The organism is Comamonas sp. B-9 (genome assembly GCF_000410635.1).
Classification (GTDB): Bacteria; Pseudomonadota; Gammaproteobacteria; order Burkholderiales; family Burkholderiaceae_C; genus Comamonas.
Map to the genome: position 1 here is coordinate 1 of NZ_KE148553.1, position 41,664 is coordinate 41,664.

Sequence of the window (41,664 nt, forward strand, 5' to 3'; positions counted from 1 at the left end):
CTTTCTACGCTGCCTCGGGCCAGATGGAGGGCAACACCGTCATAGCCCCATTGATGCGCTACCAAGGCGGCCGCAGTTTTGGCAGCGAGCCCCGCGATGCCCAAGAGGACAAAAGCATGGGCGATGTGACGCTCAGCTTTCGCAATGGCTTGCAGGGAACGATACAGTTGCCCGGAGAGCCCGCCGAGGCGATTGAGCGTTATGTGTTTGTTGGCCGCGATGCCCCGTACTACCAAGCACAGGCTGGGCGTGAGACCACCCAAGAGGCGCTATGGCTGGGGCTGAACGCGCAGGGGCAGGTGGTGAGCGACTGGCGGGCGGAACTCCAATCAGGTGTGGACCTGCTGCGCTTGACCCTGAGCAAAGGCGATGTGCGCAACACGCTGGACTGCGAGCGCCCCGCGCAGTCCCAAAGCATCCGTTGTGTGGCAGCGAATGCTGAGCTGGCTCCCGTTGTTCAAGCGGCAGAGTTCCGATCCCTAGGGCCGCAAGTGACCGGAACCCTGACCTTGCAGGCTGATACCACGACCCCTTTGCGTTTGCAAGGCAGCAATATCCGAACCTATCTGGAGCGCTGCGTACCGGTGGTCATCACCGGTTGCTACAGCGAAGGATGGGATTCCTACAGTACCTATGAAGGCAGCTACCGGCGTACCCCCACTTATCTGCCCAGCAATGGCACCTGGCTGGTACAGGACGAGCGGACAGGTAAGCCCGGACGCGGCATCAGCCTGGATGTGCAAGGCGACACGATGCTGATGCAGGTATTTGGCTACCGAGCTGATGGCCAGCCCAGTTTTTACATGGGCTTTGGCCGCTACGCGTCTGAATTTGAGCGCAGCACCACCAGCAGCGCAAGCTTTGTATTGAACCGCTATGCCGGTGGCCGCAGCCTAGGCGGTGCGCCCGCCAGCGGGCAACTGCTGGAAGAGGCGGGTGAGGTGGCGGTGCAGCTGACAGCGGTCGGCGCAACGAGTCTGACGCAGGCGATGCTGCAATTTCCGGGAGAAGCGCCCAAGCCCATGCAACGCTTTACATTGGATGCCATGCAGACTGCCGAGGAAAAGTTGTTCGGCGAATGGTATATGCCCTGGATCCCGATGCCAGTGATTCTGGACCGCATGGACGGCGATAGCGCCACCAATGCTGAAGGCTCGGTGCGATGCCAGCCGGCCCAAGGGATATCCTATGTGCAGTGCGAATGGAAGAATTCCTCCAACCTCATGCCTTTTGGGCTGATCTCCGATCCGTTTTTCGTGTCGTCGGCCGCTGTTCGTGTGCGTGACCGCCATGGCAATCTGACCGGTCTGGGAGATGTACCACTTAACTAGTGCCCAGCGACTTCAGGAGACATGAAGGCTGCGCCGTCGAAACCACCGACACGCAGCTTCCGCTGGTGGCGATGAACCATTCGCGAACATCGGAAAATGCCGCAGCCGATGTCAGCAAACCTGGCATGGCCTGCTCTCGCGAGAGCAGGCCGCCCGCTGCAATTTCATAGACGATGCTGTCTTTGAATTGCCCGCTGCACCAGTAGGCGCTGTGGTTGCCTTCATCGGCCTCCAGCAGCGCTTCGTAATGTGGGAACGAAATGTGCAGCGTGACGGTGTCGTCCAGCAGACTTTTCACGATGATTTCCAGCGATGCGGCCTGGCGACGGATGTCAAAAACATCGGTTTCGCCAGCTGGAAGTTGAATGTCCGGAAATACCTTTCGCGCTACCACCTTCATCGCAGATCCAAGCACTCATTGAAATCGGCCATTCTACGGAGGCCCTGTATGGGCTTATGCGTCCGCAGCCCCAAACCGCACTACCGTGCGCCCACTCGTCCCCCCCTCCAGCTGCCGCGCCGCATGCCCCAGCAGCTCATCCAGCCCGATAAAGCGCACACCGGATTGCAGCGCGGCAAAGTCCGGCTTCCAGTCGCGCGCCAGCCTGTCCCACAGCCTGCGCCGCTGCGGCCAGGGGGCGTTGGCGACGATGCCGAACATCTGGGCGCGGCGCATGATAAAGGGCAGTACGCTGCCGTCAAAGCTATTGCCCGAGGCATTGCCCACGCTGGCCAGCAGGCCGCCATCGGCCAGAGACCGCAGCATCCATGACAGCACCGCGCCGCCCACGTTGTCGATGCCGGCAGCGAACTGCGGCTTTTCGATGGGGCGCTTGGAATCCACCACCTGGCTGATGTCGATCACCTCGCTGGCGCCGAGGGCGCGCAAAGCCGCTTCATTGCCAAGGTTGCGGGTGAGCGCTGCCGTGCGGTAGCCGGCCCGGTGCAGCATATGGAGGGCCAGCCGGCCCACGGCGCCGCCAGCGCCGGAGATGGCGACCAGGCCGCTGTCGGGCTGGAGGCCCAGTTCTTCAAAGCGCTCCAGCGCCATTGCGGCGGTAAAGCCGGGCACGCCGAGGATGGCGACCTGCTCGGCGCTCAGGCCTGCGGGCAGGGCTTGCAGGTGCTCGGCGGGCGCCTGCACCAGTTCGGCAAAGCCACCATCGACATCAATGCCGCGCTGGAAACCATGGCTGAGCACCATGTCCCCGGGCCGGAACTGGTCGCTGTGCGATTCAAGTACCTTGCCCACCACCTCGATCCCCGCCACCCGGGGGAACTGCGTGATGATCCTGGCCGCCCCATGCAGCGACAAACAGTCCTTGTAGTTAACGCCCGCATAGTGGGACTGGACCAGCACTTCGCCGGGCGCGAGCTCGCTGCGCTGCAGGGTCTCTATCTGTGAGTGGATGGCTTTGTCCGCGCTGCGCGTGACCATGGCCTGGTAGCGGTTCATGCAGTTCTCCTGAAGAGTCGCTAACACAACCCTTGATACGTCGTTGCCGAACCTAGTCGTACTACTGTACTGCCTGCGGCTCGACGCCTAGTCGGCGACGCCTAGTCTCAATCGCAAACCTTCGGTTTGCTGGGCCGTGTTAGCGACCTATTGAGGAATACGGTCAAACCACGCCCTGCGCGCGCAGCTGTGCCAGTTCATCGGCCGAGATGCCGAAGGCGGCATAGACCTCGGCGTTGTGCTCGCCCAGCGCCGGGCCGGTGCGGGGCACCGGCATATCGCGGCCGATGATGCGCGGAACAATGCAGGGCGCAGGCAGGCTGCCATGGTCGGCATCGGCCAGGCGGATGATGGCCTCGCGCGCCTGAAAATGCGGGTCCGCCTCGATATCGGCGATGTCATAGACCTTGCTGAACGGAATCTCGCAGGCCTCCAGCTTCTGGCAGATCAGCGCAAAACCATGCTCGGCAAACCAGCCGCTGACGATGGCATCGAGCGCATGCACATGGGCCACGCGCTGGGGCAGGCTGCCAAAGCGCGGGTCGTCTGCCAGCTGGGGCTTGTCCATCGCCTTGCACAGCCGCAGCCAGACGGCCTGCGATGACGCCACCATCGAGAAGAACACACCATCGGCACTGCGGTACATGTTGGATGGCGCCGTGTAGGTGGCCAGATTGCCTTCGCCGCGCCGGGCCAGGCCCAGCTGTTCATGCTCGACGGGCAGCGGGTCCAGAATGCGGAACAGCGCCTCGGTAGCAGACAGGTCCACCTCCACGCCCAGCGCCTCGGGGTCGGCACGCAGGCGGGCCATTTCTGCGGCGATCGAGAACGCGCAGAAGATGCCGGCGACCGAGTCGCCGATCGGGTAATTGCTGTGCATCGGCGCGCCGCCTGCAGGGGCCGTCAGGTTGGTGAAGCCGCTCATCGCCTCAAACACCCGCGCAAAGCCGGCGCGGGCGCTGTAGGGCCCCGTCTGGCCAAAGCCGGTCAGCCGCACCACGATGAGGCGCGGGTTGGCGCGGTGCAGGGTGGCAATGTCCAGGCCCCAGCGGTCCAGGCTGCCGGTGCGAAAGTTCTCCACCAGCACATCGAACTGCGCCAGCATGGCCAGCAGCAGCGCGCGCCCCTGAGGCTTGCGCACATCCAGGGTGATGCCGCGCTTGCCCCGGTTCGCCACCTTCCACCACAGCGGCGATCCGTCCTTGATGGGTTGCATATGGCGCAGCGCATCGTTGCCATCGGGCAGCTCCAGCTTGACGACATCGGCGCCATGGTCGGCGCACATGGTCGCGCCACTGGGCGCAGCCAGCACCGTGGCCATGTCCAGGATGCGTACGCCGGCCAGCGAGCCTGGGTTGGTCTTGGTCTTGTGGTGGGTCATGAAAACTCTTCGTGCAGTAAGCGCAATAGCCGCTTTGTCCCACAGCGGATGGGCAGCTGCAATAGCATGTTTCGCTTAGCGAAACACTCGGCTCAAACGATTGACCTGGAAAGGCTGCCGCCCAATCATGACCACACGAACCACCGCCAAACCTGCCGTGCACACCATCCCTCTGCCTGGGCTTGTCAGCCCCCATGACCTCACGCAAGACCGCCAGTTCTCGATGAACCTGGCGCGCGGTCTGGAGGTGCTGAGGGCGTTTACGCCGGCCAGCCCGGTGCTGGGCAACCGCGAGATTGCCGACCGCACCGGCCTGCCCAAGCCCACCGTTTCAAGGCTGACCTATACGCTCACCTTGCTGGGCTATCTGAGCCGCGACGGCCAGCTGCAAAAGTACCGGCTGGGCCCGGGCGTGCTGTCGCTGGGCCCCCCGCTGCTGGCCAGCATGGCCGTGCGCCAGGCGGCCAAGCCGCTGATGGAGTCGCTCGCCCGCAGCACCGGCTGCACCGTCAACATGGGCGTACGCGACCGCGACCAGGTCGTCTATATCGACTCGGTGCGGGCCGATTCCACCAACCAGCACCTGCCCGATATCGGCTCCACCCGCCCGCTGCTGTCCAGCGCCATCGGCCGGGCGCTGGTCCTGGCCTGCCCGGCGGCCGAGCAGCGCGCCATCGTCAATTACCTTCGGGTCAAGGACCGTGCCGAGTATGACGCCCAACTGCCCCACTGGCAGGCCGATGTAGTGCGTTTCCAAGAAGAGGGCTACTGCCACTCCAAGGGCGACTGGCGCAAGGAGATCCATGCGATTGCCGTTCCGGTGCGCACCCATCTCGGCGGTTTGCCCGTCGCGCTGAACTGCACCTTGTCCACCCACCGGGCGTCCAGGAACCTGCTTAGCCGCGAGGTGGCACCGTTGCTGAAAGATGCCGTTTTTCAACTGGAGCTGGCGCTGGGTATGCGCTAGGGCGCTAACGCCCCAAGCCCTGCAGCCAGCGCCGGTTCCACCCCTCCCCAAGAAAGAAGCGTGATGATCCGAGACCCCCAGACGTTTGAAGCCATGCTGGCCGAGCTGCGTGTTTTTTTTCGCACCGAATGCCAGCCGATCGAGGAACAGGTCGATGCGCAGGACCTGATCCCCGAGCCGGTGGTGCAGCGCATGCGCGAGCTGGGCCTGTTTGGCCACAGCATTCCCGAGGCCTATGGCGGCGCGGGCCTGACGACCGAGGAATTGGCCCTGGTCAATATCGAGGTCTCGCAGGTAGCGACCACCTTCCGCGCGCGCTTTGGTGGCAATACCGGTATTGCGTCGGAGTCGCTGGTGGTCGATGGCACCGAGGCGCAGAAGACTAAGTACCTGCCGCAGCTGGCCAGCGGCGAGGTGACCGGCTGCTTTGCGCTGACCGAGCCCGAGGCTGGCTCGGATGCCACCGCGCTGCGGACCACAGCCGTGCGCGACGGCGCGCATTTTGTGATCAGCGGGCGCAAGTGCTTTATCACCAATGCGCCGATTGCCAACCTGTTCACCGTGTTTGCCCGCTCCGAGCCCGGCAGCAAGGGCGCGAACGGCATCAGCGCCTTTCTGATCGAGCGCGGCACCCCCGGGCTGTCCACACCGCCCGCAATGCGCAAGATGGGCCAGCATGGCTCGCCCGTCGGTGAGGTGGTGCTGGACCAGGTGCGCGTGCATGAAAGCGCCATCGTTGGCAGCCTGGAGGGCAAGGGCTTTCGCACGGCCATGCGTGCGCTCAACAAGCAGCGCATCAACCTGGCCGGTCTCTGCGTGGGGCCGGCCATCCGCCTGGTGCAGGAGATGGCCCTGCAAGCGCAGCGCCGCCAGCAGTTTGGCCAGCCGATCAGCGAGTTCCAGCTGGTGCAGCAGCTGATTGCCGAGAGCAACACCGAAGTGCATGCCGCCCGCGCCCTGGTGCTGGAGACCGCGCGCAAGCGCGACGATGGCCAGGACGTGACCATGGAGGCCTCTATGTGCAAGCTCTTTGCCTCCGAGACCTGCGGCCGTGTGGCCGACCGGGCCGTGCAGATCTTTGGCGGCAGCGGCTATGTGGCCGGCAATGTGGCCGAGCGCTTCTACCGCGATGTGCGCCTGTTCCGCCTCTACGAAGGCACGAGCCAGGTCCACATCACCAATATCGCCAAACGCACGATGGCGGCACTGAACACCTAGCCGCCCATTACCGCGACGCGTATCGAGACAAGAACAAGCGCAGACCGACACAAGCGCAATCCACCCTTCTCAGGAGACAAAGCCATGCAGACCATCCCATCCCTCGCCCATGCAGCGCGCGCCTTGCTGGCGTGCAGCCTGGCCGTCACTGCGCTTGCGCAGGCGCAGCCCCAGGCAGAAGGCTATCCCACCAAGCCGGTCAAGGTCATCGTTCCGTTCTCGGCGGGCGGGGTGGTCGATTCGGTTGCGCGCATCATCAGCGACAAACTCTCTACCCAGTACGGCAAGCCCTTTATCGTGGAGAACAAGACGGGCGCGGGCGGCTCCATTGGCACCGACTATGTCGCCAAATCCGCGCCTGATGGCTACACCCTGCTGGCGGTCAGCCCCAGCCACGCGGTGGCGCCCGCGCTGCAAAAGAGCATCAGCTGGAGCCCCGTGCGCGACTTCAAGGCGATTGCCGGCTTTGGCTATGTGCCCAATATCATCGTCGTGCCCCCCAGCCTGCCGGCCAAGACCATGGCCGAGTTCGTCGCGCTGGCCAAGAAGAGCGAGCCACCGCTGACCTATGCCACCGCCGGCCTGGGCACCTCCAACCACCTGTCGGGCGAGCTACTGGCACAAGAGGCCCAAATCTCGCTCGCGCATGTGCCCTACAAAGGCCAGTCGGAGGCCTTGAACGATTTGCTGTCCGGCCGGGTCAACATGATGCCGCTGACCTCGGCGCTCGCGATTCCGCATGTCAAAAGCGGCAAGCTGCGCGCACTGGCTGTCACCACCGCCAAGCGCTCCAGCGCTTCGCCCGATCTGCCGACCGTGGCCGAGGCGGCGCAACTGCCCCACTACAACGTGGGCACCTGGTTTGGCTTTGTGGCCCCGGCCAAGACGCCGGCGCCCGTGCTGCAAAAGCTGTCGGCCGATATTGCGCAGATCCTCGCGCAGCCCGATGTCAAGACCAAACTCGAATCGCTGGGCATGGAGCTGGCACCGCAGAACGCCGAGCAGTTCGATAGCTTCATCGCGCAGGAGAGCGAGAAGTGGGGCCAGGTCATCAAGCAGGCCGGCATTGAACCCAACTGATGGCTGCACCGAGACAAGGCCCGCAGCATGCCGCAATTTCAAACACCGCTCTGCCAGCGCCTGGGCATTGCGCATCCCATCTTTGGTTTCTCGCACGAGCCCGATGTCGTGGTCGCCATTGCCCAAGCCGGTGGCTTTCCGGTACTGGGGCTGGCGCGCGATGCACCGCAGGACATTCCGGCCATCGTGCGCGATGTGGAGCAGCGCCTGGCGGGCCTGCCCTATGGCATTGACCTGATGCTGCCGGCCCATGTGCCCAGCCAGGCCGATCCGCAAAGCCTGCAGGCAGCGCTGCCGCCCGCGCATGTGGCGTTTGTGGCCGGGCTGCGCGAGCGTTTTGCCATCCAGCCGCCCAGGCAGCCCAGCTTTTTTACCGCCCATGCGCGCTCGGAGGCCCTGTTTCAGGCGCAGATCGATGCGGTATTGAACTCCCAGGCCTGCGCGGTGGCAACGGCCATCGGCCTGCGCGCCGAGCTGATTGCCGAGGCCAAGCGCAGAGGCAAGCTCACGTTCTCGCTGATCGGCTCAGTACGCCATGCGCGCAAGGCGCTGGACATGGGCGTGGATGTGCTCGTCGCCCAGGGCTATGACGCGGGCGGCCACACCGGCACCGTGGGCACTATGTCGCTGCTGCCGCAGATTGTGGAAGTGGCGCAGAACACGCCCGTGCTGGCCGCTGGCGGCATCGCCACCGGTGCGCAGGTGCTGGGCAGCATCTGCAGCGGCGCGCAGGGCGCCTGGCTGGGCACCTTGTGGATGGCCGCGCAAGAGAACCACACGCCCGCTGCATTGCTGGACCGGCTGATCGCCAGCAGCAGCGAGGACACTGTTATCTCACGCGCCCACAGCGGCAAGCCTTGCCGTGTGGTGCGCAGTGCCTGGATCGATGCCTGGGACGAGGCCGATGCGCCCGCGCCGCTCGGCATGCCCCAGCAGCAGGCGCTGATCGGTGATGTGTTCGCATCGATCCACGAACACAACAATGCCCAGCTGATCTACGAAGCAGCCGGGCAGAGCGTGTTTGGCATCAAGGCGCGCACGACGGTCGCCGCGCAGATGACCCTGCTGGTGGCCGAGATGCACCAGGCCTGGGGGCGGGTGAGCGGGTTTGTGCAGTAGCTGAAAGTAGCTGACCCGGTCAGGGCGACCCGGTCGTTTGGACCGGGTCAGGTTGGTGCCTAAAGCTGGGTTTTCAGGCTGGCGTATCAAGCAGCAGCAAGCCGCTCCTTGGCCAGTTGGGTGCCCGCTGCCAGTGCCTTGAGCTTGCCCCAGGCCACATCGCGCGACATGGGTGCCAGGCCGCAGTTGGTGCAGGGGAAGAGGCGGTCCGCGGGCACAAACTCCAGTGCGCGGGCAATGGTGTCGGCCACTTCCTCGGGCGTCTCGATGGTGTCGCTTGCCACATCGATCACACCGACCATGACATCCTTGCCCGCCAGCAGTTTCATCAGATCGGGCGGCACATGGGAGTGAATGCACTCCAGGCTCACCTGGTCGATGCTGCTGCGCGCGAGCGCCGGGAACACCGTCTCGTACTGGCGCCATTCGTCGCCCAAGGTGCTCTTCCAGTCGGTATTGGCCTTGATGCCGTAGCCGTAGCAGATGTGCACCGCCGTTGTGCAGCTGAGGCCCTGCGCTGCGCGCTCGAGCGCCTGCACGCCCCAGTCGGCCGCATCCTTCATGTAGACGTTGAAGGCGGGTTCATCAAACTGGATGATGTCCACGCCATCGGCCTGCAGGGCCAGCGCTTCCTGGTTCAGCAGCTCGGCAAAGGCCATGGCCATCTTTACCTTGTCGCCATAGAAGCGGTCCGCCACGGTGTCCACAATGGTCATCGGGCCGGGCAGGGTGAACTTGAGCTTTTTTTGGGTGTGGGCGCGTGCCAGCTGCGCCTCAAACGCATGCACGCGGCCCTTGAGGCGCAAGGCCGACACCACCTGCGGCACCATCGCGTCGTAGCGGTTGTCGCGGATGCCCATCTTCACCTTGTTGTCGAAGTCGATGCCTTCGACCTGCTCCAGAAAGCCATGCACAAAGTGCTGGCGCGCCTGCTCGCCGTCGCCCACGATGTCCAGACCGGCATCTTCCTGGGCCTTGATCCACAGCAAGGTGGCATCCGCCTTGGCCTGGCGCAGTGCATCGCCTTCTGCCATCCACTGGGGCCAGAGCTTGTTGGTTTCGGCCAGCCAGGCGGGTTTGGGCAGACTGCCGGCAATGGAGGTTTCAAACATCAAAGATTTCCTTTTCAAAAATGAGGGGCAGGTTGGCGTGCAAGGCATTGTGCGCACGCCGCTGCGCAAGGGGGTTGCCTAGGTGACATCGGCAGCATGGCGCCGCAGCGCCAAGGCCTTGGAACAGGTTCTTAAACGCTGGCCTGGGCCGCCCAGGCTTGCAGCACACCCTGGTAGGGCTTGATGAAGTGCTCCTCGGCAAACCGGCCTTGTTGGATGGCCAGCTGGCTGCGTTCTTCGCGGTCGTAGACGATCTGCGTCAGCGAGTAATCCTCGTGCTTCAGGCTCGGCTGGTAGCGCGCTCCGGCGGCGGCATTGGCGTTGTAGATCTCCGGGCGGTAGATCTTCTGGAAGGTCTCCATCGTGCTGATGGTGGCAATCAGCTCCAGGCTGCTGTAGTCGCCCAGCAGGTCGCCATCAAAGTAAAAGGCCAGCGGCGCAACGCTGTTGGCGGGCATGAAAAAGCGCACCTGCATCCCCATCTTGGCAAAGTACTGGTCCGTCGACGACAGCTCGTTTTGCTGGTACTCGAGGCCCAGCACCGGGTGCTGGTTGCCGCTGCGCTGGTAGACCTTGCTGGTCGATGCGCTGATGCAGATCACCGGCGGCTTGCTGAAGTTGTCCCGGTAGGTGCTGGATCCCGCAAAGGCCTTGAACAGCTTGCCATGCAGATCGCCAAAATGCGCCGGGGTGCTGAAGCCGGCCCGGTCCAGGTTGTGCGCCGGCAGCAGCACGCTGAAGTCGTAGTCGCGCACATAGGACGAGAAGTTGTTGCCCACAATGCCGGCACTGCGCTGGCCCGTCTGCTTGTCGAAGATATGGGTCTGCAGCATCTCGATCAGCGGAAAGGCCTCCTGGTTGCGCTGCGCGCCCAGTTGCATCGCTACCGTGACGATGTCCAGCTCCACTGCATAGCGGTCAGCGCTGGGGTTGTCCCAATGGGCCAGCTCGTTGAAGCGGTTGTCGATCATCCGCAAGGTGTTGCGCAGGTTCTGCTGCCGGTTATGGCCCCGGGCCAGATTGGCAAAGTTGGTGGTGATACGCGTGCTGTCGGAGGGCTGGTAGTGCTCGTCAAAACGCAGGCGCTGGAGGGTGAAGCGGATGTCGCTGCTCATGGGGTCCGATCGTTGAATGCAGGGGAGCTGAGCTGCCTTGGGCACAGCACGCGGCTCAGGTCGATGGGCCGGATGTTAGAGCGGGTTACTCATGAAGTAAAATGGTTTTATCTCATAAATCCATGAATGTGGTTCATCTGAATGTTGGAACGTATCCACCTCAGCATCGTCCAGCAGGTCGAAAAGCAGGGCTCGCTCACCGCCGCTGCCGGCGTGCTCCACCTCACCCAATCGGCACTGAGCCACAGCATGAAGAAGCTCGAGCAGCAGCTGGGCACGGATGTCTGGCTGCGCGAAGGCCGCAGCCTGCGGCTGACGCAGGCCGGCCAGTACCTGCTGGCGGTGGCCAACCGCGTGCTGCCGCAGCTGGACCTGGCCGAAGAGCGCCTGGGCCAGTTTGCCCAGGGCGAGCGCGGCGCGCTGCGCATTGGCATGGAATGCCACCCCTGCTACCAGTGGCTGCTCAAGGTCGTCTCGCCCTACCTGGCCGCCTGGCCCGATGTGGAGGTGGACGTGAAGCAGAAATTCCAGTTCGGCGGTATCGGCGCGCTGTTTGGCTATGAGATCGACCTGCTGGTCACGCCCGATCCGCTGTTCAAACCCGGGCTGCAGTTTGAGCCGGTGTTTGACTATGAGCAGGTACTCGTCGTGCCCCGGGGCCATGCGCTGGCCTCTGCCGCCTATGTCAAACCCCAGCAGCTCGCGCAGGAGGTGCTGATCAGCTACCCGGTCGATATCGAACGGCTCGACATCTACAACCAGTTCCTGCTGCCCGCCGGCATCACGCCCCGGCGCCACAAGGCCATCGAGACCACCGACATCATGGTGCAGATGGTCGCCAGCGGCCGGGGTGTGGCGGCGCTGCCGCGCTGGCTGGTGGAGGAGTACGCCGCCAAGATGGACGTGGTGCCGGTGCGGCTGGGCCCGCGCGGCATTGCCAAGCAGATCTTTCTGGGGGCGCGCGAATCGGACACCGCCATCGACTATGTGCGCGCCTTTATCGAACTGGCGCGCCAGCCGGCTGCAACCCTGCCCGGCGCCAAGAGGGCGCAGACCGCGCCGTAGCGGGCGCTCGGCCCGGCGCTGGCGCCATGCCGCTGGTGGCATCCGGGCGTCCGGGCGTCCGGGCATCCAGGCAGTCGCGATCCGCTGCCTGTCTCTGCCACAAACCAAAGCAAATGCGCGCTGAGCAAACGCGAGGAAAAAAGACAGCGACACAATGGAGAAATGGTTGCAGCGCTGAATGGGCGCGACCGAGGTCCAGCAGATGGAGTGCTTTGAACAGGTTCTTAGTGCGGAGGTACTTGCCATGGCGAACAAATTCCAACCCATGCTGGATGCGCAGAAGGCGCGCTTCCTCAGCGACCTGACCAAATCAGCGCAGTGGCGCCTCGCACAGCTCGATCGCATGGAGCGGATGCTGCTGGAGCACCAAGAGGCGTTTTGTGCCGCGCTGTATGCAGACTTCCGCAAGCCATCGTTTGAGCAGCTGTTTGAGATCACCGTGCCGCTGGGCAACATCAAGTACTACCGCGAGAACCTGGCTGCGCTGATGGCGCCTCAGCGCGTGGAGATTCCCAAGGGGCTGGAGGCCACCGGCAACAGCGGGCTGGTGCTGAAAGAGCCCTATGGCCCGACGCTTGTGATCGGACCGTTCAACGCGCCGATCCTGCTGCTGCTCGATCCAGCCATCGCTGCTCTGGCCGCTGGCAACCCGGTGGTGCTCAAGCCTGCCAACACCACGCCGGTCACCGCTGCGCTGTTTCAAAAGCTCGTGCCGCAGTATTTCGATGCCGAGGATGTGGCCATCGTCACCGGGGGGCGGGAGGAGATTGGCGCATTGCTGGCGTTGCCGTTTGACTTCATCTTCTTTACCGGTAGCTCCGCCGTGGGCAAGGTGGTGATGCGCGCAGCCGCTGAGAACCTGACGCCGGTCATTCTGGAGTTGGGCGGGCAGAACCCCACCATTGTTGACGAGACCGCCAACCTCGACATCGCCGCCGATCGCATCGCCTGGGGACACAATGCCATCTCCGGCCAATGGTGCATCGCGCCGGGCTATGTGTATGTCCATGCCAGCGTTGCCGATGCGTTCATCGCCAAGCTCAAGGCCTCCATCGTGAGGATGTATGGAGCCGATCCCCAGCAGAGCCCAGACTTCGCACGCATGATCAGCAGCCATGACGCGCAACGGGTGGCCTCCTACATTCTTGCGGACAAGGTGGTGCATGGCGGCAGGGTCGATGTCGAGGCCCGCTATGTGGAGCCAACGGTCCTGTATCCGTCGACCTGGGATGACCCTGCGTTGCAGCAGGAGATCTTTGGCCCCGTGCTGCCGGTGATGCCCTATACCGAGCTCCAAGAGATCCTCGGCGTGATGAAGCGCAACCCAAAGCCACTGGCGGCCTATATTTCAGCAAGAACCCTGCGCACATTGACTTGGTGCTGGGCAGCCTGTCCTTTGGTGGCGGCTGCGTGAACCAGACCAATCTCCATTGCTGGATTGACAGCCTGCCCTTTGGGGGCGTGGGCTATAGCGGCATGGGCAAATACTATGGCAAGGCGGGCTTTGACGCGCTGAGCAACACCAAGGCCATGCTGATCGGCAATCCAGACCTGGCGCTGGATGTCTTTCCGCCCTATGAGGGCAAAGACAATGCCAAGAGTCTGGGCCTGTTTTCCTGAGCGCCGGGGCGATAGGGGGCCGCCCGCAGCTCGCCACCTCAGCACGGACCGGCGGATTTGCGGGCCCTTTGAACCGGTTCCTAGTGCTCGCCCACAGCGCGCACAAAACGCACGCTGATGCGCAGGCCCGGGCCAAAGGGTGGCGTGTAGCGCTGCTGGGCATCGGCCAGTTGCAGGCTGGCGCCGGTGGCACGTGCTACCTCCTGCACAATCGCCAGCCCCAGGCCGGTGCCGGGCGTGTCATTGGCCAGGCGGTAAAAGCGCTCCAGCACCCGATCGCGGCTTTGCGCCGGTATGCCCGGGCCATTGTCCTGCACCCACAACAGCAGGCTGCCGGCGCTGGCCTCCAGGCCCAGGGTGACCTGGCCTTGCGGCGGCGTGTAGCGGATCGCGTTGTCCACCAGATTGGCAATCAGCTCGGGCAGCAGCCGGCTGCTGGTGTAGAGCGAAAACGCATGCGCATCGGCTGAGGGCATTGCGCCATCGGCGGGTGCTGCAGCTGGCGCTGCGCGTTCTTCCCAGCCCAGGTCGATCTGCTTGAGGTCGGCCGCCGGCGCCAAGGCTTCCAGGCACTGCAGGCACAGCGCGCGCAGGTCCAGCCACTGCGGCGTTTGGGCGGCGCCGCCGGCCTCGGCCTGCGCCAGGGTCAGCAGCTGGTTGGCCACATTGAGCAACTGCTGGTTGCTGCGCTGCAGCCGCTGCAGCACAGCCAGGCGCTGCGCGACCGACAGGGCGGCCAACTCGGCAGGGGTCTGGCCCAGCGCCTGCTCCAAGGTATGGGCCTGGATGGCCAGCGGCGTGCGCAGCTGGTGCGCGGCATCCGAGATGAACTGGCGCTGGCGCGCGACCTGGGCGCGGATGGTGCGGGCAAACTGGTTGACGGTATCGGTCAGCGGCCGCAGCTCCTGGTGGATCTGGCGCGAGTCGAGGTGAAAATCCAGATCCCGGGCCGGGCGCTCGGCCAGCTGGCGCGCCATGCGCAGCAGCGCGCGCAGCTCCAAGGTCAAGGCGGTGGCGCTTACCAGCACGGCCACGGCCAGCGCCCAGAGCAGGTATTCCATCGTCGGCCACCACAAGGTCTGCACCATGTTGTCGCGGCTGTGCGTGGTTTTGCCAACCAGGATGGTGATCTCGCGCGCGCCTGCCACGTCATACATGGCCCGGCGCGTGATGACGGCGCGGATCGGCTGGCCTTGCCAGACGGCGTCATACCACTGGGCGTTGTCGCTGCCGCTCAGCTGCAGCTTTGGCGGCTGCGGAAAATTCTGCTGGCCCGCCAGCAGCTGGCCTTGCGCATCCATCACGCTCAGGTAGACATGGTCGCGCGCGGGCGACATGAACAGGCTGAGTGCCGAAGGCGGCACGCTGGCGCGCACATCGCCGTCTTCCCAGATCAGGCGGTCGGCCAGGATCTTGGCCGAGGACAGCAGGTCATGGTCCTGCACATAGTCGGCCGCATCCTCGGCATGCTCATGGGCAAACCAGCCGCACAGGCCCACCAGCACCGCCAGCGGCAGCAGCAGCCACAGGGCCAGGCGTGCGCGCAGGCTGTGCAGCATTCAGTCCCCGCCGGCCAGTTTTTGCTTGAGCAGGTAGCCCACGCCGCGCAAGGTCATGATGGTGGTGTCGCTGGCCTGCAGCTTCTTGCGCAGGCGGTGCACATACAGGTCCACCGCGTCGGCGCTGGCCTCTTCGTCCATGCCGTAGATCACATCCATCAACCGCTGCTTGGGCAGCGCGCTGCCGTTTTGCAGCATCAGCGCTTCGAGCACGCTGCGCTCGCGCGGGGGCAGGGCCAGCTCTTCGCCCGCCACGCTGAACAGGCGCGTGCGCAAGTCCAGCTGCAGGTTGCCGCAGCGCACCTGGTTCTCGCGCCCGGGCATCTGGCGCCGCGCAATGGCCTGCATGCGCGCCAGCAACTCGCGCACTTCCACCGGTTTGACCAGGTAGTCATCGGCGCCAATCTCCAGGCACAGCACCTTCTGGTCGAGCGAATCGCTGGCCGTCAGCACAATCACCGGCAGGCTGTCCCCCCGCTCACGCAGGCGGCGCAGCAAGGCCTTGCCGCTCAACTGGGGCAGGTTCAGGTCCAGCAGCAGCAGGTCATAGTGCGATTGGCTCAGCAGCTGGTCGGCCGCATCGCCACGGTCCACATGGTCCACCACAAAAGCATGCTGGCGCAGCAGCTCGGCCAGGGACTGGGCCAGTTCCAGGTTGTCTTCGACCAGAAGGATCTTCATCGGAGGAGGTGGGGCGCCGGGCGCCCGCAAATAGATCAGGGATAACCACTAAAAATGCTGCAGTGCAGCGAAAGCGCACTGAAAGGGTGCGGTTTCTAGACTCTGTTCCTATCCGGTGCATTATGCGGTCGCCCAGCTCGGGGAGCCACCACTGCAGATGCCAGGACCACAACTTCAAGGAGACACTGCATGACCCCATTCCACGCTACCCGCCGCCATGCCCTGGCAGCCATCGCCGCTGCTGCTGTCTGCTGCATGGCCAGCACGGCTGCCCAGGCCGCAGACGACACCGTCACCATCATGGTGGGCGGCATCAACAAGATCATCTACCTGCCCGCCAAGCTGGCCGAGTCGCTGGGCTACTTCAAGGAAGAGGGCCTGAAGGTGGAACTGCAATCGCAGCCTGCCGGCGTGGATGCAGAAAACCAGCTGATCGCCGGTGCCGTGCAAGGCGTGGTGGGTTTCTACGACCACACCATCGACCTGCAGGCCAAGGGCAAGGAGATCCAGGCCATTGCGGTGTTCTGCAAGGTGCCCGGTGAGGTGGAACTGGTGTCCACCAAGGCGGCTGCAGGCGGCTTCAAATCGATGGCCGATGCCAAGGGCAAGACCCTGGGCGTCACCGGCCTGGGCTCGTCCACCGAGTTCCTCACCCGCTACCTGGTCGACAAGGAAGGCGTGGCCAGCAAGGACTACTCGCTGCTGCCCGTGGGCGCTGGCAATTCCTTTATCGCCGGCATGAAGCAAGACCGCATCCAGGCGGGCATGACGACTGAGCCGACCGTGTCGCAAATGCTCAAGACCGGTGACGCCAAGGTACTGGTGGACATGCGCAGCGAAGAGGGCACCCAGGCGGCATTGGGTGGCCTCTACCCTGCCGCCAGCCTGTATGTGCGCAACGAATGGGCCGCCAGCCACAAGGACCAGGCCGCCAAGCTCGCGCGCGCCTTTGGTAAGACCATGCAGTACATCAGCAGCCACAGCGCCGAAGAGATTGCCGAGAAGATGCCCAAGGACTACTACGGCAATGACAAGGAGCTGTATGTGGCAGCGCTGAAAGCCTCGCTGCCCATGTACACCAAGGACGGCAAGATGCCCGAGGGCGGCCCCGAGACCGTGCTCCGGGTGCTGTCGGCCTACAAGCCCAATGTGAAGAGCGCGCACATTGACCTGGCCAAGACCTATTCCAACGCTTACCTGAGCGCCAAGTAAAAAGCGGCGCGACCGGCCCAGCAGCGCGGCATGCCGTGCTGCCGTTGGCGCACAAACCCCAGCCCTTTCGGGAGACTCCCCATGTCCTATGCCACCCAGGCGGTTGCCAGCCAGCAACCGTCCAGCACCCTGCAGCCCAAAAATGCCGCAGCCTCTACGCAGCAAACCGATGCTGCCATCGAATTTGACAAGGTGTCGCTGCGCTTCATCGCGCCGGACGGCACGGCCACCCTGGCGCTGCGCAATTTTTCTATGAGCGTGGCCAAAGGCGAATTCATCGCCATCGTCGGCCCCACCGGCAGCGGCAAATCCACCACCTTGAACCTGATCACCAGCCTGCTGCAGCCGACGGTGGGGGAGGTGCGCGTGATGGGCAAGAAGGTCGAACAGATCGATCCGCGCATCGGCTTTGTGTTCCAGGCCGATGCCGTCTTCCCCTGGAAATCGGTGCGCGACAACGTGGCAGCCGGCCCCATCTTTCGTGGCACGCCGCGTGCGCAGGCGCTCAAGCTGGCCGATGAGTGGATCCACCGCGTGGGCCTGGCCAGCTTTGGCAACCACTACCCGCACCAGCTCTCGGGCGGCATGCGCAAGCGCGTGGCGCTGGCGCAGACCTTTATCAACCAGCCTGAAATCCTGCTGATGGACGAACCCTTCTCGGCGCTGGACATGCAGACCCGCACGCTGATGCAGGATGAGCTGCTGCGCCTGTGGTCGGCGTCCGGCGGCTCGGTGGTGTTTGTGACCCATGACCTGGAGGAAGCCATTGCGCTGGCCGACCGCGTGTTTGTGCTGACGGCCCGCCCCGCCACCTTGAAGCGCGTCTACGAGATCGACCTGCCACGCCCCCGCGTGATGAGCGAGGTGCGCTACGACCCGCAGTTCATCGACCTGTCCAAGCGCATCTGGGATGACCTGCGCGAAGAAGTCCATATCCAGTAAACACAAGGCAAGGAACACACCATGTCTGAACTCACCCTGAACCCCAACGCCGCGCGCAGCCCGGCACCCGTGTCGGCTGCGGCAGACCACACCCCCGCTGCCGTCAGCGACGCCGCGCTCGCGCAGGAATCCATTGCCGCGCAGGCCGCCATCAAGCGCCGCAAGGCCGTCATCATCGGGCTGCGCCTCTTGGTGCTGGTGCTGGTCCTCGGCGGCTGGGAAGTCTCGGCCCGCATGCAGTGGATCGACCCCTTCTTCTACTCGATGCCCTCGATGATCTGGAACCAGATTGTGGAGTGGATGCGCGACGGCACATCACAAGGCCCGCTGTGGCAGCAGGTGCTGGTCACGTTGGAAGAAACGGTGATCGGCTTTCTGATCGGCTCCATCGCTGGCGTCATCTGCGGCATTGTGCTGGGCCGCAACAAGCTGCTGTCCGATGTGTTCTCCATCTACATCCAGATCGCCAACTCCATCCCCCGCGTGGTGCTGGGCTCGGTGTTCGTGATTGCGCTGGGCCTGGGCATGGCCTCCAAGGTGGCGCTGGCCGTCGTGATGGTCTTCTTTGTGGTGTTTGCCAATGCCTTCCAGGGCGTGCGTGAAGCCGACAAGTACATGATTGCCAATGCCCAGATCCTGGGTGCATCGCCGCGCCAGGTCACCCTGTCGGTGGTCATTCCATCGGCTATGTCCTGGATTCTGGCCAGCCTGCATGTGAGCTTTGGTTTTGCGCTGGTCGGCGCCGTGGTGGGCGAGTTCCTCGGCGCCAAAGAGGGTATCGGCCTGTTGATCTCCACCGCGCAGGGCGCATTCAACGCCAGTGGTGTGTTCGCCGCAATGATCGTGCTGGCGGTGGTGGCCCTGGGCGCCGATTTCTTGCTGACCCGCCTGGAAAAACGCCTGCTCAAATGGCGCCCCGCCGCCTTCTGATGTTCTGACCTTTGATCCATACGCAAGCGAGCCCTGTGCCCGCTTGCCTGTCTCCTCGCCGGTGGACCAAGCGCTCTCTCGCTTACCGGCCTTCAGCCAGCTCAGCCAACCGAGCTGGCATTTTTTTGTGTATCAATCAGGTCTGGATAATTGACAATTTGGTTAAAAAATCTACTTTGCATGCGTTGTTCAAGAAGGTTTCTATCTTTGAGAAAAAGTTGATTGTTATTGTTTTTATTGAAAAAAATGAATTGATATAGGTCAATTTTTGCCGTAACGGTACTGGGTCCGCTGTTAACATATTGGTTCCTAGTGCAACTGCATGTATCAGTATGTTCCCCACTTTTCGTTTGGCTTCTGCAGTACTTCTCAGCCTCGGCACGCTCCATGCAGCCCATGCCGCTCAACAGTGTTTTGTCAGTGGCAGCGGTGGCGCTACCACCTATGGCGCCGTCACCGCTACCGTGAGCGGAACCTGTCAAGACAACACGATTACTCAAGGGCCTTTTGAGCCAGGTACAGCCCAACTCACAGGCGGCGCACAGTCGTGCACCTACACCTTTGACAAACCGTTGCAGACCAGTACGGTAAGCATCAAGGCCCACGGAATCCGGACCCTGGGTTCGTCGCTGCGTGTGCGCCTCAACGGTGATCTGTACCAATCCGTTGCTGCAGACATTGGCGAGCCGCTGGCGGGCAGTAGCGCAACCAACCCGCTGGTGATCAAGGACACCGGATACACCGGAACGGCATCCCCCTTCTCGTCCGGTACTTTGACGCTGACCAACAATCCCCCGGCCACCGTCAACAGCATCACCGTGGCGATGAGCGGGGGCTGGCCGGGCTGGGTCCAGGTCTGTGCCGACGATGGTGCAGTGACCACACCGGTCGCTCCCACGGTATCGGTGCCCGTGCCCACGCTGTCCGAATGGAACCTGGTCCTGACCTCGGGCCTGCTCGCTGGTGTGGGCTTCTTTGCCTTTATGCGCAAAAAGCGCACTGGCCGCTCAGCCGCCTAAGCCTTTTCGCTGCCAAGACGAGGCCCGCGCATGCGGGCCTTTTTTGCGGCTGGGCGCAGCATGCAGTCCTTGCGGGAGATGGGCAGCTCGCTGCGCTTGCAACCCACTGCTTTATACCTGCACCCCATGCCTCAAACCTGCGCCATGCCCCCATCGACAAACAGCTCGGTGCCAGCAATGAACTTGGCTTGCGGCGAAGACAGGAACAGTACCGCATCCGCGATTTCGTCGACTTCGCCGACGCGGCCGATCGGCACCTGGCTGGCCATATAGTCCAGCAGGCCTTGCTGCTGCGCGGCATCGTTGCCAGCCAACTCGACCAGGCCAGGGGTGCGGATGGGGCCGGGGCTGACGACATTGACGCGGATGCCGCGCTCCTTCAGATCCAGCGTCCAGCTGCGGGCAAGATTGCGCACGGCAGCTTTCGAGGCGCTGTAGATGCTGAAGGCGGCGGTGCCGGTGGAGCCGACGACCGAGCCGGTCAGCACGACGGAGGCGCCATCGCGCAGCAGCGGCAAAGCTTTTTGCACGGTAAACACGAGGCCCTTCACATTCGTGCCAAAGGTGGCATCGAAATGCTCCTCGGTGATGGCGCCCAGGGGCAGCATCGAGCCGCCGCCGGCATTGGCGTACAGCACATCGATTTGCGCATGGCTTTGCTGCACGGCGTCGTAGAGGCGGTCAATGTCGGCCAGTTGGGACATGTCGGCCCGCACACCGGTAGCACGGGGGCCAATCGCCTGGACCGCCTTGTCCAGCTCTTGCTGGCGGCGGCCGGTAACAAACACATAGGCGCCTTCGCTGGCAAATTTCTTGGCGGTGGCCAGGCCAATACCGCTGGTGCCACCGGTGACTACGACGACCTTGTTGTCAAACTTGCGTTCCATTTTTCCTACTCCTTGAGGTGTGCGCCGAACCGTTCGTCGCAGTGATGTAATGATGCAGGTGGAACAAAGTTTTGAGTAGACGGGTAAAGTGGATATCATTGTTCCAATATTGAGACAAAAACCGGAAGCGAGGCCCATGCGAGATATCAACGACTACGCGCTGTTTGCCGAGGTGGTGCTGCACAGCGGCTTTGCTGCGGCGGGCCGTGCGCTGGGCATGCCCAAGTCCACCTTGAGTCGGCGCATTGCGGCGTTGGAGTCGCGCTTGGGTGTGCGCTTGATCGAGCGCTCCACCCGGCGCTTTCGGGTGACCGAGGTAGGCCAGGCCTTTTACGAGCGCTGCCGCACCATCGTGCTCGATGTGCAGCAGGCCGATGCCGTGGTGTCCGATGCGCTGGGCGAGCCCCATGGCGTCGTGCGCTGCAGCTGCCCCTTGGGGCTGATGGAAATCCTCTCGCCCACCTTGACCGATTTTTTGCAGACCTACCCCAAGGCGCAGCTGCAGATGGTGGCCGCAGATCGGCCCGTCAACCTGATCGACGAGCGCATCGATGTGGCCATCCGCGTGCGCACCAGCTTGACGACCGATGCCGCCCTGGTGATGCGCACCCTGGGCCATTCAAGCCGCATTCTGGTGGCTGCGCCCAGCCTGGCCAGGCAGTGCAAAAAGGGCGATCTGCAGCTGCTGGGCGAGCTGCCGACCCTGGCCAGCACCGAGCAGACTGGCCCCATCAGCTGGGAGTTTTGGAATGGCGATGGACAGCCCAGTGCCATCAGCCACACGCCCCGCATGACCTGCGCCGATTTTGGCGCGCTGCGCTCAGCGGCCTTGGCTGGCCTGGGCATTGCGCTGTTGCCCGAACACTTTTGCAGCAAGGAGCTCGAGCGCGGCAGCCTCGTCCATGTGTTTCCGCAATGGCGCACGGAGACCGGCATTGTGCATATCGTGTTCACCACCAGGCGCGGCTTGCCGCCGGTGGTACGGGCATTTATCGAGCATCTGGCGGGGCGCTTCAAAGGCGAGCTGGCCGGTACCGCGACGGCCAACTAGCGGCGCTGCTGCAGCCCAGCCTTTCAGCGCTTTTGTGCAGAAGGCGCAAACTCCCCCAGCCGCGCACGCAGCTGCTCAGCCAGATGCTCGACCAGGGTTGCCACCCGCGCCGTGCCATGGTGCTTGCTCGGGTAGACCAGGGACAGCGGGCGGGGCGCGGGTGCGTGGCCGGGCAGGATGCGGACCAGCTCGCCGCGCGCAATCGCATCCATCACCTGGTAGTGCAGAAAACGGCCAAAGCCCTGGCCGGCGATGCAACCGGCGATATTGCCGCCGACGGTATTGCAGCGCATGCGGCCCTTTACCTTGACGCGCTCGGGCCGGCCCTTGCTGACAAACTCCCAGAGGTTCGCATCGCCCACACCGCCAAACTCGATGCAGGGCAGGGCGGCCAGGTCTTGCGGCTGCTGGGGCATGCCGCAGGCGGCGACCAGGGCGGGGCTGGCGGCGATCACCTGGTGGATGTCCACAACATGGCGCGCCACCAGGCTGGAATCGGGCAGCGGCGCAATGCGCACGGCCAGGTCCAGACCTTCTTCCACCAGATTGACCACGCGGTCGAGCAGCAAGAGCTGCACCTCTACCTGCGGGTAGCGCTGCAGGTAGCTGGCCACCAGCGGGGCCACATGCAGCTCGCCAAATTTGACGGACGCCGTCAGGCTGATGCTGCCCGAGGGCTCGGCCTGCGCCCGGCTCATCGCCTGTTCTGAATCGGCAACTGCAGCGCGGATGGCCAGCGCATGTACGCGGTAGGCCCGGCCCTCGTCGGTGATGGCCAGGCGCCGGGTATTGCGGTTGAAAAGGCGCACGCCCAGGTGTTTCTCCAGCGCAGCCAGGGTGCGCACCACACTGGGCAGGGACAGCTCCAGTGCCTCGGCCGCGCGGGTCAGGCTGCCCAAATCGGCAATGGCCAGAAAGACATCAATGGCGTGAAGGCGGTCCATGGGGTGGGTGATTACTGCAAAAAATGGAAGAATCAAATCAATTATCTGGCATTTATCACGTTTGAGTAAATAGATAAATTTGCTTCCGAGACGGCAACTCCAGTTTTGTCACTACGCCGTCCTCGAAAGGTCTATTTATGAAAACCGTCATCGTTGTTTTTTCCGATCCCCAATCCGGCACCCAAGAAGCGCTGGGCCGTGTCGTGAACGCGCTGTTCCTGGCCTATGAGCTCAAGGAAAAGAACCGGGACTTTGACCTGGTGTTCCAAGGCACGGGCGTGCGCTGGCCTGCCGAGCTGGTCAAGCCAGAACACCCCGGCCATGCGCTGTATGAAGCGGTGCTGGACCACATCGTTGCCTGCGGCGGCTGCGCCGATGTGTTTGGTGCGGGCGCAGGCCTGGCACCCACTGGCATTGCGCTGGTGCGCGACAAGACCATCCCTGGCACCACCGGCGTGCTGGATCTGTCGCGCCACCTGGATGCAGGCCACACCTTGGTGACCTTTTAAGCCGCCTGGCTGACAGCTGTTGCGACCCTGCCGCCACCAAGGAGCCACTATGGACGACCACATCTTTCACGCTGGCGAACGCCTGGTGCAGGAGCGCACGGGCGAGCGCGGCACCGCGCTCATCAACCGCCGCAGCATCAGCCCCGGCATTCCGGCGGCCGCACGCAACTTTGTCGGCCAGCAGCGCTGGTGCGTGCTGGGCGCAGCCGATGTGGCAGGCGCCATATGGGCTTGCATGCTGAGTGGCGAGCCGGGCTTTGTGCAGGCCAGCGATGACCTGCGCAGCCTGCACGTGGCCAGCCGCGACCCGCAGGGCGTGCTGGCGAGCATGGCCCCCATCGCCGATCTGCAGCCCGCGCAATCCATCGCCGTGCTGCTGATCGAACTGCAGACCCGCAGGCGCCTGCGCATCAATGGCCGTGTCAGCCAGGTAACAGCGCAGGCATCGGCGCAGGCACTGGAGGTGGCGGTGGGCCAGGCCTTTCCGGTCTGCCCTCGCTATATCCAAAAGCGCGAGCTGCTGCCGCTGGAGGCAGAAGCGGCATCCGAGCACCGCACCCGTACCGCTGCCACCTCAGGCACGCTGCTGGACGAGGCCACCTCGACCTGGATTGCGGGCGCCGATACCTTGTTCATCGCCAGCCTGGGCCCTAGCGAGGACGCCGATATATCGCACCGGGGTGGCCGGCCCGGCTTTGTGCAGCAGCAAGGCCAGGTGCTGCGCATCCCCGATTTCAACGGCAACAGCATGTTCAACACCTTGGGCAACCTGGAGCTGGAGTCGCGCTGCGGCCTGGTCTTTCCAGATTTTGAAGGCGCGCGCCAGTTGCAGCTGACCGGCCATGCGCGCGCCCATTTTGGGGTCGATGCCGACATTGACCAGACAGGAGGAACCGGGCGCTGGATCGAGTTCCAGGTGGACAGCTGGCGCAGCACGCCGTTGAACCTGCCCCAGCGCTGGCGCCTGCTGGAAGCCTCGCCCTACAACCCTTGAGAATGCCCATGGAACCCCTGACAAGCCTGGACCTGGTGGTTGCTGACAAGCAAGCCATCGCCGCCGACATTGTGCGCCTGGTGCTGCGCCACCCCGAAGGCCAGCTGCTGCCCGGTGCAGAACCCGGCGCCCACATCGCCCTGGACCTGGACGGCCGCGTGCGGCGCTACTCCTTGCTGCACACCGGCCCGGCACTGGACCACTACAGCATCGCCGTACTGCGCACCGCGCAGAGCCAGGGCGGATCGCATTTCATCCACGACCAGCTGGCCGTGGGGGACAGGCTGCGCGTGCTGGAGCTGGCCCATGAATTCGCACTGCAGCCCGATGCACCGTACACGCTCTTGATCGGCGGCGGCATCGGCATCACGCCGTTGCTGAGCATGGCCGAGCATCTGCAGCAAGCAGGGCAAAGCTTTGCCTTGCATCAGATCGTGCACGACCTCGCCCGGCAGTGGCCGTTGGACCCAAGCCTGCCTGGTCAGACCCATATCGGCCGCAGCAGCCTGGACCTGCCCGGCTTGCTGGCCGCGCAAGTGCCCGGCAGCCAGGTCTATGTCTGCGGTCCTACCGGTTTGGTGGCCGCCGTGCGCGCCGCTGCCGCACAGCTGGGCTGGGCGCCCGAGCGCATCCACAGCGAGAGCTTTGGCGCGGCTGCCGACGCCAGCGACGGTCCATTGCGGGTCACGCTGGTGCAGTCGGGCCAGCGCATCGATGTGGCGCCTGGCCAATCGCTGCTCGATGCCTTGCTGGCCGCAGGCGCCTGGACGGGCTATGAGTGCCGGCGCGGTGTTTGCAGCGCCTGCCTGACGGAGGTGGTCAGCGGCACCCCCATCCACCGCGACAGCATTGCGCCTGCATTGCGCGGCCATGCGATGTGTACCTGTGTGTCCTGGGCGGAGGGGCCGGAGTTGGCGTTGAATCTTTAACCGCCCACAGCGCAGCCAGGTGCAGTGCTGACAAGCTAGCCGGCCGAGGCTGCGTGGGTCTTCCTGGATAGGCGTTGCGCATGCAGCCAGGCGACTGCCTCGTCCAGCAAGGGATGGTGGCGCTCCGCATTCCAGGCGGCCGCAGCGGTGACCACCATGGTTTTCTCGCGCAGCGGGCGGACGACCACATTCTCGGGCGCCAGGCGCCGCATGGAAGCAGGCACCAGGGCCACGCCCTGGCCGCAGCTCACATAGGCGATCTGTGAAGACACCGAGCGCACCTCATGCATCACGCGCGGTGCAAAGCCCTGGGCGCGGCACACCCCCACCAGCATGTCGAAATACACCGGGCTGACCTGGCGCGACGACATCACCATGGGCTCGTGGCTCAGCGACTTGAGGCGGACCTGGGATTGGCCCGCAAGGGGGTGGTCCTTGCGCAAGGCGACGGCCAGCCGGTCCTCCATCATCGGCAAGGTGGCAATGCCCTGGCCCACATCGCCCTCCAAGCGTACAAAAGCCAGGTCCAGATCGCCGGCTTGCAGCGCGGGTATGGCATCGGCGCTGTCGATCTCGCGCACAAAGACCGTCACATGGGGGTGCTGGCTGCGCATGTAGTCCTGCAATGGCGGTACCGTGTCCAGCATGGCGGAGGTTATGGCGCCGACATGCAGCACGCCGGATTGCCCGGCTGCAACCTCGCGCACCACGCGCTCGAGCTGCTCCACCTGCAGTGCGAACTGCCGCACTGCTGGCAGGATGGCCGCGCCCGCAGGGCTGAGCTTGGTGCCACGCCTGGAGCGCTCGAACAGCTGCAACTTGAGCGAGTGCTCGAGCACCTTGATCTGCTCGGTTAACGGCGGCTGCGACATGGACAGGCGTGCAGCAGCCCGCCCAAAGTTCTGCTCCTCGGCCACGGCCAGGAACATCCACAGCTGGCGAATCAGGCGAAAGTCGATGTGGCTCATGGTGCTCTCCTTCGAGTGATATTTCTATTCTGATATTCGTATCAGAGAGATATTTGATAAGTATTTCACATATCAGATCGCGGACCGGATGATGCCAGCACTTCCCTGGAATGCACGCGATGACCCACTCAAATCTCCACCTTGAACGCCTCAGGGCGCTGGACACCAATACGGTCTCCGACGCGCTCGATTTTCTTGGCCTGCCCGGGGCCACGGTCGGCCTGCTGCCGCTGTGGAACTGCCCCAAGCTGGTTGGGCTTGCCAGCACCATACAGCTGGGCCGTAAGGGCGATGCCAAGCCTGCCGTGCACCTGATCTCTCCCGTCATCGATGCCGTGGTCTCGGATGACCGCGTGCTCGTGGTTGCCGGCGGGGTGGAGGGCATCTCCTGCTGGGGCGACATCCTGGCCAATGCCGCAGTTGCCAGGCAGGTGCGCGGCACCGTCATCGATGGTCTGAGCCGCGATATCGATGGCAGTGCAGACATTGGCTATCCCGTTTATGGCCGTGGACTGACCATGGTCAGCGCCCGCAACCGCGTGGTGCAGTTGCATGCGGCCCAGCCCGTGCAGATGGCTGGCGTCACCGTGCAGCAGGACGACTATGTGATTGCCGATCGCTGCGGCACGGTCTTCATACCAGCGGGCCGTATCGACGAAGTGCTGGACCTGGGCGAGCGCATTGCCCATCGCCAGGACGGCATGGTGGCCGCCGTGCGCGCGGGGCGCTCCGTGGCCGAGGTCATGCATGACCGGCAGTTTGAAGCGATTGCCGCGCAGCCGCAGTGATCACCGGGCGATGGCCCTTTTCTTTATCGAGCGATACACACCATGACCCATCCCCAAAAAATGAGCCAGGAAGACCAGGCACTGGTTGCCCTGTTTGAAGGACTGGATACGCCCGGCGTGTCCGATGCCATGGACAAGCTGGGCCTGCACGGCCAGGCCCTGGGCATCATGCCCCTGGCGAACTACAGCAAAACGGTGGTCGGTCCGGCCTTTACCGTCAAATACGTGCCGGCCAGCAACCCGCCCGGCACGGTGGGTGATTTCATCGATGACGTCGCTCCAGGCGATGTGGTGGTGATCGACAACGATGGCCGCAGCGACTGCACGGTCTGGGGCGACATCATGACCCAGTACGCCGGCCTGCGCGGTATTGCGGCAACGGTGATCGATGGCGTGTGCCGCGATGTGGGCAAGGCGCTGGGCGATAACTACCCGATTTTCAGCGTGGGCCGCTTTATGCGCACCGGCAAGGACCGGGTCCAGGTCGAGTCGCTGAACACCACGGTGGCCGTCGGTACGGTGCGAGTCGCATCGCGCGACATCGTGGTGGCCGATGCCAATGGCGTGGTCATTGTGCCGCGCCACCGCGCCCGCGATGTGGCAGCAACGGCCCGCAAGATCGAGGAGAGCGAATCGCGCATCCGCGAGCAGATCGCACAAGGTACCTCCTTGGGCGAGGCGCGTGCTGCGCTGGGCTACCACCAACTGCAAACCAAGGACTGAGCATGACAACGTTTTACGGAGCCGAGCAGCTTGCCCAGGCCTGCAAGCTGGGAACCTCCACCTTGTTCGAGGCCTCTGGCCTGGCCACCAGTGCCGTCGATGCGGCCATCCGTCCGGTATGGGCGGGCGCATCAGTCGCCGGGCCTGCGTATCCGCTGGAATGCTCACCCGGCGACAACCTGTCCATCCATATTGCGATGGAGCGGGCGCCGCGTGGCAGCATCCTGGTGATCTCCACCGGTGGCTTTGTCGCTGGGTATTGGGGGGAGGTATTGACCGTGGCCGCAGAGGCCGCCGGTATTGCCGGCCTGGTCATTGATGGGGGCGTGCGCGATATTGCGGCCCTTACCGCACGGCGCTTTGCGGTGTTTTCGCGCGGCATCTCGATGCGCGGCACCATCAAGGCCAGTGCGCCGTCGGCGGGGCAGCCCATCAGCTTTACCGGCACGCCGGTGGCCGCTGGCGACCTGGTCGTGGCCGATGACGATGGTGTGCTGGTGATACCGGCTGCACAGGCCGAGCGCAGCCTGGCCCAGGGGCAGCTGCGTGCCGACAAGGAAGCCCGGATGATGCAGGCGTTGCAAAACGGCCAATCGACCTTGGAGCTGATGGGCCTCACCAGCTGGAGGACGCAGCAATGAATGCGCCTGCCCATGGTTTGAATCGCTTCCTGGCCCAGGCTAAACCATCGGCCACCTACCGGGTCATGGACCGCGTGGCAACGCGCCGGGCCGCCGGTGCGCAGGTCATATCCCTGTGCCCCGGTGAACCCGACTTCGACACGCCGGCCCATGTTTGCGAGGCCGGCATCGCCGCCATCCGCGCCGGCCACACCCGCTACACGCAGGTGGCTGGCCTGCGCGATCTGCGCGAAGCGGTGGCTGCCAAGTTCAAGCAAGAAAACGGGCTGGCCGTGGACTGGCGGCGCAACACCTTGGTATGCAGCGGTGGCAAGCAGGTGATCTTCAATGCGCTGGCTGCCAGCTTGAACGAGGGCGACGAGGTCATCGTGCCCGCACCCTACTGGGTCAGCTACCCCGAGATCGTGCAGCTCTGTGGCGGCAAAGCGGTAGCCGTGCCATGCACGGCGCAGACCGGTTTCAAGCTCAGCCCCGATGCGCTCGCGGCCGCCATCACCAGTCGCACCCGCTGCCTGATCCTGAACTCGCCCTCCAACCCCACCGGTGCGGTCTACAGCCGTGCTGAACTGCAGGCTTTGGCAGAGGTGCTGCTGGACCACCCGCAAGTGCTGGTGCTGGCCGACGATATCTACGAGCACCTGGTGTTTGACGGCATCGCCTTTCACACCATCGCCCAGGTGGAGCCCCGTTTGCGCGATCGGGTGCTGACGATGAACGGTGTATCCAAGGCCTATGCGATGACGGGTTGGCGCATCGGCTTTTGCACAGGCCCGGCCTGGCTGATCGAGGCCATGGAAAAGCTGCAAGGCCAGCAGACCTCTGGCGCTTGCAGCATTTCCCAGCATGCCGCGTTGGCCGCATTGACGGGGCCGCAGGACTTTGTGGTCAGCGCGCGGGCGGTGTTCCAAAGGCGCAGGGACTTGGTGGTGGAGATGCTGAACCAGGCGCCGGGCCTGCAGTGCGATGTCCCACAGGGCGCCTTCTATGCCTTTGCATCCTGCGAGGAACTGATTGGCAAAACCACCCGGGCGGGCACGCTGCTGCGCAGCGATGAAGATGTTGTCAACGCGCTGCTGGATGAGGCCGGCGTGGCGACCGTGCATGGCAGTGCTTTTGGCATGGGGCCCTATATCCGTGTGGCCTATGCGCTCGATGATGCGGCCTTGCGGCAGGCGGGCGAGGCCATTGCCCAGTTTTGCCGGTCGCTCAGCAAGTAAGCCCCGGCGGCTAGCAGTTCGGAGCGCAGGCGGGCGGTCTTCAGGATCCGCGTCCATTCCACTGAACCAGGGTTATGCAGAGGATGTTTCACAGCGCTGCATAGGTGATGGTGCGTAGGTATTCAGCAAGCTTACTAGCGGGATTAATGCAGGCTAGGCCTAAAAATGGGGCGTTGATTCGGAGTGATATATAGCCGGTGCCGTTGCGAGGGCTGTCACTTTCTTTGGGGAATTTATAAACTGCTCATCTATACTGATTTGATAATCAAATAGGAGAGAGAGTGCGCCTTCCCATCCGTATCCAAGCCTTACGCACGGCCGTGCTTGCAGCAGGCCTTGCTTTTTCACATGTCTCCAGCTGGGCTGCGCGCGATTTCACGCCGCAAGCGGGCACCTGGATCATCAGCGAAGAGCTCGATGGCAAACCAGGGCGCGGCCTTGCCATTGATGTGCAGGGCAATACCTTTTTCATGCAGGCATTTGGCTATGAGAAAAATGGCGATGCCACTTTCTATATGGCCACTGGCCAGATGGACGGCAATACCATCACTGCCCCGCTGAACCGCTACAGCGGTGGGCGCAGTTTTGGCAGTGCCGCAAGGGATGCCGTGGAGGATGGATCGCCCGGCAATGTCACCGTCAGCTTTGCCAATGGCCTGCAAGGCACGGTGCAGTTTCCTGGCGAGGAGGAGGTCGCCATACAGCGCTTTCATATGCAAAGTGCTGAATTTGAAGACCGCTATTGGATCCAAAGACGGTCCCGCAGATTCATTGTTTCGGCGGTAGATGCCGATCGCCAGGTGGCGTTTTTTGCAAATATGTCTCTGAGTGCTTCTGCCACCCCGGGTCGTGGAATGCTGATGACCTTGCGCGACATACCCGGTGATTTGCGGCAGCGAATGGATTGCGAGCGGCTGGATGGCCGGGATGTTTATACCTGCAAACCCATCGATGGTGGCATCCCCACGGAGCAGGCAAATATACAGTCGCTGCGTCTGCATATTGCGGGTATCGATGTCTACGGCACGGTTGATATTCTGAGCAATGGTGTCAGTCAACAACTGCCGCTTCAGGGCATCACGGTGGCTGGTGGCGGAGAGGTGTCCATCACTGGCTGTGGCTCCTTTATCGACGCATATGTTGGCTATCCGCGCAACTGCCACCCGGTGACCAGCCCCAGCAGTGGAACCTGGGTGGTAGAGGAGGAACTGCTCGGTAAACCGGGGCGGGGTTTTGCCATCGATGTGCAAAACGGCATGGTGCTGGCCCAGGTATTCAATTACCGGCCAGATGGTGCACCGACCTTCCATATGGGAAGCGGTCTGTACCAAGGCATCAATGCCAGTTTTCCGCTCAACCGATACGCTGGTGGCCGCGCTTTGGGTGGACCGCCAGCGAGCGGACATTTGGTGGATTCCGCAGGCGATCTGTCGATTCGCTTTTCTGAGAATGCGGTACGACAAGGCTACGATGACAACCGTTTGGTGGGCATTGCCTCCATCCCCGGTGAGGAGCCCAAGCGCATTGTGCGCATGTCGCTGGAGCCGGATGCTGCCAGCTTGCAAGGCCTGCTGGGCCAGTGGTGGATGGGCTTCTACGGTCAAAGCCTCCCGGTATTCAAGCTCGTGACACTGACGGCCTTGGATGGTGACTACCTGACCAGCGAAGACGGACAGGTCGTGTGCAACCGTATCGACGCCGAGTTTCCGTCGGTGCGATGCCTGTGGACTCGCGATGGCGTGCTGATGACCGGCTATCTGAGTAACGAACCCAACAATCGCTTTGGTGGGCAGCTCCAAGTCAAGGATCGCCATGGCCATGGAATGGGCTTGGGGAATGTTCCCTTGGATTGACACAAGCCAGCGCTGGCTTTTGGCAAGCGCTGGCTTCTGCTTCGCCGTTTTAAAAAACAAGTTAGCGGCTAGCAGTTCAGATCATTGAAGCGCTTGCGCGCTTTGTACAGATCGACCTCGGCCTGGGCTAGGTCGTTGGCTGCAGCTGCTTGCACAGACTTTTTGAGCCCGGGCAGGCGGTTGTCCAAACGCGCGCATTCCAGCTTGTCGGCGGGGCTGAGTTTGAAGCGGCGCTGGTGGACCCGGTATTCATCGGCGTTCATCCCTGTCAGGGGCTGGATGGCTTCTGCGAAGGCAGCGTTGCGTTCGGCGCGCTGCACGTCCTGGCCCTTGCGGCTCTTGCCTGTCATCTTGTCCATGCCCTGGGTGGGCGTGGCATCGATTTCCGTAGCGCCCACACAGGGCGCATCCGAGTAGCTCACGCGGCCGGCCGTTTCGCAGCGGTAGACCGGCTTTTGCGCAAAGGCCGGTGCGGCGCAGCAGACCAGGGCCAGCAGCAGCAGCGAGCGCGTGGATGGGCAATGGCTGGCATGGCGAGGGGTGGAGAACAAGCGCATCGGCAGACCTTCAGCCATCCATCACGCTGCCGCAAGCGTGCCACGGCAACCCGGGAAGGTCGAGCAGCCCCAGAAGGACTTGCCCGCATTTGCCCCCTGGCGTGCAGTGCGCAGCTCCATCGCGGCGCTGCAGCGCGGGCAGGCGGGTTGGGCCGGGGCAGGACTTGCTGCGACAGGGGCGGTAGCCGAGGCCGTCGCAACCGTGGTGCGCGTTGGCGCAGCAACCGGGCTGCCGCTGGCTTGCGTAGCCTTGGGACCATTCACCAGCGATTGCCGCGCGCGCTGCACCATCGCCAACAGCTGGTGGCCATCGACCAGGGTGATATTGCGACCCCGTGCAAATTCCTGGGCATCGTTGCTGAACCGGCCGGAGGTCACCACAAAGCCGCCCGTCGCGCCCCTGGCGGCCATCACGCCATAGAGTTCACGAACGATCGCAACACCGACTCTCTGGGCCTTCCACTGCTTGCATTGCACGAGGAATTTTTCGCTGCCCTTGAGCAGCACCAGGTCTACGCCGCCGTCGGGCCCATTGCCGCCCAGCTCAATGATGCGAAAGCCCTGCAGGCGGTAGGCCTCGCCCACCAGCAGCTCAAACTCGCGCCAGCTGATGTCGCCCAGCGCGGCCACATCTTGCGCCTGCGCCACCGTGCTGACCAGGGCCTTGCGCTGCTTTCTGCGCCAGGCCGACATAGCGGCGGCTATCAAGCACATCAAGGGCAGCAGGTATTGGCCGATGGAGGCCAGCCCAAAGATGAGCCCCTTCTGGACGACAGCTGCCATCATGTCGGCGGGGCGGCCTGCCAGCTCTGCCGTTGGGGGCACCACGGCCCAACGGTGCAGGAAGACATAGCTCGCTCCCGCCAGTGCCACGCAAATCCACCAGGGGAGCAGCGCCAGCAGATCCAGCATGTCTTCGAACCCGCTGCTTTTCTTGCGTCTTGCCATGGTCTCCCCCTGTCCTGGTTGGCTGATGGATGCCTGTCTTTGTGCGGCTGGCTGACGGCGGCGCAGTGCTGCTGGAAGCGCGGCGCACAGACCGTTTGCTGCTTTATATTACAAAATGTATCTGCATGATCTTACGCTTTGCTGACGGGCGTATTGGGGGCATCACCAGAGCGACAGGGGCGTTGCTGGGGTGTGCATGGCTGGCCACCACAGCCGCAGGTTCTGCAGCCACCGCTGCTTGTCTTGCGGCCACCGCTGCTTGTTTTGCAGCCCGCTGCAGCCGGTTTTTGCCACCGCGAAAATTTTTCCCACTATTTTTCGCTTCAGGTGATCACTTTTTGGATCTCGTTCGGTGTACAGGGCAATGGCGCTATGCAGTGCCGCTCTTTTCTTTCCAGATCACCAGGACGACGAACCATGACTCTCTCTTCCCACCGCCGCAGCCGGCACCGCGAACGCTTTGCGCTGGCTTTGCTGCATGGCGCGATCCGTGCCACCTTGGTTGGCGGCAGTGCCGCAGGCCTGGCGCTGGCGGCACCTTGGGCCCTGGCGGCAGAGCCGGCTGCCGGCGCCAAAAGCTATGCGATTGCCGCGGGCCCGCTCTCAGATGTGCTGGCGCAGTACGCGGCCACGGCAGGCGTGCAGCTGGTGTTTGAGCAGTCCACCCTGGCGGGGCTGCGCAGCGGCGGCCTGCAAGGCAGCTATGGCGAGGCGGAGGGCTTTGCCCAATTGCTGGGCGGCAGCGGTTTTGAAGTGGTCAAGCAAGGGGGCGCGACCTATGTGCTGCGCAAGCTGCCGGCGGCCAACCCTGCGGCAGCTGGCAGCGCGGCTGGGGCATCGGACATGACCTTGAACACGGTCACCGTGACGGCCGCGGCCCAGCGCAGCGGCACCACCGAGGGCAGTGGCAGCTATGCGGCGGCGCATTCGAGCACCAGTTCCAAGCTGAACCTGAGCCAGCGCGAAACGCCGCAGACCCTGACGGTCATCACCCGCCAGCAGATGGACGACGCCGGCATGACCTCGGTCGATGATGCGCTGCGCGCAGTGAGCGGCGTGTTTGCGGTCGATGGTGGCAGCATTGGCGCCAACTACTACAGCCGGGGCTTTAGCATGCAGGCCCAGGTCGATGGCATGGCCACGCCTTCGGGCATCGACAGCGGCAACCGCTCGCCCAAGTTCGACAGCGCCTTTGTCGACCGGGTCGAGGTGCTGCAAGGCGCGGCTGGCCTGATGGCCGGTGCTGGCAGCCCGGGCGGCACGGTCAATATGGTGCTCAAGCGCCCGACCGACACCTTCCAGGCGCAGGGCGAAGTCCAGCTGGGTTCCTGGAAAGAGCGGCGCCTGGTCGGCGATGTGTCCGGCCCGCTGATCGACTCGGGCGTGATCCGGGGCCGCCTGGTGGCCGTGTCTGATAACAGCGAGTCGTTTACCGACTATGTCTACCGTGACCGCTATGCGGGCTACGGCATTGTCGAGGCCGACCTGGGCCCCACGACCACCTTGAGCGCCAGCGTGCAGCTGCAAAAGGACACGAGCCGGGGCCATTTTGGCGTGCCGCTGGCGGCCGATGGCAGCGATGCCGGGCTGCCCCGCTCGTCCTTCTGGGGCGATGCCGACCACCGTTCGGTGCGCGACTACAACATCTACACCGTGGGCCTGGCCAAGCAGCTGGCCGGCGCCTGGAGCCTGAAGGCCAACTACTCCTGGCAAAAGACCAATAACGATATCGAGAACTTCAGCAGCCTCTCGGGCAACCTGAACCCGGTGACCGGCGATGGCCTCTTCATCGGCAGCCGCCAGCGCAACTACACCTCGGTCATGCACGCCAATGTGGTCGATGTCTATGCCACGGGGCCGTTTGATTTTCTGGGCCGCCGCCATGAGCTGACCCTGGGCGTCAACGGCACCAGCTACCGCGATGAGAATGCCGGCACCGGTTACTCGTCCACCACGCCAATCAATGTCTACACCTTTGATCCCGAAGGCCTGGGCCCCATCCCCGATGGCCTGCGCGCATCGACCAGCAAGACCAAGACCAGCAATATGGGTGTCTATGGCGTTGCGCGCTGGAGCCTGACCGACGCGCTCAAGCTGATCACCGGCACCCGCATCAGCAACTACGAGCGCAAGAACAGCTTGACCGGTGTCGTGGCGCCCAAGGAGAAGGGCGTGGTCACGCCCTATGCCGGGCTGGTGTATGACATCAACGCCCAGTACTCGGCCTATGCCAGCTACTCGGACATCTTCAACCCCCAGACCAACCGCAGCCAGGATGGCAATGTGCTCGACCCGGTGGTGGGCGCCAACTACGAAGTGGGTATCAAGGGCGAGCTGCTGAACAAGCGCCTCAATGTCTCGGCCGCCGTATTCCGCCTGGCGCAGTCCAACCTGGCGGTGCTCGATTCCTCCGTGCCCAACAACCCCAGTAATGCCTGCGGCGGCGCCTGCTATACCGCAGCGGGCAAGGTCGTCAGCCAGGGCTTTGACCTGGGCGTAAACGGCCAGGTGAGCCGCGAGCTGAACCTGGCTGCGGGCTACACCTATACCAGTGCCGAGTATGTGGCCGGCCCGCAAAAGGACCAGCGCTTCCGCACCGAGCAGCCGCGCCACAGCATGCGCGTGGCCGCCAACTACCAGCTGCCGGGCACGCAGTGGTCGCTGGGTGGCAATGTGGCTGCCACCAGCAAGGCCTATAAAAACGGCGGCTCGGGCGCCAATGCCTGGACCATCGAGCAGGGCGCGCTGGTGCTGGTGGGCCTGAACGCCAAGTACCGTATTACCCCCAAGACCCAGCTGAACCTGGTCGTCAGCAACCTGACCGACCGCAGCTACCGCCACCTGTATGGCCGCGAGTACGCGCCGTTTGGCGAGCCGCGCAAGTTCAGTGCTAACCTGCGCCATGATTTCTAAGCCACCCATGCGCTTGTCCACCCTCTACCCAAGCGCCTGCGCGGCGCTGCTGGCCGGCTTGCTGGCCACGGCGCCGCAGGCGGGGGCCCAAACCGCCCCGCAGGGCGCTGCAGCCGATGCACCCGCTACGGCCACGCCCAGCACCGCAGCCACCCCGGCCAGCCCCTATGTGATGCCCGCCACCCAGGTCTGGGACATGCCATCGGACAACGGCGAGGTCTACCGCATCTTTGTTTCGGCGCCCGACAAGGGTGAGCCCCCCAAGGGTGGCTACCCGGTGCTCTATGTGCTCGATGGCAATGCCTACTTTGGCTCCTTCGCGCAGGCGCGCTGGGTGCAGGACTACCTGCCCGTGGGCAAGGCCATCATCGTGGGCGTCGGCTACCCGGGCGACAAGGCCTGGGATGTGCGCCGCATGGCTGATTACACGGCCCAACTGCGTGAGCCGCTGTCGCCCGAGGTGCGTCCTTTTGCCAAGTACAAGAGCGGCGCGCGCGCGCCGTTTCTGGATTTTCTGACCGGCAAGCTGCGCGGCGAGATCGCCCAGCGCTACCCCGTCAACCTGGAGCGGCAGTCGCTGTTCGGCCATTCCTTTGGCGGGCTGTTTGCGCTTTATGCGCTGTACGAGCGCCCGCAGGCTTTTGAGGCGATTGTGGCCGCCAGCCCGTCGATGGAGTGGAACGGCCAGCATATTCTGGAGGAGGAGCGCGTGTTCCGCGACAAGGTGCAGGCCGGCAAAGTCGGCGCCACCAGCCGCCTGATGGTGGTCGTGGGCGACCGCGACGCCGATGGCGATCCGGAATCGGCCCGCATGCTGGCCGAGCGGCTGGAAGCGCTGTCAGGCTGGGGCCTGCGCGTGCGGCTGCAGCGCTACCCCAATGAGGTGCATGCCAGCGTGCCAGCGCAAGCGGCGAATGACACGATGCGCTTTGCGTTCACGCTGCGTTAGCTTGTCTTGCCTTGGTGAATTGCCATGCCTGGCGTGGCCATGCTGGTCGTCAAGATGCGGCCATAGGTCGAATCGGTGACAAACAGCTGCTTGCGCTCGGCGCCCCCAAAGGCCAGGTTGGTGGTGGAGCTGCCCTTGATGCCGCAGAGCACCTGCACCGGCTCGGCCAGGTGGTTCAGCACCCAGATATAGCCTAGGCCCGGGTTGGCCACCAGCACATGGCCCTGGGCATCAACGGCCAGGCCATCGGGGCCGCTGGGCCCATACGAGGTGAAGAACTGGCTCACCTTGGCAACGCTGCCATCGGGCAGCAAGGGCACGCGCCAGACGCAGTTGCCCCGCGTCACCGCCAGATAAAGCACGCGGCCATCGGGTGACAGCGCCACGCCATTGGGGCTGGGCACATTGTTCAGCAGTAGATCGAGCTGGCCATTGGGGCGCAGGCGGTAGAGGCGCCCGCTCGGGTCATGCAGGCCGCTCTGGCCCTGGTCCGTAAAGTACAGGTTGCCGCCCGCATCAAAAATCAGGTCGTTCACGCCCTTGAAGCTCTCGCTATTGCGGCGCTCCAGATAAGGCGTCACTACGCCACTGGCCACATCCAGCTGCATCAAGCCGTTCTTGTAGTCGGTGATCAAGAGCTTGCCGGGGGCCAGAAACTTCAGGCCATTGGGCTCGCCGTCATACTCTGCGACCAGACTCCACTGGCCTTGGGCATCGATGCGAAAAATGCGGCCCCAGGGGATATCGCTGACATAGAGGTTGCCGGCCTCGTCGAACACCGGGCCTTCCAAAAACGAGTCTGTCACCGTGCCGCCTCGGTTGGCATCGGCCCAGGCGCTGCGCTCGCGGCGGCGAAAGGACTCGGGCATGGCGCTGAAGGTGTCGAGGGTGCGGACTTCAGGGGATTGCAGCAGAAACATGGGGCGGCCTTCTTGGCATCAAAAACGGGAGGGGTGTGTGCAGGATCTTGCCAGGGTTCAGAGAGGTGTGAATCCGTAGAGCTTAGCGGGGTTGTCCACCAGAATGCGGTCCATTACCGCATCGCTCACCGACCAGGCCTGCAGCAGATGGACCAGGTCCGTATCGTTGACGCTGCCCGGTCGCTCGGTGGTGTGCGGCCAGTCGGAGCCCCACACCAGGCGCTCAGGGGCGGCCTGGACGAGGGCGCGGCCCAGTGGCACGGTATCGGCATAGCTGGGGCCATGTACCTGGGAGCGCATATAGGCGCCCGAGAGCTTGACCCAGCAACGGCCGCCATCGAGCAAACGGCGCAGCACGCCATAGGCCTCGGCCGATGCGCCTTCGGCCGGGTCCATGCGGCCCAGATGGTCGATGACCAAGGGTACCGGCAACTGCTGCAGCACTGGCTGGAGTGCGATGATCTGCGCGGGCTCGGCAAACACCTGGATATGCCAGCCAGCGCAGTCCGGGTGGCGTGCCAGCTTCTGCGCCAGGGTCTGCAGCATCTCGGGCGTGGTCGTACCCCAGGACTGGGGTGAGACAAAGTTCACCCGCAGCCCGCACACGCGCCGCGCCGCGAGGCGCGTCAGCTCGGCATCGCTCACCGCAGCATCCACCACCGCCACGCCGCGCGCGCTGTCACCCAGTTGGTCAAGCGCATCCAAGGTGCAAGCATTGTCGGTGCCATAAGTGGATGGTGTGACCACCACCGTGCGCGAGGTGCCCAGGCGCTGCTGCAGCTGCCGGTAGGCTGCCACCGGCGCATGGGGTGGTGTGCGCGGCCAGTGTGCCGACGGCGCAAAGCGCGTGTCGAAGATGTGCATATGGCTGTCGCAGGCCAGCGCAGGCAGGTTGCGCGTGGGTCGGTTCAGGCCGACCGAATGCGGGACAGGGGTGGAGAGATCAGGCAAGGTCATCGCAGTGCTGGCGTTTCATGAAGGCGGGGCTGGCCGCTGCAGCTGCGGCGGCCAGTGGGATGGAGCTCAGTCGAGTTTGATATTGCCTTTTTTCACCACCTCGCCCCATTTGGCATCTTCCTTTTTCAAAAAGGCGCTGAACTCTGCCGGTGTCGAGCCCACGGGCTGTGCGCCCAGGTCCGACAGGCGCTGCTGCACTTCAGGCTCCTTGAGCACATCGGCGATCGCCTGGTGCAGTTGCTGGGAGATAGCGTCTGGCGTACCTGCGGGCAACAGCACGCCATTCCATTCATAGGCTTCGTAGCCGGGGATGACGGTCTCGGCCACCGTGGGCACCTCCGGCAGGCGTGCCGAGCGCTGGGGCGAAGAGACGGCCAGCGCACGCAGCTTGCCACCGCTCAACAGCGGGTAGGAGGCAGCCACGGTGGCAAACATAAAGTCCACCTGCCCGCCCATCACATCGGCAATCGCCGGGCCACCGCTCTTGTAGGGCACATGCACCATGTCCAGGCCCAGCTTCTGGCGGAACAGCTCGGCCGCCAGGCGCTGCACCGTGCCGCTGCCGCCCGATGCAAAGTTGATCTTGCCCGGTTCGGCCTTGGCCTTGGCGATCAGGTCGTTCACGTTCTTCAGCGGCGACTCTGCCTTCACCACCAGCGCATTGGGCGCCAGCAGCACCAGCGACAGGGGCTGCAGCGCGTTGGCTGCATAGGGCATCTTGGCGAAGAGGTGCGGGTTGATCGAGTAGGGCGTCGCGTCATACAGCATCGTGTAGCCATCGGCCTTGGCTTTGGCCACAAAGCTTGCGCCAATGGTGCCGCTGGCGCCGGCCTTGTTCTCCACGATCACGCTGGTGCCCAGCTTGCTGCCCATGCGGGTGGCCAGCACACGGGCCACCGCATCGGCCGCGCCGCCCGGGGCGTAGGGCACGACGATGGTGATGGGGCGCTCGGGGAAGGCGGCATGCGCGATGCTGGCGGCCAGTGCGCAAGCGGCGATCAGGGGTTGGATAAAGCGGGGCATGGTATCTCCTAATGGTTCGTGTCAATAGATGGCAGATGCGTTGCCAGAATCAATCGGCTTTGAGGTCCAGGTCGCGTGCAATCTGGGTATAGGTCGTCACTTCGCGCGCGACCTGGCTGCCAAAGGCCTGGCCGCAGGTCGAGTCGGCATCGAGGCCCAGGCTGTGCAGCTTGTCCACCGTGGCGGCGCTGTTGGCAAAGTCGCGCGCTGCTTTTTCCAGCTGCTGTGCAATCGCGGCGGGCAGGCCGGCAGGCGCCATCACGCCATACCAGGCATCGGCCGAGTACTTGCCGCCACCGGCCTCGGCAAAGGTGGGCACATCGGGCAGCAGCGACGAGCGCTTGGGCGAGGCAACAGCCAGCGCGGTCAGCTTGCCGCTCTTGATCTGCGGCAGCACCGAGCCCAGGGTGGCGAAGGAGCTGTCGAGCTGGCCGCCCATCAGATCGGTCACCACCGGAGCGGCCCCCTTGTAGGGCACATGGTTCAGCTGCAGGCCATTGGCACGGGCAAACATTTCGGTGGCAAAGTGGCCGGAGCTGCCCGTGCCGGCGGTGCCAGCCGTGGTGCGCCCGGGTTCCTTGCGGGCGCGTGCCATGTAATCGGCCAGGCTCTTGACCGGCAGGCCTGGCTGCACCACCAGCACCGTGGGGCTGGTTGCGACCGTGCACAGCGGCTGGAAGGACTTGACCGCATCAAACTTGACCCGGCCGCTATAGAGGCCCGGAATCATCGTGTGGTTGGTGGCAGCGAACAGCAAGGTATAGCCATCGGCCGGTGCACTGGCCACCGCCTGCGCGGCCAGGATGGTGTTGGCGCCGGGCTTGTTGTCGACGACAAAAGGCTGGCCCAGGGTGCGGCCGGCGTAATCCGCAAAGGCGCGTGCCACCACATCGGTGGGGCCGCCGGCTGCAAAGCCCACGATGAGCCGCACCGGCTTGGCGGGGTAGGCGGGGGCCTGGGCAAAGCTGGCGCTGGCCGCCAGCGCTGCCGCTGCCACCAGCGTTTGCAGCGCCAGTGCTGGCAGATTTTTCTTCTTGAACATGTGCTTGTCTCTTTCTCAATCCATGCGAATGCCGCTGGCGCGGATCACACCGGCCCATTTGGCGGTTTCGGCCTGCACAAAGCTGGAGAAGGCCTGCGCGCTGGAGCCTACGCCTTGTACACCTAGTTCGGCAAAGCGTTTCTGCATCTCGGGGCTGGCCACGATGGCACGGGTTTCGGCCTCCAGCCGCTGCAGCACCGGCGGGGGCGTGCCTGCGGGGGCAAAGAGGCCATTCCACTCGTTGACCTCAAAACCGGCCAGGCCCGATTCGGCCATCGTCGGCAGCTGCTCCCAGCCTTCGCTGCGCTGGGCAGAGGTGATCGCCAGCGCGCGCAGTTTGCCGCCTTTGACAAAGGGGCCGCTGGCCGTGGTGGCGCTGAACATCGCATCGACCTGGCCGCCGATCAGGTCGGTCAGCGCCGGCGCGCCACCGCGATAGGGGATATGCGTCATCTCGACCTTGGCGCCTTGCTTGTACAGCTCCGCCGCCAGATGCTGCGCGCCGCCGTTGCCGGCCGAGGCATAGCTGAGCTTGCCCGGTGCGGCCTGTGCGGCCTGTGCGGCCCGGCTCAGGTCGGCCACCGTATGCAGAGCCGAGTTGGCAGGCACCACCAGCAGCAAGGGCACCTGGTTGATCAGCGAGATCGGCGCAAAATCCTTGGCCGGCTGGTAGGGCAGTTTGGCAAACAGGCTGGGGTTGACGGTAAAGGCCGTGGCATCGAGCAGCAGCGTATAGCCATCGGGCGCAGCCTTGGCCACCGCCGCCGCGCCAATGGTGCCGCTGCCGCCGGGGCGGTTGTCTACGATCACTTGCTGGCCCAGCCGGCTGCCCAGCTGGGTGGCCAGCAGGCGCGCGGTGTTGTCGGCATTGCCGCCGGGCGGGTAGGGCACCACGAGCTTGATGGGCTTGTCGGGCCAGGGGCTTTGCGCCTGGGCGGGCAGCGCGCCTGCCATGCCTGCTGCCAAGGCGATGCTGCCCAGCGCTTGGGCTGCAAGCGCCATCGGCCAGCGGCGGGTAAAAACCCGCTTCCTCTTTGTCTCCTG

Annotated in this window: 41 protein-coding genes; 23 read left to right on the forward strand and 18 right to left on the reverse strand. The window is 64.1% G+C overall.

Annotation, left to right across the window (positions count from 1 at the left end; all coding sequences use genetic code 11):
* Nucleotides 1-116 precede the first annotated feature (116 nt).
* The gene (locus tag H928_RS30105) at nucleotides 117-1,331 is read left to right on the forward strand and encodes a hypothetical protein (RefSeq protein ID WP_148293115.1); all 1,215 of its coding nucleotides are present in this window, start codon (nucleotides 117-119) and stop codon (nucleotides 1,329-1,331) included.
* On the opposite strand, the gene H928_RS0109930 is transcribed toward H928_RS30105, so the two are convergent.
* The 3 genes from H928_RS0109930 to H928_RS0109940 all read right to left on the reverse strand — a co-directional run bounded on the left by H928_RS0109930 (nucleotide 1,324) and on the right by H928_RS0109940 (nucleotide 4,168).
* Nucleotides 1,324-1,731 (reverse strand): hypothetical protein, encoded by a 408-nt coding sequence (locus tag H928_RS0109930; protein WP_021026358.1) that lies wholly within the window; start codon nucleotides 1,729-1,731, stop codon nucleotides 1,324-1,326. The two genes, H928_RS30105 and H928_RS0109930, sit on opposite strands and share 8 nt — an antisense overlap.
* Nucleotides 1,732-1,785: 54 nt before the next feature.
* Complete coding sequence (locus H928_RS0109935; RefSeq protein ID WP_021026359.1) at nucleotides 1,786-2,787, reverse strand: YhdH/YhfP family quinone oxidoreductase; 1,002 nt, start codon at nucleotides 2,785-2,787, stop codon at nucleotides 1,786-1,788.
* A 163-nt stretch (nucleotides 2,788-2,950) separates the two neighbouring features.
* Nucleotides 2,951-4,168, reverse strand: a complete 1,218-nt coding sequence (locus H928_RS0109940; protein ID WP_021026360.1) for a CaiB/BaiF CoA-transferase family protein — start codon at nucleotides 4,166-4,168, stop codon at nucleotides 2,951-2,953.
* A 127-nt stretch (nucleotides 4,169-4,295) separates the two neighbouring features.
* Here H928_RS0109940 and H928_RS0109945 point away from each other — a divergent pair, with 127 nt between their 5' ends.
* The 4 genes from H928_RS0109945 (at nucleotide 4,296) to H928_RS0109960 (ending at nucleotide 8,552) form a co-directional block, all read left to right on the forward strand.
* Complete coding sequence (locus H928_RS0109945) at nucleotides 4,296-5,135, forward strand: IclR family transcriptional regulator (protein WP_021026361.1); 840 nt, start codon at nucleotides 4,296-4,298, stop codon at nucleotides 5,133-5,135.
* 63 nt (nucleotides 5,136-5,198) lie between these two features.
* Nucleotides 5,199-6,353 (forward strand): acyl-CoA dehydrogenase family protein, encoded by a 1,155-nt coding sequence (locus tag H928_RS0109950; RefSeq protein ID WP_021026362.1) that lies wholly within the window; start codon nucleotides 5,199-5,201, stop codon nucleotides 6,351-6,353.
* Nucleotides 6,354-6,437: 84 nt separating this feature from the next.
* The gene (locus H928_RS0109955; protein ID WP_021026363.1) at nucleotides 6,438-7,433 is read left to right on the forward strand and encodes a tripartite tricarboxylate transporter substrate binding protein; all 996 of its coding nucleotides are present in this window, start codon (nucleotides 6,438-6,440) and stop codon (nucleotides 7,431-7,433) included.
* A 27-nt stretch (nucleotides 7,434-7,460) separates the two neighbouring features.
* On the forward strand, nucleotides 7,461-8,552 hold the full coding sequence (locus H928_RS0109960) for a nitronate monooxygenase family protein (RefSeq protein WP_021026364.1): 1,092 nt from the start codon (nucleotides 7,461-7,463) through the stop codon (nucleotides 8,550-8,552).
* Nucleotides 8,553-8,638: 86 nt separating this feature from the next.
* On the opposite strand, the gene H928_RS0109965 is transcribed toward H928_RS0109960, so the two are convergent.
* A complete protein-coding gene (locus H928_RS0109965; protein ID WP_021026365.1) occupies nucleotides 8,639-9,664 on the reverse strand; it encodes a methionine synthase in 1,026 nt (341 codons plus the stop codon).
* Nucleotides 9,665-9,795: 131 nt separating this feature from the next.
* On the reverse strand, nucleotides 9,796-10,779 hold the full coding sequence (locus H928_RS0109970) for a DUF1852 domain-containing protein (RefSeq protein ID WP_021026366.1): 984 nt from the start codon (nucleotides 10,777-10,779) through the stop codon (nucleotides 9,796-9,798).
* A gap of 141 nt (nucleotides 10,780-10,920) precedes the next feature.
* Between H928_RS0109970 and H928_RS0109975 the strand changes: the two genes are divergently transcribed.
* The 3 genes from H928_RS0109975 to H928_RS34050 all read left to right on the forward strand — a co-directional run bounded on the left by H928_RS0109975 (nucleotide 10,921) and on the right by H928_RS34050 (nucleotide 13,464).
* A complete protein-coding gene (locus H928_RS0109975; protein ID WP_021026367.1) occupies nucleotides 10,921-11,844 on the forward strand; it encodes a LysR family transcriptional regulator in 924 nt (307 codons plus the stop codon).
* Nucleotides 11,845-12,022: 178 nt separating this feature from the next.
* Nucleotides 12,023-13,258 carry an aldehyde dehydrogenase family protein gene (locus tag H928_RS27035; protein WP_373604915.1) on the forward strand — a complete coding sequence of 412 codons (1,236 nt, stop codon included), beginning with the start codon at nucleotides 12,023-12,025 and terminating at the stop codon, nucleotides 13,256-13,258.
* Nucleotides 13,255-13,464 (forward strand): hypothetical protein, encoded by a 210-nt coding sequence (locus tag H928_RS34050; RefSeq protein WP_373604916.1) that lies wholly within the window; start codon nucleotides 13,255-13,257, stop codon nucleotides 13,462-13,464. Before H928_RS27035 ends, H928_RS34050 begins: the two co-directional genes overlap by 4 nt.
* 80 nt (nucleotides 13,465-13,544) lie before the next feature.
* On the opposite strand, the gene H928_RS0109985 is transcribed toward H928_RS34050, so the two are convergent.
* Both H928_RS0109985 and H928_RS0109990 read right to left on the reverse strand, forming a co-directional pair.
* Nucleotides 13,545-15,023 (reverse strand): sensor histidine kinase, encoded by a 1,479-nt coding sequence (locus H928_RS0109985; protein ID WP_021026368.1) that lies wholly within the window; start codon nucleotides 15,021-15,023, stop codon nucleotides 13,545-13,547.
* Nucleotides 15,024-15,704: a response regulator transcription factor gene (locus H928_RS0109990; protein ID WP_021026369.1), complete on the reverse strand. Its 681-nt coding sequence runs from the start codon at nucleotides 15,702-15,704 to the stop codon at nucleotides 15,024-15,026.
* A gap of 255 nt (nucleotides 15,705-15,959) precedes the next feature.
* Between H928_RS0109990 and H928_RS0109995 the strand changes: the two genes are divergently transcribed.
* From H928_RS0109995 to H928_RS0110005, 3 genes are all read left to right on the forward strand, one after another.
* The gene (locus tag H928_RS0109995; RefSeq protein WP_052329902.1) at nucleotides 15,960-16,916 is read left to right on the forward strand and encodes an ABC transporter substrate-binding protein; all 957 of its coding nucleotides are present in this window, start codon (nucleotides 15,960-15,962) and stop codon (nucleotides 16,914-16,916) included.
* An 81-nt stretch (nucleotides 16,917-16,997) separates the two neighbouring features.
* Complete coding sequence (locus tag H928_RS0110000) at nucleotides 16,998-17,858, forward strand: ABC transporter ATP-binding protein (RefSeq protein ID WP_021026371.1); 861 nt, start codon at nucleotides 16,998-17,000, stop codon at nucleotides 17,856-17,858.
* Between the two features lie 21 nt (nucleotides 17,859-17,879).
* Entirely contained in the window at nucleotides 17,880-18,788 is a 909-nt protein-coding gene (locus H928_RS0110005; RefSeq protein WP_021026372.1) for an ABC transporter permease, read from the forward strand.
* Nucleotides 18,789-18,889: 101 nt separating this feature from the next.
* Here the strand turns inward: H928_RS0110005 and H928_RS31510 are convergent, their stop codons facing one another.
* Nucleotides 18,890-19,288: a hypothetical protein gene (locus tag H928_RS31510; protein WP_148293116.1), complete on the reverse strand. Its 399-nt coding sequence runs from the start codon at nucleotides 19,286-19,288 to the stop codon at nucleotides 18,890-18,892.
* A 72-nt stretch (nucleotides 19,289-19,360) separates the two neighbouring features.
* On the opposite strand from H928_RS31510, the gene H928_RS0110010 reads away from it, so the two are divergent.
* Nucleotides 19,361-19,807, forward strand: coding sequence for an IPTL-CTERM sorting domain-containing protein (locus H928_RS0110010; RefSeq protein WP_021026373.1), 447 nt, complete (start codon nucleotides 19,361-19,363; stop codon nucleotides 19,805-19,807).
* Nucleotides 19,808-19,938: 131 nt separating this feature from the next.
* Here the strand turns inward: H928_RS0110010 and H928_RS0110015 are convergent, their stop codons facing one another.
* The gene (locus H928_RS0110015) at nucleotides 19,939-20,694 is read right to left on the reverse strand and encodes an SDR family oxidoreductase (RefSeq protein ID WP_021026374.1); all 756 of its coding nucleotides are present in this window, start codon (nucleotides 20,692-20,694) and stop codon (nucleotides 19,939-19,941) included.
* A gap of 136 nt (nucleotides 20,695-20,830) precedes the next feature.
* Here H928_RS0110015 and H928_RS0110020 point away from each other — a divergent pair, with 136 nt between their 5' ends.
* Nucleotides 20,831-21,745: a LysR family transcriptional regulator gene (locus tag H928_RS0110020; RefSeq protein WP_021026375.1), complete on the forward strand. Its 915-nt coding sequence runs from the start codon at nucleotides 20,831-20,833 to the stop codon at nucleotides 21,743-21,745.
* Nucleotides 21,746-21,768: 23 nt separating this feature from the next.
* Here H928_RS0110020 and H928_RS0110025 read toward each other — a convergent pair whose 3' ends face one another.
* The gene (locus H928_RS0110025) at nucleotides 21,769-22,689 is read right to left on the reverse strand and encodes a LysR family transcriptional regulator (RefSeq protein ID WP_021026376.1); all 921 of its coding nucleotides are present in this window, start codon (nucleotides 22,687-22,689) and stop codon (nucleotides 21,769-21,771) included.
* A 137-nt stretch (nucleotides 22,690-22,826) separates the two neighbouring features.
* On the opposite strand from H928_RS0110025, the gene H928_RS0110030 reads away from it, so the two are divergent.
* From H928_RS0110030 to H928_RS27040, 3 genes are read left to right on the forward strand one after another with little or no spacing between them, the layout of a single operon-like run.
* Nucleotides 22,827-23,198: a DsrE family protein gene (locus H928_RS0110030; RefSeq protein ID WP_021026377.1), complete on the forward strand. Its 372-nt coding sequence runs from the start codon at nucleotides 22,827-22,829 to the stop codon at nucleotides 23,196-23,198.
* A gap of 49 nt (nucleotides 23,199-23,247) precedes the next feature.
* Nucleotides 23,248-24,192, forward strand: a complete 945-nt coding sequence (locus tag H928_RS0110035; protein ID WP_021026378.1) for a pyridoxamine 5'-phosphate oxidase family protein — start codon at nucleotides 23,248-23,250, stop codon at nucleotides 24,190-24,192.
* Between the two features lie 8 nt (nucleotides 24,193-24,200).
* Nucleotides 24,201-25,121 (forward strand): PDR/VanB family oxidoreductase, encoded by a 921-nt coding sequence (locus tag H928_RS27040; RefSeq protein WP_021026379.1) that lies wholly within the window; start codon nucleotides 24,201-24,203, stop codon nucleotides 25,119-25,121.
* Nucleotides 25,122-25,156: 35 nt separating this feature from the next.
* On the opposite strand, the gene H928_RS0110045 is transcribed toward H928_RS27040, so the two are convergent.
* Nucleotides 25,157-26,089 carry a LysR family transcriptional regulator gene (locus tag H928_RS0110045; RefSeq protein ID WP_021026380.1) on the reverse strand — a complete coding sequence of 311 codons (933 nt, stop codon included), beginning with the start codon at nucleotides 26,087-26,089 and terminating at the stop codon, nucleotides 25,157-25,159.
* 119 nt (nucleotides 26,090-26,208) lie between these two features.
* Between H928_RS0110045 and H928_RS0110050 the strand changes: the two genes are divergently transcribed.
* The 5 genes from H928_RS0110050 (at nucleotide 26,209) to H928_RS30110 (ending at nucleotide 31,311) form a co-directional block, all read left to right on the forward strand.
* On the forward strand, nucleotides 26,209-26,877 hold the full coding sequence (locus H928_RS0110050) for an RraA family protein (protein WP_021026381.1): 669 nt from the start codon (nucleotides 26,209-26,211) through the stop codon (nucleotides 26,875-26,877).
* Between the two features lie 60 nt (nucleotides 26,878-26,937).
* Nucleotides 26,938-27,600 carry an RraA family protein gene (locus H928_RS0110055; RefSeq protein WP_027010782.1) on the forward strand — a complete coding sequence of 221 codons (663 nt, stop codon included), beginning with the start codon at nucleotides 26,938-26,940 and terminating at the stop codon, nucleotides 27,598-27,600.
* Nucleotides 27,601-27,602: 2 nt separating this feature from the next.
* Nucleotides 27,603-28,241 carry an RraA family protein gene (locus tag H928_RS0110060; protein WP_021026383.1) on the forward strand — a complete coding sequence of 213 codons (639 nt, stop codon included), beginning with the start codon at nucleotides 27,603-27,605 and terminating at the stop codon, nucleotides 28,239-28,241.
* Nucleotides 28,238-29,458 carry a pyridoxal phosphate-dependent aminotransferase gene (locus tag H928_RS0110065; protein ID WP_021026384.1) on the forward strand — a complete coding sequence of 407 codons (1,221 nt, stop codon included), beginning with the start codon at nucleotides 28,238-28,240 and terminating at the stop codon, nucleotides 29,456-29,458. Before H928_RS0110060 ends, H928_RS0110065 begins: the two co-directional genes overlap by 4 nt.
* Nucleotides 29,459-29,739: 281 nt before the next feature.
* Complete coding sequence (locus H928_RS30110) at nucleotides 29,740-31,311, forward strand: hypothetical protein (RefSeq protein ID WP_148293117.1); 1,572 nt, start codon at nucleotides 29,740-29,742, stop codon at nucleotides 31,309-31,311.
* Between the two features lie 68 nt (nucleotides 31,312-31,379).
* On the opposite strand, the gene H928_RS0110075 is transcribed toward H928_RS30110, so the two are convergent.
* Both H928_RS0110075 and H928_RS0110080 read right to left on the reverse strand, forming a co-directional pair.
* Complete coding sequence (locus tag H928_RS0110075) at nucleotides 31,380-31,868, reverse strand: DUF4124 domain-containing protein (RefSeq protein ID WP_027010783.1); 489 nt, start codon at nucleotides 31,866-31,868, stop codon at nucleotides 31,380-31,382.
* A gap of 21 nt (nucleotides 31,869-31,889) precedes the next feature.
* The gene (locus H928_RS0110080; protein ID WP_021026387.1) at nucleotides 31,890-32,816 is read right to left on the reverse strand and encodes a restriction endonuclease; all 927 of its coding nucleotides are present in this window, start codon (nucleotides 32,814-32,816) and stop codon (nucleotides 31,890-31,892) included.
* Between the two features lie 417 nt (nucleotides 32,817-33,233).
* Here H928_RS0110080 and H928_RS27050 point away from each other — a divergent pair, with 417 nt between their 5' ends.
* A complete protein-coding gene (locus H928_RS27050; RefSeq protein ID WP_021026388.1) occupies nucleotides 33,234-35,729 on the forward strand; it encodes a TonB-dependent receptor in 2,496 nt (831 codons plus the stop codon).
* Nucleotides 35,730-35,736: 7 nt separating this feature from the next.
* Nucleotides 35,737-36,678 carry an alpha/beta hydrolase gene (locus H928_RS27055; protein ID WP_021026389.1) on the forward strand — a complete coding sequence of 314 codons (942 nt, stop codon included), beginning with the start codon at nucleotides 35,737-35,739 and terminating at the stop codon, nucleotides 36,676-36,678.
* Here H928_RS27055 and H928_RS0110095 read toward each other — a convergent pair.
* From H928_RS0110095 to H928_RS0110115, 5 genes are all read right to left on the reverse strand, one after another.
* A complete protein-coding gene (locus H928_RS0110095) occupies nucleotides 36,675-37,598 on the reverse strand; it encodes an SMP-30/gluconolactonase/LRE family protein (protein ID WP_021026390.1) in 924 nt (307 codons plus the stop codon). The two genes, H928_RS27055 and H928_RS0110095, sit on opposite strands and share 4 nt — an antisense overlap.
* 57 nt (nucleotides 37,599-37,655) lie before the next feature.
* On the reverse strand, nucleotides 37,656-38,555 hold the full coding sequence (locus H928_RS0110100) for an amidohydrolase (RefSeq protein ID WP_021026391.1): 900 nt from the start codon (nucleotides 38,553-38,555) through the stop codon (nucleotides 37,656-37,658).
* Nucleotides 38,556-38,621: 66 nt separating this feature from the next.
* Complete coding sequence (locus tag H928_RS0110105) at nucleotides 38,622-39,578, reverse strand: tripartite tricarboxylate transporter substrate binding protein (protein WP_021026392.1); 957 nt, start codon at nucleotides 39,576-39,578, stop codon at nucleotides 38,622-38,624.
* A gap of 49 nt (nucleotides 39,579-39,627) precedes the next feature.
* On the reverse strand, nucleotides 39,628-40,620 hold the full coding sequence (locus H928_RS0110110) for a tripartite tricarboxylate transporter substrate binding protein (RefSeq protein WP_021026393.1): 993 nt from the start codon (nucleotides 40,618-40,620) through the stop codon (nucleotides 39,628-39,630).
* Between the two features lie 15 nt (nucleotides 40,621-40,635).
* The gene (locus H928_RS0110115; RefSeq protein WP_021026394.1) at nucleotides 40,636-41,622 is read right to left on the reverse strand and encodes a tripartite tricarboxylate transporter substrate binding protein; all 987 of its coding nucleotides are present in this window, start codon (nucleotides 41,620-41,622) and stop codon (nucleotides 40,636-40,638) included.
* Nucleotides 41,623-41,664: the final 42 nt, after the last annotated feature.

Bases quoted from the DNA above. Each gene is read 5' to 3' on its own strand.
- H928_RS30105 (WP_148293115.1), top strand. From the start codon at position 117: ATGGGCGATGTGACGCTCAGCTTTCGCAATGGCTTGCAGGGAACGATA.
- H928_RS0109930 (WP_021026358.1), bottom strand. From the start codon at position 1,731: ATGAAGGTGGTAGCGCGAAAGGTATTTCCGGACATTCAACTTCCAGCT.
- H928_RS0109935 (WP_021026359.1), bottom strand. From the start codon at position 2,787: ATGAACCGCTACCAGGCCATGGTCACGCGCAGCGCGGACAAAGCCATC.
- H928_RS0109940 (WP_021026360.1), bottom strand. From the start codon at position 4,168: ATGACCCACCACAAGACCAAGACCAACCCAGGCTCGCTGGCCGGCGTA.
- H928_RS0109945 (WP_021026361.1), top strand. From the start codon at position 4,296: ATGACCACACGAACCACCGCCAAACCTGCCGTGCACACCATCCCTCTG.
- H928_RS0109950 (WP_021026362.1), top strand. From the start codon at position 5,199: ATGATCCGAGACCCCCAGACGTTTGAAGCCATGCTGGCCGAGCTGCGT.
- H928_RS0109955 (WP_021026363.1), top strand. From the start codon at position 6,438: ATGCAGACCATCCCATCCCTCGCCCATGCAGCGCGCGCCTTGCTGGCG.
- H928_RS0109960 (WP_021026364.1), top strand. From the start codon at position 7,461: ATGCCGCAATTTCAAACACCGCTCTGCCAGCGCCTGGGCATTGCGCAT.
- H928_RS0109965 (WP_021026365.1), bottom strand. From the start codon at position 9,664: ATGTTTGAAACCTCCATTGCCGGCAGTCTGCCCAAACCCGCCTGGCTG.
- H928_RS0109970 (WP_021026366.1), bottom strand. From the start codon at position 10,779: ATGAGCAGCGACATCCGCTTCACCCTCCAGCGCCTGCGTTTTGACGAG.
- H928_RS0109975 (WP_021026367.1), top strand. From the start codon at position 10,921: ATGTTGGAACGTATCCACCTCAGCATCGTCCAGCAGGTCGAAAAGCAG.
- H928_RS27035 (WP_373604915.1), top strand. From the start codon at position 12,023: ATGGGCGCGACCGAGGTCCAGCAGATGGAGTGCTTTGAACAGGTTCTT.
- H928_RS0109985 (WP_021026368.1), bottom strand. From the start codon at position 15,023: ATGCTGCACAGCCTGCGCGCACGCCTGGCCCTGTGGCTGCTGCTGCCG.
- H928_RS0109990 (WP_021026369.1), bottom strand. From the start codon at position 15,704: ATGAAGATCCTTCTGGTCGAAGACAACCTGGAACTGGCCCAGTCCCTG.
- H928_RS0109995 (WP_052329902.1), top strand. From the start codon at position 15,960: ATGGCCAGCACGGCTGCCCAGGCCGCAGACGACACCGTCACCATCATG.
- H928_RS0110000 (WP_021026371.1), top strand. From the start codon at position 16,998: ATGTCCTATGCCACCCAGGCGGTTGCCAGCCAGCAACCGTCCAGCACC.
- H928_RS0110005 (WP_021026372.1), top strand. From the start codon at position 17,880: ATGTCTGAACTCACCCTGAACCCCAACGCCGCGCGCAGCCCGGCACCC.
- H928_RS0110015 (WP_021026374.1), bottom strand. From the start codon at position 20,694: ATGGAACGCAAGTTTGACAACAAGGTCGTCGTAGTCACCGGTGGCACC.
- H928_RS0110020 (WP_021026375.1), top strand. From the start codon at position 20,831: ATGCGAGATATCAACGACTACGCGCTGTTTGCCGAGGTGGTGCTGCAC.
- H928_RS0110025 (WP_021026376.1), bottom strand. From the start codon at position 22,689: ATGGACCGCCTTCACGCCATTGATGTCTTTCTGGCCATTGCCGATTTG.
- H928_RS0110030 (WP_021026377.1), top strand. From the start codon at position 22,827: ATGAAAACCGTCATCGTTGTTTTTTCCGATCCCCAATCCGGCACCCAA.
- H928_RS0110035 (WP_021026378.1), top strand. From the start codon at position 23,248: ATGGACGACCACATCTTTCACGCTGGCGAACGCCTGGTGCAGGAGCGC.
- H928_RS27040 (WP_021026379.1), top strand. From the start codon at position 24,201: ATGGAACCCCTGACAAGCCTGGACCTGGTGGTTGCTGACAAGCAAGCC.
- H928_RS0110045 (WP_021026380.1), bottom strand. From the start codon at position 26,089: ATGAGCCACATCGACTTTCGCCTGATTCGCCAGCTGTGGATGTTCCTG.
- H928_RS0110050 (WP_021026381.1), top strand. From the start codon at position 26,209: ATGACCCACTCAAATCTCCACCTTGAACGCCTCAGGGCGCTGGACACC.
- H928_RS0110055 (WP_027010782.1), top strand. From the start codon at position 26,938: ATGAGCCAGGAAGACCAGGCACTGGTTGCCCTGTTTGAAGGACTGGAT.
- H928_RS0110060 (WP_021026383.1), top strand. From the start codon at position 27,603: ATGACAACGTTTTACGGAGCCGAGCAGCTTGCCCAGGCCTGCAAGCTG.
- H928_RS0110065 (WP_021026384.1), top strand. From the start codon at position 28,238: ATGAATGCGCCTGCCCATGGTTTGAATCGCTTCCTGGCCCAGGCTAAA.
- H928_RS0110075 (WP_027010783.1), bottom strand. From the start codon at position 31,868: ATGCGCTTGTTCTCCACCCCTCGCCATGCCAGCCATTGCCCATCCACG.
- H928_RS0110080 (WP_021026387.1), bottom strand. From the start codon at position 32,816: ATGGCAAGACGCAAGAAAAGCAGCGGGTTCGAAGACATGCTGGATCTG.
- H928_RS27050 (WP_021026388.1), top strand. From the start codon at position 33,234: ATGACTCTCTCTTCCCACCGCCGCAGCCGGCACCGCGAACGCTTTGCG.
- H928_RS27055 (WP_021026389.1), top strand. From the start codon at position 35,737: ATGCGCTTGTCCACCCTCTACCCAAGCGCCTGCGCGGCGCTGCTGGCC.
- H928_RS0110095 (WP_021026390.1), bottom strand. From the start codon at position 37,598: ATGTTTCTGCTGCAATCCCCTGAAGTCCGCACCCTCGACACCTTCAGC.
- H928_RS0110100 (WP_021026391.1), bottom strand. From the start codon at position 38,555: ATGACCTTGCCTGATCTCTCCACCCCTGTCCCGCATTCGGTCGGCCTG.
- H928_RS0110105 (WP_021026392.1), bottom strand. From the start codon at position 39,578: ATGCCCCGCTTTATCCAACCCCTGATCGCCGCTTGCGCACTGGCCGCC.
- H928_RS0110110 (WP_021026393.1), bottom strand. From the start codon at position 40,620: ATGTTCAAGAAGAAAAATCTGCCAGCACTGGCGCTGCAAACGCTGGTG.
- H928_RS0110115 (WP_021026394.1), bottom strand. From the start codon at position 41,622: ATGGCGCTTGCAGCCCAAGCGCTGGGCAGCATCGCCTTGGCAGCAGGC.